General features: G+C 71.4%; 41 protein-coding genes and 5 pseudogenes (1 of these 46 running past the window's edge). 18 read left to right on the top strand and 28 right to left on the bottom strand.

What is annotated here, in order from left to right; all coding sequences use genetic code 11:
* Positions 1-337, top strand: the 3' portion of a protein-coding gene (locus ACIQTO_RS16070) for a GNAT family N-acetyltransferase (RefSeq protein ID WP_402388205.1). The gene continues 152 nt to the left of window position 1, outside the view; 337 of the gene's 489 nt are visible here — the last part of the coding sequence; its start codon lies beyond the left edge, outside the window; it ends in the stop codon at positions 335-337.
* A gap of 169 nt (positions 338-506) precedes the next feature.
* Here the strand turns inward: ACIQTO_RS16070 and ACIQTO_RS16065 are convergent, their stop codons facing one another.
* Entirely contained in the window at positions 507-725 is a 219-nt protein-coding gene (locus ACIQTO_RS16065; protein ID WP_402388204.1) for a hypothetical protein, read from the bottom strand.
* Positions 726-905: 180 nt separating this feature from the next.
* On the opposite strand from ACIQTO_RS16065, the gene ACIQTO_RS16060 reads away from it, so the two are divergent.
* Positions 906-2,081 carry a cytochrome P450 gene (locus ACIQTO_RS16060; protein ID WP_402388203.1) on the top strand — a complete coding sequence of 392 codons (1,176 nt, stop codon included), beginning with the start codon at positions 906-908 and terminating at the stop codon, positions 2,079-2,081.
* A gap of 75 nt (positions 2,082-2,156) precedes the next feature.
* Here ACIQTO_RS16060 and ACIQTO_RS16055 read toward each other — a convergent pair whose 3' ends face one another.
* Positions 2,157-2,633, bottom strand: coding sequence for a hypothetical protein (locus ACIQTO_RS16055; RefSeq protein WP_402388202.1), 477 nt, complete (start codon positions 2,631-2,633; stop codon positions 2,157-2,159).
* An 846-nt stretch (positions 2,634-3,479) separates the two neighbouring features.
* Between ACIQTO_RS16055 and ACIQTO_RS16050 the strand changes: the two genes are divergently transcribed.
* The 4 genes and pseudogenes from ACIQTO_RS16050 to xerC form a co-directional block, all read left to right on the top strand.
* Positions 3,480-3,647, top strand: a complete 168-nt coding sequence (locus ACIQTO_RS16050) for a hypothetical protein (protein WP_402388201.1) — start codon at positions 3,480-3,482, stop codon at positions 3,645-3,647.
* Between the two features lie 770 nt (positions 3,648-4,417).
* Positions 4,418-5,338, top strand: a pseudogene (locus ACIQTO_RS16045) (replication initiator); the annotation flags it as partial.
* Positions 5,338-5,502 (top strand): helix-turn-helix domain-containing protein, encoded by a 165-nt coding sequence (locus ACIQTO_RS16040; RefSeq protein ID WP_402388392.1) that lies wholly within the window; start codon positions 5,338-5,340, stop codon positions 5,500-5,502. The pseudogene ACIQTO_RS16045 and the gene ACIQTO_RS16040, both read left to right, overlap by 1 nt.
* A pseudogene (gene xerC / locus ACIQTO_RS16035) lies at positions 5,502-6,533 on the top strand (tyrosine recombinase XerC); the annotation flags it as partial. The gene ACIQTO_RS16040 and the pseudogene xerC, both read left to right, overlap by 1 nt.
* Before the next feature lie 136 nt (positions 6,534-6,669).
* On the opposite strand, the gene ltrA reads toward xerC, so the two are convergent.
* Positions 6,670-8,058, bottom strand: a complete 1,389-nt coding sequence (gene ltrA, locus ACIQTO_RS16030) for a group II intron reverse transcriptase/maturase (RefSeq protein ID WP_402388200.1) — start codon at positions 8,056-8,058, stop codon at positions 6,670-6,672.
* A gap of 659 nt (positions 8,059-8,717) precedes the next feature.
* Here ltrA and ACIQTO_RS16025 point away from each other — a divergent pair.
* Positions 8,718-8,972, top strand: a pseudogene (locus ACIQTO_RS16025) (tyrosine-type recombinase/integrase); the annotation flags it as partial.
* Positions 8,973-9,074: 102 nt separating this feature from the next.
* Here the strand turns inward: ACIQTO_RS16025 and ACIQTO_RS16020 are convergent.
* Together ACIQTO_RS16020 and ACIQTO_RS16015 are read right to left on the bottom strand one after the other, a co-directional pair.
* Positions 9,075-9,704, bottom strand: a complete 630-nt coding sequence (locus ACIQTO_RS16020; protein WP_402388199.1) for a hypothetical protein — start codon at positions 9,702-9,704, stop codon at positions 9,075-9,077.
* Between the two features lie 206 nt (positions 9,705-9,910).
* On the bottom strand, positions 9,911-17,284 hold the full coding sequence (locus tag ACIQTO_RS16015) for an RHS repeat-associated core domain-containing protein (RefSeq protein ID WP_402388198.1): 7,374 nt from the start codon (positions 17,282-17,284) through the stop codon (positions 9,911-9,913).
* Between the two features lie 381 nt (positions 17,285-17,665).
* Between ACIQTO_RS16015 and ACIQTO_RS16010 the strand changes: the two genes are divergently transcribed.
* Complete coding sequence (locus ACIQTO_RS16010; protein ID WP_402388197.1) at positions 17,666-22,099, top strand: LamG-like jellyroll fold domain-containing protein; 4,434 nt, start codon at positions 17,666-17,668, stop codon at positions 22,097-22,099.
* Between the two features lie 657 nt (positions 22,100-22,756).
* On the opposite strand, the gene ACIQTO_RS16005 is transcribed toward ACIQTO_RS16010, so the two are convergent.
* Positions 22,757-23,395, bottom strand: coding sequence for an NADPH-dependent F420 reductase (locus ACIQTO_RS16005; RefSeq protein ID WP_402388196.1), 639 nt, complete (start codon positions 23,393-23,395; stop codon positions 22,757-22,759).
* 51 nt (positions 23,396-23,446) lie between these two features.
* On the bottom strand, positions 23,447-24,259 hold the full coding sequence (locus tag ACIQTO_RS16000) for an inositol monophosphatase family protein (protein ID WP_402388195.1): 813 nt from the start codon (positions 24,257-24,259) through the stop codon (positions 23,447-23,449).
* A 115-nt stretch (positions 24,260-24,374) separates the two neighbouring features.
* On the opposite strand from ACIQTO_RS16000, the gene ACIQTO_RS15995 reads away from it, so the two are divergent.
* Positions 24,375-25,289, top strand: a complete 915-nt coding sequence (locus ACIQTO_RS15995; protein ID WP_402388194.1) for a LysR substrate-binding domain-containing protein — start codon at positions 24,375-24,377, stop codon at positions 25,287-25,289.
* Between the two features lie 258 nt (positions 25,290-25,547).
* Here ACIQTO_RS15995 and ACIQTO_RS15990 read toward each other — a convergent pair whose 3' ends face one another.
* The 3 genes from ACIQTO_RS15990 to rpe form a co-directional block, all read right to left on the bottom strand.
* Positions 25,548-26,507 carry a pirin family protein gene (locus ACIQTO_RS15990; RefSeq protein ID WP_402388193.1) on the bottom strand — a complete coding sequence of 320 codons (960 nt, stop codon included), beginning with the start codon at positions 26,505-26,507 and terminating at the stop codon, positions 25,548-25,550.
* A gap of 168 nt (positions 26,508-26,675) precedes the next feature.
* Positions 26,676-27,734: an alpha/beta hydrolase gene (locus tag ACIQTO_RS15985; protein ID WP_402388192.1), complete on the bottom strand. Its 1,059-nt coding sequence runs from the start codon at positions 27,732-27,734 to the stop codon at positions 26,676-26,678.
* Between the two features lie 310 nt (positions 27,735-28,044).
* Complete coding sequence (gene rpe / locus ACIQTO_RS15980) at positions 28,045-28,728, bottom strand: ribulose-phosphate 3-epimerase (RefSeq protein ID WP_402388191.1); 684 nt, start codon at positions 28,726-28,728, stop codon at positions 28,045-28,047.
* A 328-nt stretch (positions 28,729-29,056) separates the two neighbouring features.
* Between rpe and ACIQTO_RS15975 the strand changes: the two genes are divergently transcribed.
* Complete coding sequence (locus tag ACIQTO_RS15975; RefSeq protein ID WP_402388190.1) at positions 29,057-29,914, top strand: hypothetical protein; 858 nt, start codon at positions 29,057-29,059, stop codon at positions 29,912-29,914.
* Between the two features lie 191 nt (positions 29,915-30,105).
* Here the strand turns inward: ACIQTO_RS15975 and ACIQTO_RS15970 are convergent, their stop codons facing one another.
* Complete coding sequence (locus ACIQTO_RS15970; protein ID WP_402388189.1) at positions 30,106-30,861, bottom strand: C39 family peptidase; 756 nt, start codon at positions 30,859-30,861, stop codon at positions 30,106-30,108.
* 196 nt (positions 30,862-31,057) lie between these two features.
* On the opposite strand from ACIQTO_RS15970, the gene ACIQTO_RS15965 reads away from it, so the two are divergent.
* Positions 31,058-32,317 carry an SUKH-4 family immunity protein gene (locus tag ACIQTO_RS15965; protein WP_402388188.1) on the top strand — a complete coding sequence of 420 codons (1,260 nt, stop codon included), beginning with the start codon at positions 31,058-31,060 and terminating at the stop codon, positions 32,315-32,317.
* 17 nt (positions 32,318-32,334) lie between these two features.
* On the opposite strand, the gene ACIQTO_RS15960 is transcribed toward ACIQTO_RS15965, so the two are convergent.
* Together ACIQTO_RS15960 and ACIQTO_RS15955 are read right to left on the bottom strand one after the other, a co-directional pair.
* The gene (locus ACIQTO_RS15960; RefSeq protein WP_402388187.1) at positions 32,335-32,961 is read right to left on the bottom strand and encodes a DUF4188 domain-containing protein; all 627 of its coding nucleotides are present in this window, start codon (positions 32,959-32,961) and stop codon (positions 32,335-32,337) included.
* Positions 32,962-33,081: 120 nt separating this feature from the next.
* Positions 33,082-33,684, bottom strand: coding sequence for a TetR/AcrR family transcriptional regulator (locus ACIQTO_RS15955; protein ID WP_402388186.1), 603 nt, complete (start codon positions 33,682-33,684; stop codon positions 33,082-33,084).
* Between the two features lie 314 nt (positions 33,685-33,998).
* Here ACIQTO_RS15955 and ACIQTO_RS15950 point away from each other — a divergent pair, with 314 nt between their 5' ends.
* Positions 33,999-35,213, top strand: coding sequence for a glycosyltransferase (locus ACIQTO_RS15950; protein ID WP_402388185.1), 1,215 nt, complete (start codon positions 33,999-34,001; stop codon positions 35,211-35,213).
* 44 nt (positions 35,214-35,257) lie between these two features.
* Here ACIQTO_RS15950 and ACIQTO_RS15945 read toward each other — a convergent pair whose 3' ends face one another.
* From ACIQTO_RS15945 to ACIQTO_RS15895, 11 genes are all read right to left on the bottom strand, one after another.
* A complete protein-coding gene (locus ACIQTO_RS15945; RefSeq protein WP_402388184.1) occupies positions 35,258-38,830 on the bottom strand; it encodes a hypothetical protein in 3,573 nt (1,190 codons plus the stop codon).
* Between the two features lie 101 nt (positions 38,831-38,931).
* Complete coding sequence (locus tag ACIQTO_RS15940; protein ID WP_402388183.1) at positions 38,932-40,620, bottom strand: hypothetical protein; 1,689 nt, start codon at positions 40,618-40,620, stop codon at positions 38,932-38,934.
* A 57-nt stretch (positions 40,621-40,677) separates the two neighbouring features.
* Positions 40,678-41,712 (bottom strand): polyprenyl synthetase family protein, encoded by a 1,035-nt coding sequence (locus tag ACIQTO_RS15935; protein WP_402388182.1) that lies wholly within the window; start codon positions 41,710-41,712, stop codon positions 40,678-40,680.
* Positions 41,713-41,715: 3 nt separating this feature from the next.
* A complete protein-coding gene (locus ACIQTO_RS15930; RefSeq protein WP_402388181.1) occupies positions 41,716-43,062 on the bottom strand; it encodes a hypothetical protein in 1,347 nt (448 codons plus the stop codon).
* A 62-nt stretch (positions 43,063-43,124) separates the two neighbouring features.
* Positions 43,125-44,366: a hypothetical protein gene (locus ACIQTO_RS15925; RefSeq protein ID WP_402388180.1), complete on the bottom strand. Its 1,242-nt coding sequence runs from the start codon at positions 44,364-44,366 to the stop codon at positions 43,125-43,127.
* A gap of 27 nt (positions 44,367-44,393) precedes the next feature.
* Positions 44,394-44,777, bottom strand: coding sequence for a hypothetical protein (locus tag ACIQTO_RS15920; protein ID WP_402388179.1), 384 nt, complete (start codon positions 44,775-44,777; stop codon positions 44,394-44,396).
* 40 nt (positions 44,778-44,817) lie between these two features.
* On the bottom strand, positions 44,818-45,750 hold the full coding sequence (locus ACIQTO_RS15915; protein ID WP_402388178.1) for a hypothetical protein: 933 nt from the start codon (positions 45,748-45,750) through the stop codon (positions 44,818-44,820).
* A 156-nt stretch (positions 45,751-45,906) separates the two neighbouring features.
* A complete protein-coding gene (locus ACIQTO_RS15910) occupies positions 45,907-46,404 on the bottom strand; it encodes a hypothetical protein (RefSeq protein WP_402388177.1) in 498 nt (165 codons plus the stop codon).
* 288 nt (positions 46,405-46,692) lie between these two features.
* Positions 46,693-47,679 (bottom strand): aldo/keto reductase, encoded by a 987-nt coding sequence (locus ACIQTO_RS15905; protein ID WP_402388176.1) that lies wholly within the window; start codon positions 47,677-47,679, stop codon positions 46,693-46,695.
* A gap of 93 nt (positions 47,680-47,772) precedes the next feature.
* Positions 47,773-48,594, bottom strand: coding sequence for an ABC transporter permease (locus tag ACIQTO_RS15900; protein ID WP_402388175.1), 822 nt, complete (start codon positions 48,592-48,594; stop codon positions 47,773-47,775).
* Positions 48,594-49,694, bottom strand: coding sequence for an ATP-binding cassette domain-containing protein (locus ACIQTO_RS15895; protein WP_402388174.1), 1,101 nt, complete (start codon positions 49,692-49,694; stop codon positions 48,594-48,596). The genes ACIQTO_RS15900 and ACIQTO_RS15895 overlap by 1 nt, the downstream gene beginning before the upstream one ends.
* A gap of 103 nt (positions 49,695-49,797) precedes the next feature.
* Between ACIQTO_RS15895 and ACIQTO_RS15890 the strand changes: the two genes are divergently transcribed.
* Positions 49,798-50,577, top strand: coding sequence for a TetR/AcrR family transcriptional regulator (locus ACIQTO_RS15890; protein ID WP_402388173.1), 780 nt, complete (start codon positions 49,798-49,800; stop codon positions 50,575-50,577).
* On the opposite strand, the gene ACIQTO_RS15885 is transcribed toward ACIQTO_RS15890, so the two are convergent.
* Positions 50,543-51,064 (bottom strand): hypothetical protein, encoded by a 522-nt coding sequence (locus tag ACIQTO_RS15885; RefSeq protein WP_402388172.1) that lies wholly within the window; start codon positions 51,062-51,064, stop codon positions 50,543-50,545. The two genes, ACIQTO_RS15890 and ACIQTO_RS15885, sit on opposite strands and share 35 nt — an antisense overlap.
* Positions 51,064-51,324: pseudogene (locus tag ACIQTO_RS15880) on the bottom strand (MarR family winged helix-turn-helix transcriptional regulator); the annotation flags it as partial. The gene ACIQTO_RS15885 and the pseudogene ACIQTO_RS15880, both read right to left, overlap by 1 nt.
* A 161-nt stretch (positions 51,325-51,485) precedes the next feature.
* Here ACIQTO_RS15880 and ACIQTO_RS15875 point away from each other — a divergent pair.
* The 3 genes from ACIQTO_RS15875 (at position 51,486) to ACIQTO_RS15865 (ending at position 54,228) form a co-directional block, all read left to right on the top strand.
* Complete coding sequence (locus tag ACIQTO_RS15875) at positions 51,486-52,709, top strand: serine hydrolase domain-containing protein (protein ID WP_402388171.1); 1,224 nt, start codon at positions 51,486-51,488, stop codon at positions 52,707-52,709.
* Positions 52,710-53,042: 333 nt separating this feature from the next.
* A complete protein-coding gene (locus ACIQTO_RS15870; protein ID WP_402388170.1) occupies positions 53,043-53,579 on the top strand; it encodes a hypothetical protein in 537 nt (178 codons plus the stop codon).
* Between the two features lie 112 nt (positions 53,580-53,691).
* Entirely contained in the window at positions 53,692-54,228 is a 537-nt protein-coding gene (locus ACIQTO_RS15865) for a hypothetical protein (RefSeq protein WP_402388169.1), read from the top strand.
* A gap of 616 nt (positions 54,229-54,844) precedes the next feature.
* On the opposite strand, the gene ACIQTO_RS15860 is transcribed toward ACIQTO_RS15865, so the two are convergent.
* Positions 54,845-55,672, bottom strand: coding sequence for an alpha/beta fold hydrolase (locus ACIQTO_RS15860; RefSeq protein WP_402388168.1), 828 nt, complete (start codon positions 55,670-55,672; stop codon positions 54,845-54,847).
* A 77-nt stretch (positions 55,673-55,749) separates the two neighbouring features.
* Here ACIQTO_RS15860 and ACIQTO_RS15855 point away from each other — a divergent pair, with 77 nt between their 5' ends.
* The gene (locus tag ACIQTO_RS15855; RefSeq protein ID WP_402388167.1) at positions 55,750-56,373 is read left to right on the top strand and encodes a sigma-70 family RNA polymerase sigma factor; all 624 of its coding nucleotides are present in this window, start codon (positions 55,750-55,752) and stop codon (positions 56,371-56,373) included.
* Between the two features lie 89 nt (positions 56,374-56,462).
* Positions 56,463-56,888 carry a carboxymuconolactone decarboxylase family protein gene (locus ACIQTO_RS15850; RefSeq protein WP_402388166.1) on the top strand — a complete coding sequence of 142 codons (426 nt, stop codon included), beginning with the start codon at positions 56,463-56,465 and terminating at the stop codon, positions 56,886-56,888.
* 414 nt (positions 56,889-57,302) lie between these two features.
* Here the strand turns inward: ACIQTO_RS15850 and ACIQTO_RS15845 are convergent.
* Positions 57,303-57,671 (bottom strand): annotated as a pseudogene (locus ACIQTO_RS15845) (hypothetical protein); the annotation flags it as partial.

Genomic DNA, 57,671 nt, shown 5'->3' with positions numbered 1-57,671 from the left:
CCCCGGCGCCCACCATGTCGCCGCGCTGCTGGACGGCCGGGCCGTCGGCATGGCGAGCGGCCTTCCCGGCGAAGGCGGCACCAGGGAGCTGAGATCCGTCTGGGTCGGTTCCGAGGCGCGCGGCCGCGGGATCGGCAGCCGCCTGATCGCGGCCGTCGAGACCTGGGCCCTGGAGTCGGGCGGGGCGGTGTTGAAGCTCACGGTGCTCCCGGGCAACGAGCCCGCCATCGCCCTCTACCGGCGCAACGGCTTCAGCACCGCGGACGAGCTCGGGGGCGTCCGGCCCGAGGGGATCACCCGGGAACACGTGATGGTGAAGGCCCTGCGCGGGGCCTGACCGACGCGAGCGATCCCTCCGGATCAGCAGGCCGGACGAGCCGCGGAACCCGCGCCGGCGGTCCGGCGCCGCCGCGGCCCTGGCCGGCGCCGGAGTCGCCGGGACGGTGCCGCTCCGCGCGGCCTCCACCCGGCAGTGGCCGGGCCGGGTGGAGACCGCGACCGGCTCGCTAGCCGACAGCCTGGTACTCGCCGTTCTCGACGCGGAAGATCTGCCTGGCCTTGCAGAGCAACTGAAGGTCACGGCGGACGGTGCGCGGGTCCGGACGGGGCAGGTAGGTCTCGCGGGCCCGCTTCCAGTCCCAGCTGCCGCCGTCCTTCGTCATGATGTCCAGGAGCCGCTGCCGGCGTTCGATCGCCGAGGCGGGTGGGGTTTGGTCGTCACTCATGGGGACATTCTCCCGCATCCCGGTGACCGGCCGGTACAGGGGCACCGCCCGCCCGGTCGGAGCCCGGCGGGCACCGACCTGGCTACGCTCGGTGGCACGGGTGTGCACCGCGGGCGATATCGTCCGGACGGCCTCGCGCGAGGCACCGATGCCCGACACGGCCCAGGGACAGGGACAGGCATGAACAACCCACTTCAGGACCCGGGCTTCTTCCGGAACCCGTACCCCACCTTCGCGGCGCTCCGAAGCACCTCGCCGGTCCAGCAGGTCCCCGGTGGAGGAGGGCGGTCGAGCTACCTCGTCACCGGGTACGCCGAGGCCAGAGCGGCGTTCACCGACCCGCGGCTGTCCAAGGACACGGTGGCCTTCTTCGCCGGCAAGGACACCGGACGCCACCTGCACCCCGCCGTGTCCCGGAGCATGCTGGCCACCGACCCGCCCCGGCACACCCGGCTGCGGAGCCTGGTGACGAAGGCGTTCACGCCGGGTGCCGTCGCCCGCCTCCGTCCCTACCTCACCGCCGTGACCGACGAGCTGCTCGACGCGTGGGTGCCCGGCGAGCCGGCCGACGCCATCGGGAGCCTCGCCGTCCCGCTGCCCGTCACCGTCATCTGCCACCTGCTCGGGGTCCCCGACGCCGACCGCGCGGCGGTGCGCACCTGGTCCAACGAGCTCTTCGCGGCCGGACAGCCCGAACGGATCGACGCCGCCTCGCACGCCGTCGCCGACTACCTGGCCGACCTCGTCGCGGCCAAGCGCCGCACCCCCGACGACAGCCTGCTCAACGACCTGATCCGCGCCCGCGACGGCGCGGACCGGCTCAGCGAGGACGAACTCGTCTCCCTCGCGGTGCTCCTGCTCGTGGCCGGGCACGAGACCACCACCAACCTGATCGGCAACGGTCTCCTGGCCCTGCTGCAAATGCCGGGTTCCCTGCGCCGCCTGCGAGACGAACCCGGCCTGGCCGACGCGGCCGTGGACGAGCTCCTCCGGTACGACTCCCCGGTGAGCACGGCCACCTTCCGGTTCGCCACCGAGGCCGTCACCCTCGGCGGCACCGAGATCCCGGCGGGCTCCCCGGTGCTGATCGCCCCCGGCGCCGCGAACCGCGACCCCGCGCGCTTCCCCGACCCGGACCGCCTCGACCTCGACCGGGACACCACGGGCCATCTCGCCTTCGGCCACGGCATCCACCGCTGCCTGGGCGCACCCCTCGCCCGCGCCGAGGGCGTGATCGCGTTCCGGACCATCGCCGCTCGCTACCCCGACCTTCACCTCGCGGTGCCCACCGGGGAGTTGGAGTGGCGGCACACCAGGCTGACGCGGGGCCTGGTCGCCCTGCCGGTACGACCGTGACCGGGCCCGACGCGCGCCCCGCTCCACTCGGTACGCGGCAGCAGGGCGTCCTGACGGCCCGCGGCCGGACGGTTGTCAGTGCTTGATGTCGATCTTTCCCTGTCCGGCCATGGCACCGACGCCCATCTCCGCGCCGCCGCCGACGAACGAGCCGATGTACTCGCCGTCCAGGCCCCACAGGTTGATGTTGAACATGGCCGCGGTGGTGGTCGCCTCGAAGCGGGTGGTCCACCCCGCGTAGTCGGACAGGTGGCCGTTGATCCACAGGGTGCCCCAGACGTCTCCGCCTCCGACGCTCAGGCCGCCTCCGGCACCGGTGATCTCGTACTCGACGCCCTTCTCGTCGGTGAAGTCCCCGGAGAAGCCGCCCCCGAGGACATCGAAGGAGTGCACGGACCCGGAGTAGCGGAACTTCCTGGGGACGATCACCGCTTTCCCGGCGATCACGTCGGGGTCGATGGCCCGCCGGGCCGTGATCAGGTCGAGATGGGACTCGGCGACCCGGCTGTAGTGCTCGGCCAGCCGCGGGTCGGCAGTGTCGTGAATGCTCATGGCGAGGGCCCTCGATTCGTCTCAATTCGTCTCACGGACGGCCGGGCGCCGGTGCGCACGGCGGCTCGATCGTCCCAGCCCACGCCGAGACTCCGCCGTGCCGAAGCGCGTGAACAGGCCATCGACCAGCAGGTGTTGACGTCCGCGGGAACCCGGCCGGCCGGCAGCGACCCTTGCGCGAGAACGAGAACGATGGCGACGCCGGCACCGGGCCGATGATTCACGGACTCCGTCTCCCCGACCGGGGATCACGTCCACGGGAGAGCCCGATGGACGCCGGCCACTGCGCTCGGGAGGCGTGAGCAAGCCATCGAATGGCCCAGTTGGCGACGCAGACGCATGAGCGGGTCACGATCCGACGGTCCGCGACGGCCGCCCTCCCCCCTGCTCCCCTGGCCGATTCCCTCGTCACCCCATCGGGTGGACCACCGTCGCGGCTGACGGACCCGGGCCGTCCGCCCTGAACCGATCACGACGCCACCTGAAGCGGCGGCCACCGATCACCCCGCAAGGCCCTCCCGCTCCTCGCCCCTACGAGTGCCGGCCCGCCGCGGCGGAGAAGCGGGCCGAGGAGGACGAGGACCGGACCTTCCACGTCACCGTCACCGGCGGCGACCAGGACGTGCTCGACACCCTCCTGTCCGAGCGGAACCCCGAGTACTCCGACCACGAGCGCGCCGTCGGCCTGTTCGAGACCGCCGGCGCCCAGGTCGCGACGGTAGACAGGAACACCAGCCCCTGACCGCACCGCGGAGCGGCCCGCACCCGGAGCCCGCAGGCCGTGATCCGTCAGCGTGCGGCTCGTTGTTCCAGGTGATCCTGACGCCTTCGAGAGATGAGATCGCCGTGCCCGAGACCGATATGTACGACGACGAGCAGCCCGAGCTGGTCGTCCGCGTGGTCGCCGACCCGCAGGACGGCGCGGACGACCCCGGCACTGACGCGGACGGCCAGGAACCCGGACCGCAGGCCCGGACCCGCGCCGACGGCATGATGGGCCAAGGCCAGATGTAGCCCAGACACCGGGCAGGCCCGGCTGCCTTCCGGCACCCCGCCCGCCTTCAGCCGGCGCGGGCCCGGCTCGGCCGCCGTTCCACCCGCGCCGGCCGCTGCCGGTCCGCAACGCGCAAGGGTTGCGGGAGCCCCGGCGGCCGTCGTCATCCGATCGAGCGGATCCCGGCGTTCCGATGCGGCACCGGCGACGGCGATCGACCAAGATCGACACACGGGCATCCCCTGACGTGACGTCAGCTCAAGGACGCCGCAGCCGTGGTTGCGCCACCACCCTTCTCGGTGGCGCAACCACGGCATCCGCCGCACCGGCCCCGGGCCCTCACGGGCCACCTCGGCCGAGATCGACCCCCAGGTGAAGGCCCACATCGAGGGCCCGCACGACAACAGGAAGGGCTTCGCCGAGGCGCTGCGCGGCGTGGCGACCTCATGCACAAGGCACCTTACGGGGCAGAGGCCCACGAACTCGCCTCGGCTGCTGGTCGAGATCGACACCGAACTCGCCGAGACCGGCGTCCGCGGCTCCCTCGCCCCCGCCCCGGCAGCCCGCCGGGTCCGCTCCACCCGACGCCGGCAGGACACCAGCGACCTGCCTCGGCGCCCGGTCGAGAACCGCACCCTCGGCAAGGCGTACACCACGCCCGACGGCCGAACCTTCCGCCCCTCGCTGTTCCTGACCCTCACCCCCCTCGTACGGACGCGTCCGCGCCGACGGCACCCCCGTCGACCCGACCACCTACGACTACCGCCGGGCCGCACGGGACGCCCTCCACTTCCCCAAGCTGATCGACCGGTTCGTCCAGAACCTGCGCCGCTTCGTCGGCCACGACGTCCAGTACTTCGCCGTCGTCGAACCTCAGCGCCGTCTCGCCCCGCACCTGCACCTCGCCCTGCGGGGCACCGTCTCCCGCGCCGAACTGCGCCAGGTCGTCGCCGCCACCTACCACCAGGTCTGGTGGCCGACCACCGACGGGACGGTCTACGCACCCGACGCGCCGCCGCACTGGTCGCCCGAACACGGCGCCTTCGTCGACCCGGCCACCCGCGAGCTGCTGCCCACCTGGGACGAAGCCCTCGACCGCATCGACGACGACCCCGAAGCGCAGCCGCTGCATGTGCTCCGCTTCGGCTCCCAAATGGACGCCCAGGGCGTCCTGGTCGGCTCCCCGCAGGCGGCCCGCTGCGTCCGATACCTGACCAAGTACCTCACCAAGTCCGTCGCCGAGTGCCACACTCCCACCGCCGCGGCCGAGAGCGACCACGTCGACCGCCTCGCCGCCGAACTCCGCCACGAACCCTGCTCGCCGACCTGCGCCAACTGGCGCCTCCACGGCGTCCAGCCCAAGAACGCGCACGCTGGTCTGCGCCCCGGCGTCTGCCGCTCCCGTGCCCACAAGCGCGAACACCTCGGCTACGGCGGGCGCCGGGTCCTGGTCTCCCGCAAGTGGTCCGGCAAGACGCTCGCCGACCACCGCGCCGAACGCCGGACCTGGGTCCTCGAAGTCCTCGGCGACACCGCCGGCCGTGTCGAGCCGAACCGCTACGTCTGGGAGCCGGTGAGACCTGGCGACCCCGACATGTCGCCCCTTGCGACCCGGCTGCTGCGCGCGGTCGCCGAACGGGTGCGCTGGCGCGCGGCGCTCGATGAGGCCCTCGAACGAGCAGGAGGCGAGCCGTGTCCGACGACGACCTGATGACCGTTCCCGAGGTCATGGCCCGGCTGCGGCTCGGCCGCTCGGCGGTCTACGACCTGATCCGCACCAACCGGCTGCGTTCGATCACCATCGGCCGGGCCCGCCGCATCCCGTACGGCTCGTACCGCTCGTTCGTGGCCTCCCGACTGGAGGAGACGGCCTGATGGCAGCCCAGAAGAAGAACCGCGCCAACGGCGAAGGAACCGTCTTCCAGCGCAAGGACGGCCGATGGGAGGCAGCTGCCTACGTCCTGGCCGCCAACGGGAACCGCCAGCGGCTCCACGTCTACGGCAGGACCCGCCAACAGGCGATGGACAAGCTCACCGACGCCAAAGCCGCCAGCAACCGCGGCGTCCCCGTCGTCCACGCCCAAGGCACCGTCGCCAACTGGATCACCTACTGGCTCGACACCGTTGCGGTGCACCGCGTGCGCGAGACCACGCACACCCGCTACGCCGCCGTCGCCCGCCTGTACATCATCCCCGGCCTCGGTACCAAGAAGCTCTCCAAACTCACCGCCCGGGACATCCGCACCTGGCTCGACGGCCTACGCACCCGCTGCCAGTGCTGCGCCCGCCGCACCGACCACCAGCGAACACGGACCAAGCAGCGCTGCTGCGCGGTGGACGACTGCTGCCGACGGGTGTTGAGTGCGCTCACCCTCACCTACATCCACACCGTGATCAAGACCGCCCTGGAACACGCCGTCCAGGAAGAGGAGATCCCGCGCAACGTCGCCCGCAACGTCCGCCTCGGGACACCCCGACCGCGACGGTTCGAACCCCTGACCGCAGAAGAGGCCCGCCGTCTGATCGACACCACCCGCGACCACCCGCTCCACCCCGTGGTGCACCTCGCCCTCCACACCGGCCTGCGCAGGGGCGAACTCCTCGGCCTCACCTGGGAGGACATCGACCTCAACGCCGGCACGGCCGTGATCCGACGCTCACTCCAACGCACCAGCGACAACGGGCTCGTGCTGTTCCCCACCAAGACCAAAGCCTCCGAACGACGCATCGCCCTGCCCGCCGCCTGCATCCAAGCCCTCCAAGAGCGCCGCGCCGGCCAGCAGGCCGAGCACGAGGCCGCAGGACTGCGTTGGAACCCTCGCGGCTACATCTTCACAGCGCCCAACAGTGCGCTCCCGGTCGAACCCAGCACCCTCAACCGACGCTTCGCCACCCTGCTCCACCAAGCCGGCCTCCGCCGGATCCGCTTGGTGAGTCGGCCCGGGGCGCGGTGCCGGGATTACTCCCGGTCCGTTTCCCCGGACCGCTCTCCGAACCCGCCGTGCCGATCTCTCGGCAACGGGCTCTCCACGGTTCCTGCCGTCAGGCGGGGTTCTCAGGTGGCCACGGGGCCGGGATCTTGTTGCCCCGGTAGGTGTAGCGGGAGACCGTCACACCCTCGATCCGGAAGTACTCGACCCCGTCCGCCGCGATCTTCCACCGCCCGGAGGCGGCCAGATGGCGCCGGACCTGACCCCAGTTCCAGCCGTGGCGCGCCCGCAGCATATGGACCAATCTCCACCAGGTGAAGTCGTCCAGCTTACTGAAGGTGTGTTTGGCCACGGCGTACTTGAAGTAGCTGGCCCATCCGCGCATGATCTGACCGAGCCTGGTCAGAACCGACGCGAAGTCCTGCTGCGATGTCTTGTGCGTCAGGGCACGGATCGTCGCCTTCAGCGACCGGACGGGCCGGACCGCGATGAAGGTGTAGACGTACCACTTGTCCGTCCCTCTCTTGCGCTTCCACCGGATGCGGAAGCCGAGGAAGTCGAACCCGTCGCTCATATGCACCACTTGAGTCTTGGCCGGTGACAGCCGTAACCCGAGCGGCGCCAGCGCGACGGCGACCTCTTCGCGCAGCGCTTCAACGTGCTCACGCGAGCCGTGCACCAACACGACGAAGTCGTCCGCGTAGCGGACCAGCCGCCACGTCGGGCGTCCCTTGCGGTGCCGGTAGTCGCGCTTGCCATGGGTCGACAACGCCCCGCCCGGCTTCCACGGCCCCATCACGTGCTCATCGAGCACGCTCAAGGCGATGTTGGCCAGCAGCGGGGACAGAATGCCGCCCTGCGGCGTCCCGGTCAACGTCTCCCGATGCTCGCCGAGTTCCGTGAGGATCCCGGCCTTCAGGAACGCCTTGACCAGCGCCAGGACGCGCTTGTCCTTCACCCGTAGACGCACCCGGTCCATCAGGGCCGCGTGGTCGATCGAGTCGAAGCACGCCTCGATGTCCGCATCCAGCACCCAGCGGTAGCCACGGGTACCGAAGTGGTGGATCTCGGCGATCGCGTCCTGGGCACGCCGCTTGGGCCGAAACCCGTACGAGCACGGCAGGAACTCCGCCTCGAAGATGGGTTCCAGCACCAGTTTCAGCGCCGCCTGGACGACCCGGTCCGTGATCGTCGGAATCCCGAGCTTGCGGACCTTCCCCGACCCGCCCGGTTTCGGGATCTTGCGTTCCCGCACCGGAAGCGGCCGGAACGAGCCGTCCTTGAGACCGGCCCGCAGGTCGTCCAGGAACCCGGACATGCCCACCTGCTCCGCCACATCGGCGACCGTGAGGCCGTCCACGCCAGCAGTGCGCGCACCCTGGTTCCCCGCGACCCGGTCGAGCGCCACGATCAGCGTCGCCGGGTCACACACGAAGTTGAACAAGTCATCGAACCGGCGGCCAGGATCGGCCACCGCCCAACGGTGAAGCTTGGCCTGCATCTCCGATACCCTCGCTCCCGGCCCGGCCGGACCAGAACGAGGAGCACCGCCGTTCGGCGACGCGTCTTCCGGCATTGCAGCGTCCTTCCCCTCTCGAAACCGCTGCCGCCCTTCCCCATGCGGCCGGCTTTCCCGACCTCGGAGTACTACGGCGGCTCCGCCCCGTCCCGGACCGATCGGCGGTCGACGCGCCCAACCCCACCCTCGCCGCTGGACGCGACGCGCAGGGCAAGACCCGGGACGGTTCCCGTGTTCACTGTGGTTCGCTCAACGAAGTAGGAGCCCGACTATGCCCCTGCGGCATCGCTGCGAGTACGCCGCAGACCTTCCTCGCAGCCTCCCTGGCAGCTCATGCCCACCACCGCGGGAGTTCCCTGCCGACTCGTCAGCAGGTGCGCGCCGCTTCCAGCCCAGATCCACCAGGTTCGAGCTGGCGTCGCATAAAGGGGGTGTCACACGCCGGTTCCTCACGTACTCCTCTCCGTCCCGCTCGCCGAACCCGGACCATCTGGCAGTACTGGCCCGTCCCGGCTTTGTCAGGGCTGCTCCCACCCTCCCCGGCGCCACCCGGATCAGGCTGCCCTCAGCTCCACCGTCCTGCTGCGACAGGATCAGCGGCGAAGGTCTCTCACCTCCACTCGAACCACAGCGCCTCACGGCGCACCCATGACCTCCGGCACTCCACCGCCACCCTCCTCCTGGACCAGGGCGTCGAACTTGTCGTCATCAAGGAGCTGCTCGGTCACGCTCACATCGGTGTCACCGCCACCGTCTACGCCCACGTCCGACTCCGCATCCAACGCGACGCCATCGACCTCCTCGGCCACGCACTCCGTAATCCCGAGACCGAACCTGCCGACCGCGGCGATGACGACGATCCGCCCGAAAGTGGGATCTTGCTCCCCACCCGGTGACGTCAACTGGTGACGTCAAACGATCGAGAGGTCCCGCCAGAATTTATCCTGGCGGGACCTCTATAGTTCAACAACTGCATTTCAAGAAGTATCCCGGTGCATCTAGAACGGTGGCGGCTCGTACGGAATCTCCATACGAGTAGGCTCGGCGGCGGCCAGGCCCTCAAGTCCGAACCGAGATGCGTACCGCTCGATGCATGAATCAGACGGAGCCGCAAAGGTCAGCATCCACAGCTGCTCACCGGGTTCCGCATATCCCGTCGGCGGAGGTGCCATGCGGACCACTGCATCCTCGCTACACCACAGCTTGACCTGAGGCTCTTCACTGGCCAGGGCTTCGAACTTCAGTGGCTCAAACGAGTCCATGGCCTCGTTGATTTCTGAAGAATCGACAAAGATAGTAAACTTGGACGAGCTTCCGATGATGGCTTCCCGTACGGTGCAATGCAGTAGAAAATGGCCGAGAGTCTCACCCGTTCCCGTCCAGTCGCCTTTTCCATCCTCTCTGAAGAAGACCTGGAGCGTGTCGTCATTGAGATCGACGGCCCAGAAATAGCCGCTCTGATTCTCCGCCCAGAACTCGAGCATGCCGTGCGAGTCTGGTGCAAGATCCTGAGGTGAAATGGGTCGGTCCTGGAATGTCACAGGGCTACCGGCAAGAGCCGCCATCGTGTGCCAATCACGTAGTTGGGCAGGCACGTCGGGGCTGACTTCGAGGTGAACGTCGCTCACGCTCTCCATGGTCCCGTACCAGCGCCGAAGGAAACGTCCGACGCTGTCTGAATTTATTGACAGGAGTTCATCCACAAGGTCTGAGTATACGCCACGGGCTCGGTCTGGCCGGCGTGTCCAGAGTCGATATGCCGGGCATGCCCTCCATCGAAAACCGTTTCGGCAGAGCGCTCGCACTGCACCCTGCCGAAACGGTCTAGTTGCGACTAGCGGGAGTTCCCCTTGAATTTGCCGAGGAATTTGCCACTCTGATCGTAGACCCACATTTTTGCTCCCTTAGGAAGCGCATCCTCGATGGGGTTTACAGGAGTGCCCCCGGGGCGCGAATATGCCGATCCATTGCAGAATTGACAGATTCCGTCGGGGTGGTTTATGTAGAGCACTCCGCGTCCAACCTCATTGCGGCGCATGTAGGCGGCGGCCTGCATCTCGACGTGATGATAGTTCGACGATGTCATGCCGGGCACCCGATCACCCATATCGTCAATGAATCCGCCCGAACCGCGACCACCACTCGCGAACGGGACGACATCAACCTGGATGTCAAGGACTCCCGATGTCACGTGGTCCATTCCCTGCACGCCGAGCTGACACTGCTCCGGACTGACGTTGTGAACCAGGACCGGCGTGGCCCCTGCCAGCACATAGTACGTGTGGAGGGTGCTGACGGTGAGGTCGCGGGCTTCGGTGGGGGTGGTCTGGTAGTTGCGGGTGGACTGGATGGTGACGGGGGTGCCGTCGGGGGTGAGGAGGGTGTGGCCGGGCTGGAGGTCGGCGGCTTCGGTCCAACGGTTGGTGGTGGTGTCCCAGAAGGGATGGTGCTGGGTGGAGGTGAGGGTGGTGGGCGAGGCTCTCGGGGTGGTGTCTGAGGTGAGGGTGAGGTCGGTGAAGAGGGTGTCGTCAGGGGTGACGATGGTGTCGGTGACGGTTTCGGCGGTGGTGGTGTTGGTCTGGGGATCGGTGGCCAGGACTTGGTCGCCGACGGCGATCTCGGCGATGGGCTTGGTGTTGCCGTCGGCGAGGAGGACGGGCGTCGTCGGCGGGAAGCTGTGCGGTACCGCGATGGGGCGCGGGCAAGCCGCGGCTACCGCGTCTTCGGCTTCCTTCGCGGCCTTGGATTCCCGGCGCCAGGCCTTCAGTCCGTCGAAGAGTTCGCCGGCGAGAGTCTTGATGGACTTGGCGAGTTCGTAGGCCTTGTTCCAGCGGAACGCGTACTTGGCGAGGAGTTTGGTGAGCGGGCCGCCGCTGAGCATGCTGGAAACGACGTTGAGTGCAGTCTCGCCGCAGGCTCCGAGGTCGCCCGTGGTGACGCAGTCGAGGGCGTCGGTGATGCCCAGTTCGTCGGCGACGATCTTGGCCAGTTTCTTGCCGGCGTTGAGGACCTTGTCCTTCGCGTCGGAGGCCTTCTTGGCGCTGGTGTTCGTCGGGTTGGAGGGGTTTCCACCGCCGCCACCGCCGCCACCGCCACCACTACCGGTGCCGGCGGTACCGGGGTCCGGGCCGGAGGCGGGGGCAGGTGTAGCTCCGGGCATGTAGTGGGCGGTGGTCTCGGCAGCGTTGGCCGTGGTGATGGTGCCGGCGGGCCCGCACGCGTAGAGGGTGCCGCACTCCTCGGACCGAAGCCCGTTGGGGTCGGACTTGTTGACCGGGTCGTTCTCGGAGTAGGCGTAGCCGTTCCACTGCTGTGGGTCGCCTGCGTCGAGGATCGGGTCGAGGCTGAGGAAGCGGCCGGTGGTGGGTTGGTACTGGCGTGCGCCGAGGTTCGTGAGTCCGGTGACGTCGTCCTTGGTTCCGCCGACGAAGCCGTGGTCGCCCGCCCATACCGAGGGTTGGGTGCCGCGGGGGTTGCCGAAGGGGTCGCTGGGACGGCGGTTCTCGACGAGAGTCTTGGCGTTGAGGGCCAGGGTGCCGCTGCCGTGGTGGTCGGAGAACTGGTAGGTGAGTTCGTTGCCGCCCTGGCGCACCAGGGTGGTGCCGCCGGGTATGGAGTAGTAGCGCGAGCCGTTGAGGGTCTTGGTGACGGTGTTGTAGACCAACTCGTCGCCGTTACCGAGGTTGATGGTCGTCTTGCCGGGGTTGCGGCGGATGAGTTGGTTGCCCTCGGCGTCGTACAGGTACGTGGTGGCGCCGTGGCCCGTCGTGGTGAGCGACTCGAGTCGATCCTCGCCGTTCCAGGTGAGCGTGGTGGTGCCCGCGGTGTCGGTGATGGCGGTGGTGTGGCCAGCCGCGTCGTACTGGGTGGTGCTGGTGGTCGGGGCGTCGTTGCCGACGCGGTTGGTGGAACCGAGCAGAGCGTGCGGGCCGCCAGTGCCACCGCCGGTGCCTGGCGCGGTAGTGGGGTTGTTGCGGGTACCTGGGGCCGGGAAGCTCTGGGTGGTGCTGACGTCCTTCGCGGCGTCGCCGCGGGGGTCGTGGGCGACCATGCCGGTGCGGTTGCCGGTCAGGTCGTACTGGTAGCTCTGCCAGTACGGGGCCGAGCCGCCCACGGTGGTGAGGGACGGGGCCTGGGCACCGCTGGTGGGGGTGGTGTTGGCGCAGGCGCCTCGGCCGCCGACAGCAGGGTTGGGCTCCTGGGTGAGGCGCCCGGTATCGCTCCATGCCGTGGTCAGCCGGCCGAGGTAGTCGTAGCTGAAGCACTGCAGGTCGGTCGCTGAGGGCGTGTTGTTCGGGATGGTGCGGACGGCAGTCAGGCGGCCGACCAGGTTGTAGGTGTAGGACGTCTGCTGGACCGAGCCGGTCGTCGCGGTCTGCTTGTCGACGAACTGGCTGAGCTGGCGCCCGGTGGACTCGTCGAAGGTGTTGGTGGTGACGATCTGGGTGCCGTACGGGTTCATGGTGGAACGGATGTTCCGGCCGTAGGCGTCGTAGTCGGACTGGACGTCGTAGGCGATGTCGCCGAGGCCGCCGATGTCGTGCAGGAGGCCGTAGGCCTCGTACTTGTAGGTGACCGTCTCCGCGAACAGGTCGCCCATTGCCGGCAGGCCCTGCTTGGTGGGCGCACCGGTGATGGGGTCGAAGACGGCCTGGTAGGTGAAGGTGAGCGGGTTCGCCTGCCCGACCTCGCCGCCGGGGATGGTCACCGTGCTCTTGGTGGGTCGGTAGGCGGTGTCCATCGCGGTCACGGCGGTGGTGTAGGCCGCGCCGCTCTGTCCGCCGACGTAGCGGGTCGAGGACGCTTGCTTGCCCTTGGCGACGCTGTCGTAGGTGTAGCCGGTCAGGCGGTTGTCGGGGCTGACCGAGTCATTGTAGGTGCCGGTCCTGCGGCCGAGGAGATCGTAGGTGCTGACGATCCTCTGGCCACGGGCGTCAGTGGTGGCGGAGACCCGCCCGGCTGCGTCATAGCTGGTGGTGCTGGTGCCGGCGTCGGGATCGCTGGTGCTGGTGCGCCGGCCGCGCTGGTCGTAGCCGTACGTCCAGGTGTTGCCGGCGGCGTCCGTACGCGAGGTTTCGGTACCGAGGCTGGAGTAGCCGTAGGAGGTGACATCCGCGTCGGCGGGGCTACCGGTCGGCGTGGGTGTGCGGTACTGCCACAGCTGAAGGGTGCGCCCGCGCGAGTCAGTGACGGTGCTGGTCGCCCGGCCGCCCGTCGGCGGGGTCACGTCGACGCGGTCGGCACCGGGGTACGAGGTGCTGGTGGTGGTCTGCAGGACGCCGAACGCTCTGAACTCGCTGTTGACCACCCGGCCCATGCCGTCGTAGACGTTGCGGGTCTGGTTCGGGACCTTCGCGTCGTCGGGCTCGAAGCGGGTCGTACTGGGCGGGTTGAGGTTGTTGTAGTACGTGTTGTTGACACGGGCCGTGCGGCCGTGGGTGTCGTAGAAGGTGTCGGTGATCATCCGGCCCGCATAGGCGGAGATCGCCGGGTCGCTCTGCGTCTGCACGACGCGGGCGAGACCGTCCAGGATCTGGACCGACTGCTGGTACGTCTTGTCGGCCCGCAGGGTCTCGGTGGTGATGGACGACGGCGCGTCGTTGTTGAGCCGGTAGGTGAACTTGTAGTCGGCCGGCCCGGCGGAGGTGCGCCCGGCTTGCCAAACCGCCGTCAGCCGGCCGAGGGCATCGTAGGTCCGGGTGACGGTGCGGCCGTTGGCATCGGTCGTGGTCAGCGGCAGCGAACGGGTCGGATCGAGGGTGACGGTGGAGGTCCAACCGGTCGCCGCTTCGGGGGTTCCGGCCGGCGCGGGGGCAGTGACGGTGTTCTTGTTGGGGAGTTCGCCCGGCGCTGCCGAGGCGTAGACGGTGGTGGTGGCGGCGCCGTTCGGGTGGGCCGTGTCGCTGGTCGTCGGATCCGTCACGGTGGTGGGTCGGCCGTAGGCGTCGTAGGCGCTGCGACCGGTGGTTGTCCACTGGGCGGCGCCGTTGGCGTCGTACGTCTCCAGTACCTGGATGCTGGTGGCCGATGCCGTGGTGCCGAGGCGGCTGTAGGGCTGGTCGTCGAAGAGCGTGCGGCCGCCCGAGACGGTGTTCGCGGCGGTGGGGGTGGCATCGCAGGCGTTCTCACCGGAGACGGTGAGGGTCTGGGCCACGGCGTTGATGATCGGTGATGCCGCGTTGGCTGCGTACTCCGTGCGCACGCACACGTCGGGGGTGCCGTCGGCCTGCTGCAGAACCTTCGCGGGACGGTAGGGCACCTTCGTGTCGATGAACGTGGTGTCCGTGGTGGTGCGCCAGCTGCCGTCGGCTTTCCTCGCCCTGGCGGTGACGGTGCTCTGCTGGGGCGATGCGTAGCGGGCCTTGAGGTCGGGCAGGCCAGGGCCGCGGCTGTGGGTCGCGGTCGCCGTCGGCTCACCGCCATTAGGGTTGGCGCTGGTGTTGACGCTGCTGGCGGCGGGGGTGTTGGACGTGGCGTCGGCGTAGGTGTCGGATTCGAGGACCTGACCGGAGAGCCAGTCGTGGTCGGTGACCGCGCCGCTGGTGGGGCCTTGGACGCTGCGGGTACGCGGGTTGCCGGCGGCGTCGAGGTCGCCTTGCATGCCCTGGTGGTAGTAGGTGGCGGTCTTGCTCTGCGGGCCGTCCTCGGTTGAGCCGGTGAGGGCGGTGACGGAGGCGAAGCCTCGGAACTGGTCCCAGGTGCGGACCGCGTTGTCGACGCCCTCGGCGTCGTTGCGGTGCCACGCCGCGTCGCCGTAGGTGTAGCTGGTGGTCTGGGTGAGGGAGCCGCGGACGAAGTTGGAGCGCGGGTCGACGGTGACGCTCTTGACGGGGTAGCGCAGGAACCAGTCGTCGACGGCGATCGGGCGGCCGTCATCGGTCTTCGGGGGGTTGGGCTCGTACCACTTGACGTTGTAGCAGGCCAGCGTGTTGTTGTCTGGCGATCCGGGCATGACGTGGGCGTTGCGGGAGCACGACTGTTGGATGTAGTCGACGCCGATGGTGCCGCCGGTCTCCGTGGTGATGAGCTGGATCCGTGGACGGAAGAAGTCCGACCTTGACGGGATCAGCCCGTCGACACGGTTGCGCAGCACCATGGCAGCGAACGTGACCGGCTTCAGGGCGACCCGGCTCTGGCCGCTCAGGGTGCTCTCGCCGGTCCGCTGGATCGAGTGGAGCCAGGGAATCCGCAGCTCCTCGGCGGGGGCGTCGGGGTCCTTGTTCGGGCGGTCGGGGTAGTCGTGCGGGTTCTCGAAGCCGTGTGTCAGCTGGTAGGAGTCGACCGCACGGTACGCGCCGTTGACGCGGACCTTGGTGGTGATGGCATTCAGCCACCGGGTGGTCCAGAAGCTGGGGCCGGAGTTGGCGCAGACGTCGTTGGCGGAGCACTGCTGGTCGGTCGGGACATCGGGCCAGTTACCGGCGTTGGCGGGTGTGCGCTGCTCGGGTCGGCAGGCGTCTTCGCCGGCGAGGCAGCGCTCGCCCGTGTCGAAGACGATCTGGGCGGCCGGCTGGTAGGCGCCGTTGGCGGCCAGTTGGTCGGTCAGGCGCTGGCCGTAGCCGATGGCCTGGAGGGTGCCGGCGCGGGTGTATTCCGTGTTGGTGCCGGTGCCGTTGTTCTGGCCCGCGCCGCGTGCGTAGAAGTTCGTTTCGGGGGCGTATGTGTAGGTGGTCAGGTTGCCGTGGACGTCGACGATGTGGTCGAGGTTCCAGCGCCAGGCGCTCTGGCACCACGAGCCGGATCCCTTGGCGGGGTCGTAGCACGGGTCGCCGGGCTTGGGAGAGTAGACCGGAACGGTCCACGCGGACCGGTTCTCGGAACCGGTGGCTGTCGGGGTGCCCTGCTCGGTGGGAAGGTGGTTGAGACCGAAGTAGAAGACCGTGCCACTGGTGTCCGTGACCTTGAGGTAGGAACCGTTCCAGGTGCCGTTGGTGGCGCCGGTGAGGAACTGGACCTTGGTGCCGTCGTCCGACTGGAGCCGCCAGGTGCACTTCGACAGCTCGTCGCGTGGGTCGGAGGTGTCACACGAGCCGTCGTTGGCGACGAGCTGGCCGGAGTGACCCGCCAGGGACAGCGTCAGGTTGGCTCCGGTCCAGCACTGGTCCCCGGACTTGTCGATGCCCGCCTTCGAGCACGGCTGGTAGGAGCGCTCCACGAAGCCGGAGCCGAGGTCCCAGCCCTCGCCGATCCAGGACGCCTGCGAGTTGGTCGCCGAGGTCTTGCCGTCCACGGACGAGGAGTCGTAGGAGAGGCCGACCTGCGGGGCGCCTCCGCCGAGGCTCGGGGGTACCTGGACGGGGTAGTTGTAGGTGAAGGAGCCGGACGAACCACCGGCGGACCAGGCCTGGCTGGGCGCCAGACTGGTGGCGCTGTACGTTCCGGTGTCGCCGCCGGCCGATCCCTGCAGTGCGAGGACTGTCGCCGGTGCCGCGGCCGGCGCGTCCACAGCGAATGCGGACAGGCTCTTCGCCAGTGGGGACGTGCTGGGCGCCGCCGAGGGGAGGTCGACGTCGGCGACCAGCTTCTTCGTCTGCGGGTCGTAATGGGAGGCAACGGGGGTGCGGGTCCGGCACTGCTCCGCGGTCGGGGTGGTGAGCGCGCAGGCGGGCATGGCGACCAGGGTCGCGCGATTGGCCCAGTCGCCACCGTAGGCGGGGGCGAGTGCGACCGGGTCGAGGCTGACGCGTGCCGTGGTGCCGGTGCGCTGATCGGCGGAGGAAAGGGAGATGAGCGCTCCGCTGACCCCGGCGGCCTTGGCCGTCTTGGCGTCGGCGACCGCGACGCTGACCTTCGGGCTCGTCTCACTGTTGGAGCGGGCGGCGGGGGCCGGGTCTCCGCCTCCCGCTATGGATGACAGCCAGACGGGGAGGTCTCCTGCCTTCGACGAGGCTGCGGCGGCCGGTTCCCGGACCGTGCCGCCGCGGCCGTCGGGGCGTGCGGAGGTCGTTCCCGCGGCGGGTGCCGGCGCGAGCTCGACCGTTGCCACGCCCACGGGGGTGGCCTTGCCGCTCTTGTCCGCCGGCCGGTTCTCGGTGCTCCTGGCAGGGGGCGGCGTGGGGGTCATGGCGTTCTTGCCGGTCACCGATTCCGTACCGGGAAGCGGCGTGTTCGGCGGTGACCAGACTCGCTTGTAGTCCGGTGCGGCAGCGAACGCCACGCCCCCGGCGGGGACCACCAAGGAGGCGACGACCGCCAGGGTGCTGAGCATGGCGGTTCGCGAGCGTCGCAAATAGACGGCCCGTCGACGGGCCGAGTGAGCACGGTGAGAGAACACCGTCACCCTCTCCGTTGGTTACCGCGCCCAGGGACACGGCTAATTGATCAAAGGCCAGTCGACCTTATGGGTCGTTTACATTCCATGTCGAGGAGTCGACAAAGACTCATCCCTGGTGATTTAGATCACCCCCTGTACGAACAGTGCGAACTGGTGCCAAATCAGCACATCCTCAAATGTGCTCCATTGACGATCGCTCATGAGAGGCGGGAGGTTGCGTCTGTCCTGTGCGCAGTGCCAGCCCGGCCGTGTCCGCACCATCTCCTCGTCGGGAAGGCTTTCGTCGTGCCCCCGTTCGCCAGACCACGTTCCGCTTTGCGCCCCACACGCGCTCTTACCCTGCGTCTACCAGCGCTCGGCATCGGGCTGGCGCTGTCCGTCGGCCTACTCGCGCCGTCGGCACTCGCGGCCCCGCAACCGGGAACCAAGAGCCTCGCCGACGTGATCGCCGAGGCGGACGCCGAACACGCCAAGATCCGGCCGCCCGAGACAGCCGCCGAGAAGGCCATCGCTCAGGCGAAGGCGACCGGCAAGGCGGTACCGGTCGATTCCTTGACCGACGACTACAGCGAGACTGTCGCCACCCCGCAAGGACATCTGCAGAGAACTCAGTCCCTGGAGCGGCAGCGGGTCCGTCAGAACGGGACATGGGTAGCGCTCGACGCCACCCTGGTCGCCAGCCCGAAGGGTGGCTTCCACCCGAAGGCATCTGGTGCGGACGTACACCTGTCGGCCGGCGGCCCCGGGGCACTCGCGACCCTCACCAGCTCCGACGGCAAGCAGATCACGCTCCACTCGCCCTTTCCGCTGACCCAGGGGACGGTGGACGAGGACGGCGACGGCGTGCTCTATCCCGAGGTGGCGCCCGGCATCGACCTGAAGGCCACAGTCACCAAGTTCGGCGGCCTTGGCACCGTCCTCGTCGTGAAGAACGCCGCCGCGGCGGCCAACCCGCTGCTCCGGTCGGTCACCTTCCCCACCACTACCACCGGTGTGACCATCACGTCGGACTCCGCCTACAACCTCACTGCCACGGCCGAGGACGGCACACCCCGTTGGCACGCCCCCGCCCCACGGATGTGGGACAGTTCCACCACTCCCTCTACACAGATCCCCCGCTCCACTCCAGCCGTCACCGTCGCCCGGACTGCCCTGAAAAGCAGTGCGGCCATCGCGCAGGCCGCCGAGTCGACCGCGGCATCCGGTGATCCGGAGGCGCCGGCGACCAGCACGGTCGACGGGCCGGGCAGCAATGCCCGCGTCGCGGTCATGCCCACCACCGCCGCTGCCAACGGCATCACCCTGAACCCCGACCAGGACATCCTCACCAATGGGGAAGGACCGTGGTTCATCGACCCGGGCTGGATCTACGACGACCGCACCGCCAACGGCTGGACCTGGACCCAGTCCGCCTACCAGGACACGAACAACTACCTGAAGACCGTGACGCCCCAGGATCCGTACAACCGGCCCGGCGTCGGCCGACAGGACTACAAGGTGAAGACAGGTATCGAACGGGCCTTCTTCCAGATCGACACCCGCGGCTTCGAGGGGACGATCATCAACTACGCCGCCATGACGATGTGGCAGGCAAAGTCCTCCGACCACAATTGCAACACCAAGTACCCGCTCAACCTGTTCGTCGTCGACCGTCCCATCGGATACGACACGACGTGGAACAACGCGCCCAGGCACCTCGGCGGCCAGGTCGGCGACACCGCCTGGGTCGCCGGATCCGGAAATGCGGACTGCCCCAACGGCATCAACTTCGGTTACAACGTCACCGACGCCTATCGGGCCTGGGCCGGTGGGGCACCCAGCATGGCCTTCACCGTCGAGGGCGACGAGAGCAATACGCTGGCCTTCAAACGCCTCGACTACCGGCCGACCGTGACCGTCGAGTACGACCGCGCGCCCAACACCCCCACCAACCCCTACACCTACCCAGCGCCGCGAACGGTGTCGCCGAACCAGAGCCCTCAAGGTTGTGACGGCAGCGGATGGGGATGGCTGGGAGCCGGGTCGGATCTGGGCAACGTCACGCTCAACGCGACCGTCAGCAGCCCGGTCCAGCAGCAGCTGTACTCGTGGAGCCACATCTGGGACTACGTCCTGCCCGGTGTCCCGGACGTCGCGTCCGGCTACACAGGACCTGTCAGCAACGGAAGCAACGCCGCCTACCAAGTCCCAGCAGGTGTCATCAAGGACGGCCACGTCTACGGCTACGGCATCATGGCCAGTGACCAGCTGGTGGGCATGTCAGCGTCCACCCCGACCTGCCATTTCGGAGTCGACCAGACCCCGCCCACGGTCGGCCTCCTGACGCTCGACAACCAGCTGTCCGACAAGGCGCTCGAGACCCAGTTCCCGCCCTCCGGCAACGGACAGAGCACCGCACTGCGTGCCGGCGAGTGGGGCTCCGTCCCCTACACCCCGGTCGACCCGAACCCCTCGGGCGGCCAGACCTCCGGTGTCGTCTGTGCCCGGTGGAGTTTCGACCCGCAGTTCGAAGGCGCCTCCTGGCAGTGCGGGGGATCGATGCCCTCCAACGCCATCCCGGTCTTCCCCACCGCGTGGGGCACCAACATCCTCTACATCCAGGTGGAGGACAACGCCGGCAACGTCTCACCGGCCGCCCAGTACGCCTTCTACGTCCCCTGGAACCCCGACGGCCCGCAGCCCGTCTTCGGCGATGTCACCGGTGACGGTGCAGCCGACATCCTCACCGCCGACCAGGCCGGCAACCTGCGCACCTACAGCATCCCCGGCAACACGGTCGCCAAGAGCCCCACCGCCGCACTCGCGGCAGTCCCCAGTGACACCCCGAACCGGCAAACCTGGGCCACCGATACGGTCCAGTACAGCCACCGCGGAGCGCTCACCGGCGGCAAGCACGTCGACGACCTCTTCGTCCACGTCAAGGACGACCCGAACCTCTACGCCTACGGCAACCCCGGCAACACGCGCTCCATAGGCCGCTACAACAGCAAGGTCCCGCTCAGCCGGCCGGCCTGCGTCACACCGCCCAACGACGCTGCCTACTGCACGGGTTATGCCGACGACTGGTCACGCACCCTACGCGTTGGAGCACTCGGCGACCCCGCCCACACCGACCTCGACATCAAGCTCGAATTCAAGAACAAGACCGGTCTGATCACCTCGGAGACCAACAGCGACGGCAGTGACGCCGGCCTGTGGTTCTTCCCCGCCACGACGACCAACCAGCTCGGCCAGCCCGTCCGCCTCGCCTCCACCGGGTGGAAGGACATGGAACTCCTCACGCCAGGCGACTGGGCAGGCCAGAGCCACCCCGGCCTGTGGGCACGAAACCTGCGCCCGGCAGCCGCAGACCCGACCTCCGGCGAGCTGAGCGCCTACACCTTCACCACTGGCGCCCTCGACGTCGTCGACCCCGACTTCGGGGACCCGGTCCTCGACGAGAACGGCAACCCGCTGGTAGTCCCGACCCTGACCGGGATTTCCGGTAAGACCTACATCGGCGCCGTCCCCGTCGCCACCTGGCCGGTCCTCGGCTCCGACGGTGACCTCCTCGGCAACGGCGCCCCCGCTCTGTGGGGCCGCAACTCCGACACCGGCGACATCCAGATCTGGTGGGGCCACCGCAGTGGGGACACCTCTTCCCCCGGAATGAGCTGGGACGTGGGTCCGATTTCGGTCGCCAACATCCGGGTGACCCCGGACTGGTACAACCTCGACCGCAAGAACACCCTCCACACCGACGCCGGCACACCAGTCGTCGACAGCAATCTGAGCAATGCGCTCGTCCGCGCCGGCAATCCCGGATTCACCACCGACCGCAACGGCACCAGCGACAACGCCTCCACCTTCGACGGCTCCAGCTACTACCGAAGCTCCCAGGCACCCGGCATCGACACCCTTCGCAGTTACAGCGTCGCGGCCTGGGTCAGACTTGACAGCGCCAACGGCTACGGCACGGTGCTGTCACTCAACGGGAACGACCGCAGCCCGTTCTACCTCCAGTACTCGGCCGCCGCCGGTACCTGGGCCTTCGTCGCCGCCTACGAGGACTGGCGTCACACCGACACCTACTACCTCGCGGCCGACACCGCGCGGACCCAGCCGCAGGTGGGCAAGTGGACCCACTTGGTGGGCACCTACAATGCCGAGTCCGCGACCATGACGCTCTACGTGAACGGACGGGCCGTCGGCGCCGTCAAGAACCCTCACCCGTGGCGAAGCGGCGGAACACTCACCGTCGGCGCGGCCACCACGACCTACTACCCGGTGGACGATTACTTCCACGGAGCCGTGAGCGACGTGCGCGCCTACCCCTACGCCCTCACCGATCCCCAGATCAGCAACCTGGCCATCAGTGACACCTCCATCGCCATCCACAGTTCACTCGACGGCGGCAAGTGCCTGGACAACCTCGGCGCCGGCACCGAGATAGGCGTGTGGGACTGCTGGAACGGCGACAACCAGCACTTCAGGTTCAACACCGACAACCACGCCCTGATCATCCAGAGCAAGTGTGTCACCGTCCGGGACGAAGGAACGGACAACGGCGTCCCTGTGGTACTCGCCGACTGCGACAACCTCAAGGGCGGCCAGAAGTGGCTCCGCCGAGCAGACAACAGCCTCTACAACCCCCACTCCGGCCGCTGCCTCGAACTTCCCGGATGGGCCACAACCAACGGCACGCGCCTGGGCATCTGGGACTGCCACCCCGGCGCCAACCAACGCTGGGCCCTCCAACCCGCCACCTGATCCGCACCACCAGGCCCCTCGTCGCAGCAGCGCGGCGAGGGGCCTGTCCGTTCTGGTCAGGGCACCTCAGTAGGGTCGGGGACTGACGCGGTGGCGGTTGCTCCGCTTCCAGCCCCGCCGCTTCAAACCGTGCATGCAGTTCTCCCAGACGGCCTTCCGACAATCGTTCACCGGCGGGCATGTGCCGTCGCCCACGCCCATTCCCGGTCGGTCGGCCGCGCGCCCTCCCGGTAGTGGCGGGGGCCAAACGCCTGTCGATACCGTGACATGGCGGACGCCGCCGCTTCGCCGCCGCTTCGCCGCGGCTGTCTTCCGCGGGCCGGCTCCGTGCCGGCCCGCGGAAGGAACGGCGGTGACCGTCCCTGCGGCTCACCCTTGCACGACGCCCGCGCACGCCGCGGGCCCACTCCTTGACACGCCCGGTCGGCCCCGGAGTGCAGGGGCTCACTGACGGGATCGGCCGACCGCCCTGGCGGCGTCGTCGATGCGGCCGGCGACGATCCCGGGGTGGCTGAGCATCACGACGATCATGTGGCCGTCGCCGGCTCATGCCCTGGCGGCCATCGCCGGTGTCGCCCCCCGTTCCGTGGATCCTGATCCGTGACCGACGTGCTGCCAGGTCATACCGCCGGTCACGGCATCCGCGTGACCGCGGCGTCAGAACGCGAGGGAGACGGCGAAGGGCTTGAAGCCGTCCCGGCGCAGGATGTGGGGCACGACGAGGATCATGGCCTCGGTGGCCCGGGCCGTGGTGATGCCGCCGAGGTCCTCGATCCACCCGGGCTGCCAGCCCAGGTCGCCGAGCAGGCCGGTGACGGTCCGTTTGGCGTCCCGGTCGTCGCCCGAGAGGTACGCGGTCGGCGGGGTGCCCAGGGTTTCGGGGGCGGTCATCACCGTGAACAGCATGGTGTTGAGGGTCTTCACCACGCGGGTGTCGGGGAGGGCGGCCTGGAGCCGCTCGGCGAGGCTGCCGCCGGGGTAGCGGAGGTCGCCGAGCAGGCCGTCCTCGGCGTCGTGGGTGGCGTTGGAGACGTCGACCAGGATCTTCCCGGCGAGCTCGGCGCGCAGGCCGGCCAGGCGCTCCAGGGAGGTGTGGCCGGGGGTCGCGTTGATCACCACCTCCGCCGTGCGGGCGGCGGTGCGGTGATCGGCCAGGGCGACGTGCGGGGAGGCGGCGGGGGCCGGGGTCTCCGTCGGGCGCCGGACGCCGAGGGTGACGCGGTGTCCGGCCGCGGAGAGCTTGCGGGCGAGGTCGGTGCCGACGCGGCCGGCGCCCAGGATGCCGATGGTGGTCACGAGGTGGTGCTCCTTGCGGTGGCGGGATGGAGGAAGAACGGGGACATCCGGTCAGGCGATCGGCGCGAGGACCCCGAGGGCGGCGGTGTGGAGGCCGGGGGCGGCGGCCAGGAAGTCGCGGCTGCCCGTGTGCCAGGGCTCGCCCGCCAGGTCGGTGACGGTGCCGCCGGCCTCGGAGACCAGCAGGGCGCCGGCGACCAGACCGGAGCGGACGTCGGAGAACTGCCAGAACGCGTCCATGCGTCCGGCGGCGACGTGGATCAGCTGCATCGTGGCGGGGACGGAGACCCGCACGACGAGGCCGTTGACCAGCAGGGCGGTGACCGAGTCGCCGATCCGCCGGAAGGTGCGCTCGTCCTCGCCGGGCCGGGCCTGGCCGGTGCCGACGAGCGCGGCACCCAGGTCGGTCTTGGCGGACACCTTCAGGGGCCGGTCGTTGAGGCGGGCGCCCCCGCCGGCCACGGCGGTGTAGGTGTCGCCGGTCAGCGGCAGGTGGACGACGGTGAGCACCGGCCGGTTGTCGCGGACCAGGGTGGCGGTCACGGACCAGTCGTCCATGCCGTGCACGTGGTTGATGTTGCCCTCGGCCGGGTCGACGACCCACCACTCCCCGGGCGGGAGCGCACCGCCGGCCAGCTCGTCCTCGGCCCAGTGCGATCCGGGCCGGGCCCGCAGCAGCGGCTCCCGCAGCACGTCCAGCACCGCGTCGTCGTTGGCGTGGATCTCGGCGACGACCTCGTCCAGGCTCACGCCCCGGGCGTGCGGGGTGTGGCGCTCGCGCAGCGTGAGACCGGCGGTCCGCACCGCGGCGGACACCTCGGACAGCAGCGCCCGGTCGGCGGCGGAAGGCATGGCGGTGCTCATGGAAGGCTCCCTCGGTTCGATGGGTGCGGGTGGTCTCTCTCTCGCCCGCACTTCGAAGGTAGGACCCCTGACCATTAACAACAAGTGCATGCTATGCACTTGTAGAGTGACTGCCATGCAACTGGATCTGAACCTCCTCACCGCCCTGGACGCCCTGCTGGAGGAGGGCAGCGTCGCCGGCGCCGCAGCCCGCCTGCACGTCACCGCACCGGCGATGAGCCGCTCCCTGGGCCGGATCCGCAAGGCCACCGGCGACCAGATCCTGGTCCGCACCGGCCGCAGCATGGTGCCCACCACCCGCGCACTCGCCATGCGTGCCCAGGTCCACGCCCTCGTGCAGCAGGCCCAGCACCTGCTGTCGGCCCAGCAGGAGATCGAACTGGCATCGCTGACAAGGGAATTCACCGTGCGCTGGCACGACACCCTGACCGCCGCCTGCGGCAGCGCCCTGATCACGGCCGTCCACCGCCAGGCGCCCGGCGTCCGGCTGCGCCTGTCCGCCGAACCCGGCACGGACGACGCCGAGCTGCGCCGGGGCGAGGTCGACCTCGAATCCAGCTCCAGCGCTCCGGCACTCCCGGACATCCGCCACCGCCTGGTCGGCAGCGACAGGCTGGCCGTCGCCGTCCGCCCGGGCCACCCCCTCACCGAAGGGCCGCTGGACATCGAGCGCTATGCCGCCGCCGAACACCTCACCGTGTCGCGGCGCGGGAGTCTGCGCGACCCGATCGACGAGGCTCTGGCCCACCGCGGCCTCGAACGACACGTCGTCGCCGCCGGGCCCACCGCCGCCTTCGCCCTGCAACTCGCCCTCGACAACGACCTGGTGGTCACCCTCCCCGACGCGGTCACCCGTACGGCCCGGGAACGGCTCGGCCTGGTCACCCTGCCCCTGCCGCTCCCGCTGCCCGACGTCCCGCTGTACCTGCTGTGGCACCAGCGCTACGACGACGACCGCGCCCACACCTGGCTGCGCGACCTGGCCACCGACACCGTCCGGGCCCTGTTCGCGACGCCGACCGTCTCCTGACGGCCCCTCGGCGACCGGACCGGGCAGTGACGCATACGCCGAGGAAGTGCCGACGGCGGCTGCGCACGGATGGCGGCGGTGACGGTCGGCCGGACCCTGTCACACCCAGCCAGGCATGAGAGTCGATGCCCGCAGGCACCGACTGTTCTTCCGATAGCCGCAAGCCCGCACGAAGGACCGGAATCCAACGTCCGACATTGGCAGACCCGGCCAGTTCCGCAGCCTCACCCGCACACCCCAAGTCAGCATTTCACCAGGTCAGCGCACGCGTCCCCGGGGCTTCAGCGGGAGTGCCGGGAGCTCCGGCGCCCGCAGGCGGGCGCCGTCGTAGCCGTGGACGTCGCCGAAGCGGGTGGTGGTCATCCAGTCCTCGCGGGCCTGGTTGATCTCCTCGCCGGAGCGGCCGATGAAGTTCCACCACATGACCAGCTTCTCCTCGAACGGTTCGCCGCCGAGGAGGAGGACGGAGGCGTCGGTGCGGGCGAGGAGGGGGAGTTCGCGGCGGTCGCTGCCGAGGTAGAGCATCGAGCCGGGTTCGACGCGGACGCCGTCGACGTCGACGCTGCCGGACATGGAGAGCACGGCGTACTCGAAGCCGGGCTCCAGGGGGAGCTTGAGATCGGCACCCTCGGTCAGGGCGAGGTCGGCGCCGACCAGGGGGGTGTGGGCGGTGCCGGGGGAGGTCGCGGTGTCGAGGCTGCCGAGGATGACGGTGCCGCGCAGGCCGGGGGCGGTGACGACGGGCAGGTCGGCGTGGTGCTCGAAGGTGGGGGCGGTGTGCCGGTGGGCGTCCGGGAGGGCGACCCAGAGCTGGGCGCCCTCCAGGTAGCGGGCGTGCTCGCGGGGGGACTCCTCGGAGTGCGAGATCGCCCGGCCGGAGGTCATCAGGCCCAACTCGTAGGGGCGGACGGTCTGCAGGCTGCCGAGGCTGTCGCGGTGCAGCACCTCGCCCTGGTGGAGCCAGCTGACCGTCTGCAGGCCCATGTGCGGGTGCGGCGGGACCTGCATGCCGGGCTCGTCGGCGATGTCGTCCGGACCGTAGTGGTCGACGAAGCACCAGGCGCCGACCATCCGGCGGCCGAGGTTGGGCAGCAGCCGGCGCACGACGGTGCTCTCGCCGAGCGGGACCTGGCGTCCGGTCAGCAGTTCGCGGACCGGGCCGCCACCGGACGCGCCGCCGCAGGGTGTCGGGGCGGGCTTCTGATCGAGGTTGCTCATGTCGCGGCTCCACCACCGTGCGGGTCGGGACCGGCCGGACCGTGCGGTCCGGGGCCGGCGGGTCGTCGGCAACGATCATCCATCAACCGGGCGCGTTCCTCCACCACCTGCGGCCGCGGCCTCGACCACCGACCCGCCGACCCGTCAGCCCGCCGACCCGTCAGCCCGTCAGCCCGCGCCGCGACCGGCCAGGGCACGGCCGAGGAAGGAGACCGCGTCCGGCAGGACCTTGCGCCAGTACGCCGCGTCGTGCACCCCGGGGGTGAAGCGGACCTGGACGGTGTCGCCGACCAGCTTGCGGGCCGCGTCGCAGAACGGGTCCTCGGTGCCGCACCAGACGCCGATCGGGCGGCCGTGCGGCTGGTCCTGGTGGAGCAGTGGCTCGTGTTCGCGCCAGTCGGCCTCGTCCTTGAAGACGCCGGCCGCCTTGGCGTCCCCCCAGCTGCGGAACAGTGCCGGGCTGAGCACCGCGACCGGGCCGAAGCCGGCACCCCGGTTGCGGGCGTAGCGGAGCGAGCCGAAGCCACCCATCGATATGCCCAGGGCCGCCTCGGGCGCGCGCAGCCCCTGCTTGGCGAGCCAGCCCGGCAGCTCGTCCAGCAGCATCTTCTGCGGGTCGTCGCCGGACGGCGTGCGCCGCCAGTAGGTGGCGTCGCCGCCGTCGACGGCGACCACCGCGAACGGGGGCACACCGGCCGCGATGGCGGCGACCAGGATCTGCGGCAGCCCGAGGTCGGTCCACGCCTGGGCGGTGGCGCCGCGCCCGTGCAGGGCGACGCAGACCGGCAGGTCGGCCGGCCGGGCGATGCCCTGCGGGACGATCGTGATCATCTTCACCGCGGCACCGTTCCGGGCGGCCGAGCGCTGCTCCTCGTTGCGCAGCGAGGGGACGACGGACGCGGCGGCGGACGGCGCCGCCGTCCCGGTGGTCGCCGTGGCGGTGGGCGTGCCGGCACCGGTGGGTGTGCCCGTCCCGCCGGAACCGCCGGGGGTGTCCGGGTCCGACGAGCCGCCGGAGAGGGCGACCGCCGTGCCGGTGCCGACGAGGGCCAGGCCGCCGAGGCCGAGACCGGCCCGGAGCAGCCGACGCCGCCCGAGCGTCCCGGGGCCGAACGATCCTGCCCGGAGCGAGCCGAGGACTCCCGCAGCCGACCGCGCCCCGCCCGACCCGCCCGGCCCGATCGCGGGCGGCGCGGCGGGCGGCCCGATCACGGGCGACGCACTCATGGGCGGCGCACTCACGGGCGGCGCGGCGGGAGACCCGGCCGGCAGCGGCGGCGCGACCGGTGGTGGTGGCGCGGCGGGCAGCGGCGGCGCGGCCGCCGCCCGCACGCCGGCACCCGCTCCGCCACCGGTCCCGGCACCCGATCCGGCACCCGCTCCGGTGTGCCCACTCCCCTGGTGGTCCAGATCCACGGTTCTCCCCTCCGACAGTCAGCCAGCACTGTACGTCGGGCCGGCCCGTCGGGCCGCACCGTGATCGTCACAGCTGATCAACAACTCGTCACCGCAGGTCGGGGGCGGTGTCCCCGCCGACTCAGTGCTTGCAGGCCCACCAGGAGTCCGCCGTCGCCGCGTCCGCGAGCGCGCGCAGCTTGGCCACGGCCCCGGCCGGGTCCTCCGCGCCGTACACCGCGGAGCCGGCCACGAAGACGTCCGCGCCCGCCTCGGCGCAGCGCTCGATGGTGCTCGCGGAGACCCCGCCGTCCACCTGCAGCCACAGCTCCAGGCCGTGCTTGTCGATCAGCTGCCGGGTGCGGCGGATCTTCGGCAGCATGATGTCGAGAAACGCCTGGCCGCCGAAGCCCGGCTCGACCGTCATGATCAGCAGCATGTCCAGCTCGGGCAGCAGGTCCTCGTACGGCTCGATCGGCGTGGCCGGCCGGAGCGCCATGGACGCGCGGGCGCCCTTGGCCCGGATCTCCCTGGCCAGCCGGACGGGCGCCGCGGCGGCCTCGACGTGGAAGGTGACGGAACCGGCGCCGGCCTCGACGTACTGCGGGGCCCAGCGGTCCGGCTCCTCGATCATCAGGTGGCAGTCGAGCGGCGTGGTGGTGGCACGGGCGAGCGCCTCGACCACCGGGATGCCCAGGGTGAGGTTGGGCACGAAGTGGTTGTCCATCACGTCGACGTGCAGCCAGTCCGAACCCCTGACGGCCTCGGCCTCGTCGGCGAGCCTGGCGAAGTCCGCGGACAGGATGCTGGGGTTGATCTGCGCCATTTCCGATGCTTCCTACGAGGGTTCCGGCACCTGGAGCGGGCACCTCGCCCCATCATCTCGCGGGGAGTCGGCGGGAACTGAACGGTGCGAGCCCCGCGTGACCCGCATCACACCCGCTCCGGGGTTACCGTGACCGCCGCCGTGGTCATCAGCCCTGTGCAACCCGGCGTTCGCGCCTCCGGCCACCCTCGTTCCCGCTCCATTTCCACCACACACCCTCCGCACTGTCCGCACCGGAGTTCCCCGGACAACGTCTGCGCCGCTCCGCCCCGCCCGCCCGCCGGCTTGCGCCCGCACACTCCACGCCCCCTTCGAGGAAGGTTCTCCGTTGGCCGATCTGGTCCACCCCGCCCGGGCCCTGTGGTGGCTCTTCGAGCCGGTGCACGCCGTCACCTACTTCTCCCCCGAGGGCCGCGCGGCGTTCGAGGACGCCGGGCTGCGCGGCGGCTGGCGCGGCTACTTCGCCGGCCGGTCGGCGCCGCTGGGCGCGGTCGACGCGCCGCCGGTGATCGCCGCGTTCTTCAACTTCGCGCCCGCGCCGGTGGAGCGCGCCCTGCCGCACGTCTGGAAGCTGGTGGACCCGGACGCCGCGCTGGCGGCCCGGGTCGCGGGGGCGTCGGCGGCGCTCGCGCGACTGCTGGAGCACGTGGAACCGGAGCAGGTCGAGCTGGTGGCCGACCTGCTGGAGCGGGCCGTCGACCGGCTGGACTGCGCGGGCCGGGTCCTGGCCGCCGCCAACGCCGCCGTCCCCCGTCCGGCCGGTCTGTACGGGCGGCTCCGGCAGGCCGCCACCGTGATGCGCGAGCACCGCGGCGACGGCCATGTCGCCGCGCTGGTCTCCGCCGGGCTGGACGGGTGCGAGGCGCTGGTGGTGCGCTGCGCGCTGGACGTCCGCCGCGAGGTGCTGCAACCGATGCGCGGCTGGACCGACGAGGAGTGGGCGGCCGCCACCGCCCGCCTGGCGGAACGCGGTTGGCTGACCGAGCACGGCACCATCACCGAGGGCGGCCGGATCCGCCACCAGTCCCTGGAGGCCGCCACCGACCTGGCCGCCGCCCGGGTCTGGGAGAGCCACCCGCGCACCGAACTCGACCGGCTGGCCGCCGCCCTCACGCCGATCTCCGCGCTCTGTCGCACCGCGCTGCCGCCGATCAACCCGATCGGCCTGCCGGCCACGACGGCCTGACGCCCGCTCGTCGGGGTGCCCCACGCCCCGGCACCTGACGCCCGGCACCTGAACCGCGGGTGCCGGGCGGCAGGCGGTCGGGCGTCAGGCGCTCAGGCGGCAGGCGGTCGGGCGTCGGGTGCCGGGCGGTGGGACGGGGGTGTTCGCCGCCGCCGTTCCGACGCGGCGGGCGCACAGGCCGCCGCCCCTCCTCAACTCCGTTCCCCCGACGCCCCTTCCGTGCCTTCCGTGCCTTCCGTGCCCGACGCCCCCTCCGTACCCTCCGCCGAATCCGGCTCTCCCCGCTCTCCCCCGCCGGCCGGCCGGGCGCGGTCCGGCGGGCCGAGCACGATCCCGCGGCCCGCGTAGAACCGGTCGAGCCGCCGCCACGGCACATGCGCGTAGGCCTGCGACTCGCCCGCGAACCCGGAGGGGTTGTGGATCACCAGCGCCGTACCCGTGACGCCCACCGCCAGCACCAGGTGCCCGCCGCGCCGGTGCGGCTCGGGGCTGTCCGGTTCGCGGATCGCGGGGTGCACGGACAGCATCACCAACCGGCCGGCCGCGACCTCCGCCGCCACTTCCTCGGTCGTCAGCTCCCGGGCCTGCGCGGCCAGCCCCCACCGCTCGTGGACGTACGCGGCGAACGGCGTGTGGATCAGCCCGTGCAGCCGCTCGCCGTCCTGCTTGTACGCGCCGGCCGCCAGGCACTCCGCCGCCAGCGCGACCTGCGGCGGCGCCACACCCCACCAGCGGTCGAGCGCCATCCGCAGGCAGGCCACCCCGCACAGTCGCCAGGACCAGTACGCGTACGCCTCCGGCGTGTCGGCCCCCGACTGTCCCCAGCGCGGATCGTCCGACGCGTCCACCGATCCGTCGATGATCTCCCGGACCAGCTCCGGGGACTCCCACTGCGCGTAGTACGGCACCTCGTGCACCACGGCCGCCCGGCCGCCGCTCTCCACCATCCCCCGACGCTCTCACGCCGCTCCGCCGCCCCGGGCCCACGACACTCGCACCGACGACGGCCGGTCGCCGTCCCCCGTCCCCCGTCCCCCGTCCCCCGTCCCCCGTCCCCCGTCCCCCGTCCCCCGTCCCGCCGGATTGTCGGTGCTGCCCGCTAGGGTCGCTCGGGATCATCGGGTTGGGGAGGAGAGGCCGGGCATGAGCATCGAGGCTCAGTGGAGCGAGCGCCTGCGGCTGGAGTCGGCGGACCTGCCGGAGGAGGTGTCCCACCAACCCAGCCGGGCCTTCCTGACCGGGGAGGGGCTGCCCGGCCAGGGGGCCTTCCTGGACTTCGCCGCCCTGGAGGCGCCCCCGCTGGGAGCGGTGGGCGCGGGCCCGGCGGCACGGCTGTTCGTCCTCGGCGAGACCGGGTACGTCGCCGACACCGACTACGAGGGTGACGCCGTCCTGCTGGACGGGGCGACGGGTGAGGTCTTCCTCGCCGCCCGGCGTCGTGGCGACCGCCACGACGGGCTGCGCCGGGACTTGATCGCCTCCAGCCTGCCGGCGCTGGCCGAGCTGATGCGCGAGGTCGACGCGGTGGCCGTGGCGGCGGCGGAGCCGGCCGCACTCGACGGGCAGCGCGGGCCGGCCGTGGTCGCGGAGGTCGTCGGGGTCGCCCGGCAGCGGATGCGCGCGATCGACCCGGAGCTGTTCGAGCGCGCCGACGACGCTCCCCCGCACTGGGACACGGCCCTGCTGGTGCGCTCGCTCGCCTGGGGTGCGCTCCCCGGCGGTCCCGGCGCGCTCGCGTACGAGCTCGGGCCGGAGCTGGTCGAGGATCTCGCCACGCTCGGCGCCGACGGGCTGGTCCGCCGCTACCGACCGGAGGAGCTGCCCGAGCGGCTCACCCACGAACCGACCCGGCGCCTGCTCGCCGAGGTCGGACTGCCCCTCGGCGGCGGGCTGTTGACCGTCTCCGACGACGAGCCGCTGCGCACCATGGCCGAGGCCTACCCGGAACACTTCACCCCGGCCGACGACCTGGCGGACCCTGACGACCCCGACAACGCCAACCACCCCGACGACCCGGACGCGTCCCCGGAGAACCGGGACCACCAGCGCGACCACCTCGCCGTCGGCGACTGGCCCTACGACCTCGTGATAGCCCTCGACGGCGCCACCGGCCGGCTGGAGCTGCCCGACTGGAACGAGGTCGGCGAGCCCGAGGCCTACCTCAACCGGGACCTGTCCACCCTGCTGTACTCGCTCTGGGTCTGCGAGCGGCTGCGCGCCGAGTGGCGCCGCTGGGAGTACGGGCGCGCGGCCGGGAGCTGGGAGGCCTTCGACCCGCAGTCGCTGCTGAGCGGTGTGGCCGAGGAGGTCATCGCCGCCATCGATCCGGAGGCCTTCGCGACCCCCGGCCACTCCTGGCAGCTCCTCGCCGACGACGCCCACATGGGCGGCCTGCTGAACTGACCGGGGCCCGCCCCCCACTACGCCACCGTCTCCTCCCCGGTCCTCCCGGACTCCTTGGACTCCCCGGCTTCTCCGGTCTTCTCCGAGTCCCCGGACTTCCCGGCGTCCTTGGACGGCCCGGACTCCCCGGCCGCCGCACCGTCCCCCGTCCGCGAGCGGTAGGCGAGCCGGTCCGCCGCGCGCCGCCCCCGGCGCTCCACCGGCAGCGAGCCGTGGGCCCCTGCCAGCCCGAAGGGCGGCATGTCGAAGTAGATCGCCTCGTACGAACCCTCGGGCACGATGTACGTCTCGTGCCAGAGCCCCACGTACTGGCGCAGCTTCCCGGCGCGTATCTTGCGGTTGGCGATCCCCCACACCTTGTGGTGGAAGGCGTCCGGCGCGGCCGCGTAGCCGTACAGCTTCTCCTTGGACTCCCAGTACTGGACGACGTAGTACGTGCGCGGCGAGGCGGTCAGCAGGATGCGTCCGCGCAGCCCGCGCTCCGGCTCCTTGGCCAGGTCGTGGAGCATCCGGAACATGGCCGCCATCACCGGCATCCAGTGGTGGACGGCCCAGAAGCGGTTGATGCGCATCCCGATCAGCAGCACCACGGTGTCACCGGTGACGGCCGCGGTCGTGTATCCGGGAGTCGGTTTGGCGAACATATGTGCCTCCAGCTCTCTCCTCCACCCATGTAAGCGGTGATTACATCAGCGGCCGAGAGTCCGGTCAAGGCTCAGAGCACTCCCAAATCCTTTGCTTGAAGCGGAGGTTGACACCTGCGCTCAGGGGCGGTTGCCGACCCCCTGACCGAAGGTGTCCACCACCTGCTCGGCCAGCTCCTCCGCCTTCTCCGCCGGCAGGTACCCGTCGACGATCATCTGCGCGAGCCCGTACACCAGCGCCTGCCCGGCCAGCCCCACCAGGGCCGGATCGCCGGGGCGCAGCCGGCCCGCCTCCTGGTCCGCGACGATGAACTCGATGAGCGCCTCGTCGATCCCGGAGAGCCGCTGCCGCAGCTCGGGCTGCCGGGAAGCCGTGAACACCCGCGAGCGGACCAGCTCGAACCGGTGCGGGTGGCGGATCGCGTACCGGACGAAACCGAGCCCGAGCGCCTTCATCGCCGGGCCCTCGCGCCGCTCGATCTCGGCGAGCTGCCACCGCTCGAAGTCGGCCAGCACCCGGTCCGCCACCTCCGTCAGCAGCGCCTGCCGGTCCGGGAAGTGCCGGAACGGCGCACCCGCCGACACCCCTGCCCGCCGTGCCACCTCGCGCATGGTGACCTTCGCCGGCCCCTCCTCGTCCAGCAGCGCGAACGCCGCCGCGACCAGCGCCTCGGGCAGGGCCCCGTGGTGATAACTGCCGCGCTCGGCAGGCCTCTCCGTCATGCCAGCTAGTGCTACCACAGCCCACCGGGGTGACCGGCGAGTACGCCGAAGGCGCGCGATGCCCGGCTCACCGCACCAGGAGGACGGGAGCCCGCTCGGGCCGGCGCTGCCGCCGTACGCGGCGCCGCCGCTTCAGGCCGAGGAGGAGGAAGAGACTGTCCGTCCACGGCGTCCACGGCGAACACGGCGGAAGGAGCGTGCCGCCTCCTTGCCATGATCAACATATAGCGCACGGGGGGCCTTGCGGCAAGGCCCCGGTCATGCCGCAGAATCGCCGACCTGAGCACGAAGCAGTCGAAACGGGGAGTACTGGCATGCGCGTGGTGTTGTCGACGTACGGGGCGCGCGGGGGCGTCGAGCCGATGGTGGGGCTCGCGGTTCGGCTGCGGGAACTGGGTGCGCAGGTGCGGGTGTGCGCGCCGCCGGACGAGGAGTTCGCGGAGCGGCTGGCCGGGGTCGGCGTGGAGGTGGTGCCGACCGGCCGGCCGGTGCGCCCGCTGGTGACCACCGTGACGCCGGGTTCGGCGGAGGGTCTGGCGCAGCGCACGGCCGAGTTGATGGCCGCGCAGTTCGACACCGTCGCCGCGGTGGCGCAGGGAGGTGACGCACTGGTGGCGACCGGTCCGCTGCCGGCCACGGCCGGCGCGCGGTCGGTGGCCGAGAAGCTGGGCATCCGTTACGTGCACGCGAGTCACCAGCCGGTCAGCCTGCCGTCGCCGTACCGTCGGCCGCCCGCACGACGGGGGCAGCCGTTGCCCGCGGACGCGACGGACAATCAGGCGCTGTGGGACGTGGACGCCCGGATCGCGAACACCATGTTCGGCGAGGAACTCAACGCCCAGCGGGCGTCGTTCGGCCTTCCGCCGGTCGACGGCGTTCGTGACTTCGCCTTCACCGACCGGCCGTGGCTGGCCACCGACCCGGTGCTGTCCCCGTGGCAGCCGACGGACCTCGGCGTGGTGCAGACCGGTGCCTGGGTCCTGCCGGACGAACGCCCGCTCCCCGCCGAGCTGGTGGAGTTCCTGGACGCCGGCGCGGCGCCGGTGTACGTGGGCTTCGGCAGCACCCCGGTGGGCGACCCGGAGACCGTCGCCCGGGCGGCCGTCGAGGCAATCCGCGCCCAGGGCCGCCGGGTGGTCCTCGCCCGCGGCTGGGCCGGGCTTGCCCCGATCGACGACCGGGACGACTGCTTCGTCGTCGGCGAGGTCAACCAGCAGGCGCTGTTCCGCCGGTCGGCCGCCGTCGTGCACCACGGCAGCGCGGGCACCACGACGACCGCGACCCTGGCCGGGGTGCCGCAGGTGGTGGTGCCCTGGGGAATGGACCAGCCGTACTGGGCCGGCCGGGCGGCCGACCTGGGCGTCGGCGTGGCGCACGACGAGCAGGCCCCGACCACCGCGTCCCTGTCGGTCGCGCTCAAGGCGGCGCTGACCCCCGAGGCCCGCGCACGGGCGAGCGCCGTCGCCGGCACCGTCCGCACCGACGGGGCGGCGGTGGCCGCGAGGCTGCTGCTCGACGGGGAGGGCTGAGCGGGGCCGCCGCCGCACGGAGGTACCGCGCGGGCCCGGCGGGATCAGGGAGTTGGCGACATCGCGTCCGACGCCTTGGTCATGGCGCACTTCTCGACGCTCTGCCAGAAGACGTCGCCGAGCTGCTTCCAGATGGCTTCCGGGGAGCCCTTGAGCTCGGCGGTGAGGTCGTCGAAGGCGGTGATGGCGAAGGAGGGGGTCAGGGTGAGGTCGCCGACGTTCTCGCCGAGGAGGCTCGCCTGCCCGGTGAGCGTCAGGGCGACCGAGGCGCCCTCCGGGCCGGCGTCGAGCGTCAGGGTGCCGCCCAGGCTGATGTCGAGGATGTCGGGGATGCCCTTGGGCGCGGGGATGTCGAAGTCCAGTCGGACCTGTGCCGTCGCGTGCAGGCCGTCCTTGCCGAGCGTGCAGTCGAGGTGGCTGGTGAGGACCTTCAGATCCAGGTCGGCGTGGAAGGTGAAGCCGCTCGTCCCCAGTGTGGCGTCGAGCGAGGCCGAGACTCCCAGGATCGCGATCCTCCCGGAGATCGCGAAGACCTTCTCCGGGATCTTCGTCTTGAGGTCGGAGAGGTCCAGCAGGTACTGGGGCCCCCGGGTGCCGCCGGCGTCCGAGAGGGTGAGGACGCTGCCGATCGTCATCGGCTTCTCGACATCGCTCTTCACGTACAGGCCGGTGGCGCTGATCCTCACCTTGAAGCGCCAGGAGTTGTGGAAGAAGTCGATGTCGCCCTTGGCGTAGAAGCCCTGCTCCCACAGCTCCTTGGTGACGGGATTGGTCCAGCCGCCGGGGACGGTGACGGCGCACAGGGCCAGCTCGTTGAGGACGATCTGCTTCAGGAAGTCCAGGATCGGGGGTGGCGTGCCGACGATGGCGACGATGTCGTGGAGGGAGACACCGTGACCGGCCGGGGTGCCGGTGGTGAGGGCGAAGTAGAAGGCGCTGACGTCCGGCGGCTCGACGCTGCCGTAGACGGCGAGTTCGAGGTGGGTGCTGCCCGCGACGGTGACGGCGCCGCCCCCGCCCAGGGAGAAGACGCCGCCCCCGTAGTCGACCCCCAGGTAGAAGTCGTCGATGTCGAAGCCGTCGATGCCGAAGGCGTTCTTCCACGCGGGGTTGGTCCCCGCCGCGTCGCGGCGGACGGGTGCCCGGAGGTCGGCGACCCGGCGGACCGGCGCCCGGAGGTCGGCGGCGGGGGCCGGGGCGGGGAGGTAGTGGCCGGGGGCGTCCAGAGCGAGGACGAGGCGGTCCGCGGCGAGCGTCCCGGGGTTCGCGCCGGCCGCGCCCTGAAGGATGAGGGCGAGGCTGAGCTCCCAGCCCGTGCCGCTCTTGGAAACGCTGCCCGCGCCGGTGAACTGCAGGGCACCGTTCCCCGGGGCGGCGGAGGTGTCGAGCGAGCTGAGGTCGAGGACGAAGGTGGTGGCGAGGGTGATGCTCCAGGAGGCGGGCTTGATGGTCAGGCGCAGCTCGCCGAAGCCCTTCTGCATCGCGGCGGCGCCGATGGTGGCGGCGAACCAGGAGTTCTTGACCTGGGCGGCGAGCAGAGCGGTCAGGGTGATCCGGTCCGCGCCCGGGAACAACGTGTTGAGGAATCCCAGGTCGCCGGATTTGCTGAAGGTGATCTCGGTGAAGAAGGTGAGGCCCTTGTCCACCGTGGCGGGCAGGTTGGGCGGGGTCCTCGCCCCGTCGATGTGCTGGCCGTCGGCGGTGCTGACCGCCAGGCCGGACCGGCCGAAGGTGAGCGCGTCGAGGATGCCGAGGTCGGGCCAGCCCCCGACGTCCTTGGGCGACCACGTCCAGCCGTCCTGCCAGAGGGCGGCGGCGAACACGGTGCCGTTGCCCCCGGTGGCGGCCTTGCCGACCAGACCGAGGCCGGTGGCCCCGTCGAACTCGGCGGTGGTGTCGACGGCGAACTCGTAGCCGCCCCCGGTGTGCCGCTGGACGGTGACGGCCGGGGCCTTGAGGGTGATCGCCGGCAACTGGTCCGGCAGGGTCAGGCCCACGTCGGCGGCGAGGTGGGCGAGGAGCTCGGTGAGCTGGATGTCCGGGAGGGTCGCGGCGAGCCGGAAGGTGGCGGGCGTCCACCACTCCGCGTGGAAGACGAGGGCCTGGGCGGAGCCACCGGTGGAGCCCCGAGCGGAGTCGGCGGTGATGGCAAGGGCTGAGTGACCGGTGGGGGCCAGGGAGGCGACGGCCGAGAGGTGCGCGCCGGTGACGGGCTTCTCGGGGTAGCCGTAGTGCCAGAACTCCGCGCCGACGGCGGTCAGCGTGAGGGTGGCCGCGCCGATGGGCACCGGGACGTTCGTCTCGACCTCGGCGGCCAGGGCGTAGCTGTGCTGGGCGGGCCGGACGGTGCCGTTGAAGCTGGTCAGCGTCATCCGGGGGATGGCGGACAGATCCGTGGTCGGCAGGAAGTGCCGGAGGACGTCGGTCAGTTCGACCTTGTCCCCGGGTGTGGAGGCGAGGGTGAACTCGCCGGGCGGGATCTCGGCGGTGGCGCTCAGGTGCACACTGTCGGCGACCAGGAAGTCGGCCCGGGCGGTGACGGTGGCGGTCCGGGTGGGAAGCAGGGGTGTGGCGACGGTCAGGGTGGCGCCGGCGCCGGTGAGCGCGAGGTCGGGCTTGTCCAGGACGTGCCAGGAGAAGTCCGGTGTGGTGGCGAGGGTGACGCTGACGGCGGTCAGGGCCTTCGCGAGGCCGCCGGCCACCAGTTGGGTGGGGTCGATGGTGAGGTCGGCGGCGGAGAGCGTCACCTTCTCGCTCAGGCCCAGCTCCACCGCCTTGAGCTGCTCGACGGCCGTGCCGGTGCCCGGCCAGTCGGCGAGCAGTGCCGTCGGCACCAGGTCCGGGGGGAGGTCCTCGGCGGCGAGGACGAGGGGGCGCGGGGCGTCGGCGGCGGCGCGCAGGGTCAGCCGGAGGGTGTCGGAGACCGCGAGGACGGCGCCGAGACCGACGCCGTAGACGGGCTTGCCCTGGCTGTCGGGGTGGGAGCCTGCCCAGAGGGCGAAGGCGGCTCCCAGGGTGGTGCCACTGTCCCGCGTGGTGGAGGACAGCCGGATGTCCGGCCCCGCTCCGGCGAGGCCCGGCCGAATCGGACCGGACAGGACCAGGTCGTCACCGGCTTCGGCCCGGAGCACGGTGGCAAAGTCCTGCAACGCGGTGGGCATCTTCAGGGCGGCCGCGTCGAAGCTCAGCCCGGCCGGCAGCGCGGGGAGGTCGTGGTCGGCCTGACGCGGGACGGAGGTCAGCAGCAGCCGGGGCGCGGCGGCGAAGGCCAGGCCGTCGAGGGCGCTCGCGGCGGTCTGCGGGAACGAGGTGCCGAAGTGCCAGTCGGCGGTGAGCGGGAAGGGGAGGAACAGGGCCGGCGCCCCGTCGGCGGGGTCGACGGTGAACGCGAGGCCGGTGAGCGGGCGGTCGGCGACGCCGAGCCAGCTGAGGGTGCCGTCCACCTCAAGACCTGTGTCGGTGTCGCGCGCCTGGGCACTACGGACACTCAGTGTGCCGCCGAACCAGGTGGTGAGCAGGGTTCCGGCGGCCCCCGGACCGAGGTCGGCCGTGGTCAGGGTGAGGACCCCGCCGCCGAGGTGGGAGCGGATGATGGTGCGCAGCTCGGTGATGTCCATCGGCGGGGCCTCGGGTCCTGAACTCGGCGGGGTCTGGACGACGGTGGGTCTGAAACGACAGTGGGTCCGAACGACGGCAGGTCCGAACGACGCTGGACAGGTCAGCTCGCGGACGGCGCGTCGAGCCGCTGGGCGATGGCCTCGCGGACCAGGCGGCTGACCTCGGGGCCGAGATCGGGCAGCTGCTTCTGCAGGGCCTCGTTCACCCGCTTCACGATCTGCTCCTTGATCTCGTCCCTCTTCAGCGCCTCGTTCGCGTACTCCTCGACCGCCGGGTGCTCGCCGGTGCCGCCGGAGAGGTCGACGGTGATGGTCAGGCCCTGGTCCGGCACGGTGGCGATGAGGCTGTCGATCGTGATGGCGAGGTCGTCGAGCTCGGTGCCGGAGAACGACAGGTCGGTCGCGATGGTGACCTCGTCCGCCAGCACCGCGAAGTCGCCCGGCAGGCCCTTGTGGGTACCCCAGTCGGCCGTGAGCTTTCCGCTGGCGTCCAGCGGCCGGGGGCGGCTCGTCAGCGTCGACAGCTTGAGCACGGCGCTGACGCGGCCGGCCGTGAGGGCGGCCAGCTCGGGCGGTGCCACGGTGTTGGAGCAGCCCCTGATCGAGAGGCCGGTGAAGGTGACGTTCTCCAGCGGCTTGAGCTCCGAGCTCAGGCTGATCTCCCCGATCACCACCTTGTCGACGGTGTACGGCTCGACGGTGGGCTTGGCCATGCCCGTGATGAGGGTGGGCGGGTAGAACGGCGACGTCTCGTCGGCGACGGCCGCGCGCAGCCGGTCGAACAGGTACTGGTCGACGGGGTTGTTCCCGCTGGATCCGCCCTCGGCGGCGGTGTGGGTCTTGAAGACCGCGTCGAGCGCCGCGCCGAGCCGCTCGGTGAGGGCGTCGGCGATCGCGGTGAGGGTGTCCTTGGTGTTGAGGGTCTCCTTGAGGCTGTCGGTCAGGCGCGGCGCGCTCTCGGGGTCGTCGAAGGCCTTCTCCGCGGCGTCGAGCCACGGCTTCTTGTAGACCTCCTTGGTGCTCTGGTCGATGGTCAGCTTCGAGCGGTCCAGGGTGTACACCGGCTGCGCGGCGCTCTCGCCGCGCGGGGTGAGGGATTCCAGGGTCACCTGGAGTCCGCGCTCACCACCACTGCCGGTGAGCTGGACGCGGAGGACCGCGTCGACGGCGAGGCCCTCGACGCCGAGGGCGAAGGTGCCGGTGCCGGTGACGGTGTCGACGGGCCACTTCACGTCCGGCAGGGTCTCCCGCACGGCGGTGACGGTCGTGGTGCCCTTGTCCATCACGCTGACGCTCTGGTCGAGTTGGTAGTGGCCCGCGACGGTGATCGTCTCGGGCAGCGTCGTGCCCTTGAAGCGGCCGAACAGGAGCGGAATCGTCAGACGGTAGCCGTCGGCGAGGGTGTCCAGGCCCGTCAGCGGGCCGAGTTGGACGTTGTCGAGACCGGTGACGGTGATCGAGCGGGTCGTGACGACGGGCAGCGGCTTGTCCGGCGAGGGGCTGGGGACGAAGCGCTTGTTCAGCTCCTTGGTGCCGCCGATGTCCGGGACCATCGTGTGTCCGTCCGCGTCGTCCTCGACGAACTGCCACCACTGCTGGGCGATGTTGGTGGCGACGGTGGTGCCGTTCTTGAAGGCGCCCAGGTCCCACTCGTCGGCGGTGAGCGGGACGAGTCTGTGCCCGCCGATCTTCGTCCCGGCCAGGATCGCGGGCAGGTTGTGCGGGTTGTCCAGATCGTTCAGCCGCTTGCTCATGGTGGCTTCGATGAAGCGGACGAGGGACTCGCTCACGTGCTGTTTCCTTCGCTGTGGTGCGGGCGGCGGGCCGGGGTGGGGAGCGGAGGTGGCTCAGGGGGCCCGGTCGACGATGTGCAGGGCGATGTCGCCGAGCGCGGTGCGGTAGGCCGAGGCCGGGAACGGCCGCAGCCGTCGCCAGGCGTCCAGGGCCTGCGCGCGGGCCTCGGCGTACGCCGTGGCGTAGCCGGAGCTGCCGCGGACGGCGGCCGCGCAGGCCCGCAGGCCGGCCTCGTCGCAGGGTTCGCCGCGGACGACCCGCGAGACGCGGTGGTCCGGGCCGAGTTCGGCCATGGCGTGGATGAGCGGCAGTGAGAAGCGCCCGCGGGCCAGGTCGATGCCCTGGGGCTTTCCGGAGGCCTCCTCGTCCTGGGCCAGGTCGAGGAGGTCGTCCATGACCTGGAAGGCGCGGCCCACCCGTCGGCCGTAGAAGCCGGCCCGGCGGGCGTCGGCGGCGGGCCCGCCGGCCAGGGTGACGCCGGCCTCGCAGGCGAGCCCGAACAGCACGGCGGTCTTGCGCTCGATGGTCTGCCAGTAGTGGGCGAGCAGCCGCGCGGTGTCCCAGCCGGGTTCGGCGGCGAGCTCGTCGAGCTCGCCGCAGCAGATCCGGAAGGCGGTGTCCAGGACGGCCTTGACGAGTTCGATGTCGCGCTGGGCGTCGACCTCCTCCACGAAGCCCCGGATGGCCTGGACGAACTGCATGTCGCCGATCAGTACGGCGGTCTGCGTCCCGCGCGCCGCGTTGACCGACGGCAGACCCCGGCGCAGCAGCGAGTCGTCGACGATGTCGTCGTGGATGAGGGTGGCGATGTGGAGCATCTCCAGGCAGACGGCGCCGTTGACGGCCTTCTGCGGGAGCGGGCCGGAGCCGTGGACGAGCCGGGCGCAGAGGAGGAGGAGCAGCGGGCGGATCTTCTTGCCGCGCTGGTAGAGCGCGTGTTCGGTGGCGCTGAGGTAGTCGGCCTGGGAGGCGAGGGCGGTGTCGAGGGCCTCGTGGTAGCGCGCGAGGTCCTCGGCCAGCGGGCCCTCCCACAGCGCGGTGACGGGGTCGCGCAGTGCGCTCGGGTCGGGGGTCGGGGCCAGGAGCACGGGTCAGCCGGTTCCTGTCTGCAGGTCGGGGTGGCCGTAGGGGCCGGTACCAGTACGGGCGGCCACGGCCACCCGTTCGGCGAGGGCGTCGCGCAGCAGGGTGCGGATGAACTGCATACCGGCGAGGCGTTCGCGGGCGGTGTCACCGGCCTCCCCCTGCCAGTCCTGGTCGTCGAGTTCGAGGTCCGGCTCGGGCGCCTGGACGGTGAGCCAGTCGAGGGCCTTGGCGCCACCCCGGGTGGTGGTCTCGAAGGTGACGGTGGCGCCCTCGACGCGGGCCCGGCAGTCGCCCTGGTGGAGCGGCTGCCCGACGGCGGGCGTGGCGGCCGCGTCCGCCGCCAGGCAGGCTGCTCGGGCACGCTGGATGTCCCGCAGGTCGGCCTCGGTCAGCCCGGGCGGGCAGGCGGACCCGCCTTCGGCGGCGATGCGTGCCAGGAAGGCGTCTGGGTCCCTGAAGGGCGCCGGGTCGAAGGGGGTGACGGCCGGGGCCGCGGCGGCGGCCTTCTTGACGGCGTCGCGGACGGCGGCGGCGGTCATCGGCTTGACGGTGGTCCGGTCGTTGCCGGTCTCCGTCTTGACGCGGCCTCCGAAGTCCCCGGCTGCTCCGGCCGCCGCCTGGTACTGCGCTTTCTTCGGGTCCTGGTCTTCCAGCCGCTCCGCCATGTGCACGAGGGCTTCCTGCATGGTGAGCTGCTGGGTGATCGCGTTCTCGTTGTAGCTGACCTGCTTCGGTGACGGGTCGGGGTTCGCGTACGTCTTCGCCTGGTCGTTGACCGGCCCCTGGTCGGTGTGGACCGCCTGGTGGGTGTCGGCGGCCATGGCTTCCGTCCCACCGTTGCTCTGCCAGACCGAGTCGACGCGGCCGCTGTCGAACACGTCGGCGTACGACTCGTTGTGCTCGTAGAACTTGGCGACGAGCTGGTAGCCGTTCTCCCCGCTCTCCAGGAGCTTCTCGCGTTCGGCCCTGGCCGTGTCGAGCCGCTCCTTCTTGACATCGGGCGAGGCGGACGGGGGTTGGGGCAATCCCGGCGAGGCGGGACGGGTGGACAGCGGGGTGAGGTCACCGGCGCTGTCGATGCCGCTGCCCGGGTCGGGCCGTACGTCGAGCGAGTAGCGGCCGGCCAGGGCCAGCGGCGCCAGGCGGTACGAGGTCCGCGTCCGGCCCCCGCCGAGCTCCTCCACGGCGGCCTCGCCGGGCTCGCCCTCGGCGGTGACGCTGAGGTCACCGAGCCGCAGGCTCAGGGTGCCGGCGGGTGCGAACGGATGCCCCTCCGGCAGTGGGACGGTGCTGGCGAGCGGGTAGCCGGGGCTGTCGGGCAGGAACAGCACACCCGGTCCGGGGTCGGTCATGATAGGTGGTCCTTCGTGAGGGCGGAGGCGCCGTCGCGGCGGGATGGGCGGGCCGGGTGGCGTCAGACGATGTGGACGTCGGCCTTCACCAGCAGCTGCCCCTCGAAGTCGTCGATGCCGCGGGGCGTGGCACGGCCAGTGACCTGGGTGCCGCCGGCCTGGAAGGTGTAGTCGAGACCGGTACCGAGGGAGATGGTCCGCTCCTGGCCCACCCACTTGTCCCGTACCCACTTCCAGGCGTCCTCCTGGCAGTGACCGTCCAGGTAGGACTCGATGAATTCCTTGAGGATGCTGCCCTCCGAGGGCCAGAACCAGCGGAAGCCCGAGATGTCCGTGACCTTGTAGCGGAGGTCCGTCGAGGTGACGTCGATGATCTCCGCGGTGGCGATGACCTCCCGGGGTTCCATCACCACATCGAGGTTCGTGCCGTCGAGGAAGAAGAAGAGCTCCGACACGGCCACCCTGAGGGCGACGGTTCGCGGGTCTTCGCCGAGCTTGATCCCATCCGGCTCGACGGCGTACAGCACGCGCACGTCGTGGCTCTGGACAGTCGTCAGGTATCGGGTCTCCTGCCCCCACCTGACCTCCTCGGTGTGATCCACCGCGACCTGAAGGAAGTCACCGGCGAGGTCACGGTCGATGAGGATCCACAGGTCGTCGGTCGGGTAGGAGCCCTGGCCGGACACCCCGGGCGGTGCGTCCGGCCACTCGGCTCCCGTGCCGGGAGAGACGTGGGCATCGGCGGTGAGCACCAGATGAGTACTCGTGGTCTCCACCGCATAGTCGGTGAACGAGATCCGGGTGCCGAACGGCTCGATCGTCGGGATCGTGATGCCGCTGACGGCGCCTGCGGCCACCTGAAGGATCTTGGGCAGCAGTTCCTCGACGGCCTCCTGGTCCCATCCGCTCATGCCGGAGGTGTCCGTGCGCACGGCGAGGGGGACCGCGCCGATCTTCCCGCCGTCCGTCGAGATCTGGAGGTAGACCTCGACGTCCTTCCCATCGATGATGTTCCTGCTGCTCGTACCGACGTGGGCACTGGTGTCGACGAGAGTGAGCCGCAGGACGCCTTCGTCCGGCATCGGAGCCGCCGGGGGCGTGTTTCCCCTGGCGTCGGTCGCACTGTCCCAGCTCTTCTTGTCGGGCGCCCCGATGTCGACGGTGGGCGCCCCGGCGACGTCCCAGACGACGACGTCCTCTCCGCTCCCCTCCTCGCCCTTGAACAGGGCGGGATATTTCGCGTGCAGCTCTTCGAGCACTCCGTTCAAAGCGTTGGCGTTCATTCCGACGGCGAGCCGGCCCATCCGATGCCCTTTCAGAAATGGTGCGGTTCAGGTGATGTCGATGTCGCCGGCGGCCAGGAGAGCACCGTTGAAAGCGCTCAGGTCCAGGTCACCCTTGGCACTCGCGTGGATTTCCTGGCCCTCGACGGTGAAGGAGAAGCCCAGGTTCTTCCCCAGATCGAAGCTGTGCTCCTGGCCGACGACGTTGTCCGTGATCCAACTGTTGAGCGTCTTCGCGAAGGCGGGTGCGCAGAGCGCGATGAAGCTGGCGATGCTCCCGTAGATCGGGACGCCCCCGCCCACCGGATCGAGGGTGATCTTCAGCGAGGGGACGTCGGTGATCTTCCCCTTCACCTGGGTCGCGCTGACGCCGGTGAGCTGCGCCTTGATTCCGACCGGATCCGGGTCCTGTTTGATGGTGAAGAGAAACACGATGTTCCTTCCCTTCCACTCCCCTTCGGGAGTGGCCCCGTCACGACATCGCGTCCGATGCCTTCTTCGCCGAACAGTTCGGCAGGATCGGCGACTTGAGATCGGCGACGTACGAGAATGCGAGATCCGCGCTCGCCTTGAGGTCCGTCGCGCTCAGCGTGAGGTTCTTGTAGGAGTCGAGGCCGTAGGTGATCGTCGCCACCCAGGGCCCCTCCGCTTTGCTGAACGGCTTCGGCGGCGAGCTCTTCTCCTTCGCGATCTGGTCGTCCAGGACCGCGCCCAGCACCTTCTTCACGAGGGTCTCGCTCAGCAGGACCCACAGGTCCTTGGTGGTGGTGGGCCAGGTGCCTCCCGCGCCTGCAGCAACCGTGCCGCAGCCGGACGGGGACGTGAGGAGCGCCGTGACCACCACATGGGTACCGGTCGTGAGCGCCGTGTCGGCGGTCAGGGCGATCTTCGTACCGAACAGCTCCTCGGTGGGGATCGAGAATCCCGGCAGCGAACCCTCGGCCAGCGCCGCGGCCTTGACCAGGAACTCCTCCACGGGCTCCTTGTCCCACTCGGACAGGCCGGACAGGTCGGTGCGGACGGCCGAGATCTTCACCGCGACCTTCCCCCCGGCCACGGACAGGGAGCCGTAGAGCAGCACGTCCTTCTGATCGATCAGGTTCCTGGCGACGGTGCCGACCCTGGCGTCGGTCTTGGTCAGGGTGATCTGGAACCCGCCGTCGGCGGGCTTGTCCACCTTGGGCGGGCAGTTGCCCTTGAGGTCCGTCGCCTTCGCCCAGTCCTCGTCGGCGGGCGACTGTGCGACGACCTTCGGCGGTGCGGTCACGTCCCAGACCACGTGCTGCTCCCCGGCTCCCTCCTCACCCTTGAACAAGGCCCGGTGCGCGGTGTGCAGTTGCGTGATGGCGGCGTTCAGAGCATCGGAGCTCATGCCGACGGCGAGATCGAAGCCTGAAGTGGACACGGGAGGGCGACCTTCCGATCAGGAGGGGGCAAACCGGGCGCCTGACCGAGAAGGCGGGCCACGGCTTTGTTCGGACCCTAACGATCCAATCCGGCCCGGCGCGAGCCCCAACTGGCCTCTTCAGCCTAAAGACTGAAGATCGCCCCCGATGCTGACTCAGCCGCAGTCGGAGAGCCGCTGGAACTTCACGTAGTGGTCAGGGCTGTACCAGGTGATCGGGGCCTGACCGTCGGCCGTGGCACGCACCAGCCGCGCCTGGCCGCGATCCCTGGGGTCGGGGATCTTCGTGTAGGCCTTCACGTCGTACTCGTGGAAGAGCCCCGGCCAGCCGTCCAGCAGCGGGGTGCCGGTCTCCCGAAACCCACTGAAGACGGCACCGCCCCGGTACCAGACACCGGTCCAGGTCCCCACCGGGGTGCTGCGCCACGTGTACCCGCCGGTGGTGGGCCACCCCGCCAACGCCCAGTTCCCACAGGCGGGCTGGACCAGGTACCGGTCACCGGCCGGCAGGTCCGCGACCGGCCGGGGAGTCTGGTCCCACGGCACGTCCCGGCTCTCGGGGACCGCCGAGGCCGGCGTGGCGCACAGCGCCACCAGCACCCCGACGAGCACTCCGCCCACCAACCGCCGCATCCCGCCGCGCATTCGTTCCACCACAACCACCCTCCCGCCGCGGTCCGGGAGCCCGACAGGCACACCCCGGCACCACCGCGCGTCCGCGCATCGGCTCGAAGCCCGGCACCCGGCGGGCGAGTTCGCCCACCGCCGGGCGCCCGGGTCACGCCGGCGGCTTCCGACGAGCCCCGGCACGGCCCGGACGCTACCGCACGTACCCGCACCAACTCCCGCCGCCACACCGCGGGCTACGAGCAGACAGCCGCTAGGCACGACCGCGCCCGGGCTTCGAGCGAAGCCCGGGCGCAGTCGCGGGTGGCCGCAGGGCTACCAGGCGTAGTCCTCCGGGGCGGGCCGGTGGCCGGGGAAGATCTCGTCGAGCCGGTCGAGGGTCTTCTGGTCGAGCGTGAGGTCGAGCGCGGCGACGGCGGCGTCGAGGTGGGCGAGGGTCCGGGGGCCGACGATGGGCGCGGTGACGGCGGGGCGGGTGAGCAGCCAGGCGAGCGCGAGGTCGGCCGGGTCGGCGCCGAGTTCGGCGGCGAAGTCCTCATAGGCCTGGATGCGCTCGCGGTTGGCCTCCAGGATCTCGCTCGCGTGGCCCATGGCACCGCGCACGGCCACGCCTTCGCCCAGCTTGCGCAGGACGCCGCCGAGCAGGCCGCTGCGCAGCGGGGACCACGGCAGCAGGCCGAGGCCGTAGTGCTGGAGGGCGGGGATGACCTCCAGCTCGACGGTGCGGTCCATCAGGTTGTAGAGGGACTGCTCGCTGACCAGGCCGAGGAAGTGCCGGGAGCGGGCGGCCTCCTGGGCCTGGGCGATGTGCCAGCCGGCGAAGTTGCTGGAGCCGACATAGATGATCTTGCCCTGGGTGACCAGGACCTCCATCGCCTGCCAGATCTCCTCCCAGGGCGTGTCCCGGTCGATGTGGTGCATCTGGTACAGGTCGATGTGGTCGGTGTTCAGGCGGCGCAGGCTGGCCTCGACGGCGCGGCGGATGCCGAGGGCGGACAGCCGGCCCTCGTTGGGCCAGTCGCCCATCGGGGCGTAGGCCTTGGTGGCGAGCACCGTGCGCTCGCGGCGGCCGCCGCCCTGGGCGAACCATCTGCCGATGATCTCCTCGGTACGGCCCTTCAGGTTGCCCTCGTCGTCACGGCCGTAGGCGTTGGCGGTGTCGAAGAAGTTGATGCCCCGCTCGTGGGCGGTGTCCATGATCCGGTGGGCGTCGGACTCCGCGGTGTGCGGGCCGAAGTTCATGGTGCCCAGGCAGAGTCGGGAGACGGTCAGGCCGGTACGGCCGAGATGGGTGAACTCCATGGTGCCCACCCTCTGCCGCACCGGCCCGGGTGTCCAGCACATTCCGCCGACCGGACCCGGAATGTGCCGGTCGACCCGGCGGGGGCGCCGGCCTCACCGCCCGTGGGTGGCGAACTTCCTTACCGCGAGCGGCCCGCAGATCGCCAGCAGCGCCGCGCACCAGAGCAGGGCGGCGGGCACCGCGTGCTGCGTCGCCCAGTTCGAGCCGGGCGCGGACGGGTTGCCGAACAGCTCCCGGCAGGCCTGCACGACGGCGCTGACCGGGTTCCAGTCGGCGAGCGCCCGCAGCCAGCCGGGCATCCCGCCGGTGGGCACGTACGCGTTGGTGACCATCGCCAGCGGGAAGACGGCCACGGCGAGCTGACCCGCGAGTTCCTCCTTGCCCACGGCCAGCCCGAGGAGCGTGCCGACCCAGGTCATCACGAAGCGGAACAGCAGCAGGAGGGCGAACGCCTCGGCGGCGTCGGCGGGTCCGCCCCTGATCCGCCAACCGGCCGCCAGGCCGACGGCGGCGAGCAGCGCCAGCACCACGATGCTGACCAGCAGGTCCGCCAAGGTCTGGCCGAGCAGCAGGCCGGTGCGCGAGAGCGGCATCGACCGCAGCCGGTCGGTCACCCCGCGCCCGACGTCACGGGCGGCACCGACCATGGTGGGCATGATGCCGTTGACGGCCACCATGGCGAACAGGCCCGGCATCAGGAACTCGCGGTAGTCGCCGCCGCCCGGCACCCGCATGGCGCTGCCGAAGACGTAGCCGAAGACCACCACCATCACCACCGGCACCGCCAGCGAGGCGGCCACGAGGGCGGGCGAGCGGCGGTAGTTGAGCAGCACGCGGAGCATCGCGGACCAGGTGTCGGAGACCAGCCGGACCGGGGCGGGGAGTACGGCGGGAACCGCGTACCCGGCGGCCATCAGGCGGCCCTCCCCAGCGCGTCGGCCCCACCGGCGGCGCTGCCCGCGGCCCCGCCGTCGGCGTTGTCGCGGCCGCCGCCGGTGAGTGCGAGGAAGACGTCGTCCAGCGACGGCGGGCGCAGCGTGACGTCCCGGGCCAGCACGCCCACCGCGTCCAGCTCACGCACCAACCCGGGCAGCAGCACCTCCACCCCCGGCCGGGTGACCACGGTGACGGTCCGCTCGGCGTGGTCCACCACGACGTCGCCGTTCTTCGCCAGGGCGGCGAGCACCACGGCGGCGGAGCCGAGCCGGCCGTCGCCGGCCGGGTCGGCGAGCGCGGCCGCGTCCCCGCGTGCGGCCGGACCGCCGAGCGTGTCCGGACCGCCGAGTGCGGCCGGGTCGGCGAGGGTGACCGAGATCCGGGTGCCGATCGCCGCCTTGAGGCGCCGCGGCGGGCCGGTGGCGATCGCGGCGCCGTGGTCGACGACCACGATGTCGTCGGCCAACCGGTCGGCCTCCTCCAGGTACTGGGTGGTGAGCAGCACGGTCGTCCCGCCGTCGGCCAGCTCCCTGACGGTGTCCCAGATGCCCTGCCGGCTGCGCGGGTCGAGGCCGGTGGTCGGCTCGTCCAGGAAGAGCAGGGGCGGGGCGGTGACCAGGCTGGCGATCAGGTCGAGCCGGCGCCGCATGCCGCCGGAGTAGGTGCGGACCAGCCGGTCGCCGGCCTCGGCGAGGCCGTGGCGTTCGAGCAGTTCGTCCGCGCGGGCCCGCGCCGCCCGGGCGCCGAGGTGGTGCAGCCGTCCGAGCAGCCGGAGGTTGTCGCGACCGGTGATGCCCTCGTCGACGGCGGCGTGCTGCCCGGCCAGTCCGATGCGGCGCCGCACGTCCTCGGCCTGGCGGACCACGTCGTACCCGGCGACCCGGGCGGTGCCCCGGTCGGGGGCGACCAACGTGGCGAGGACCCGGACGGCGGTGGTCTTGCCGGCCCCGTTCGGGCCGAGCAGGCCGCAGACGGTACCGGCCGGGACGGTGAGGTCGAGGCCGCGCAGAGCCTCGGTGGTGCCGAATCGCTTCGTCACGCCCGCCATCTCGACGGCGGGCCGGCTGGTGTCCGACATGGGTCTGCCCTTCTCTAGGTACAGCGTACGTAGAAGCGCTTGCGCACGCATCGTACTACGTACGCCGTACGTATCTAAGATGGGTAACCGAGGTGATCTTCCAGTGCCGTCCCGCCAGTCCCCCGCCAGCCCGCCGCCCGAACCGTCCGCACCGGCCGCGCCGTCGGATCCGGCCGCGATCCCGCAGCCGCCCGAGGCCCCCGAGCTGATCTGGCTGCGCCCCGAGCGCACCGGCCGGGGCCCCAGGCCGGCCCACAGCCGCGCCTCGATCGCCGCCGCGGCGATCACCATCGCGGACACCGAGGGACTGGACGCGGTCTCCATGCGGCGGGTGGCGGCCGCGCTCGGCGCCGGGACGATGTCGCTCTACAACTACGTCCCGAAGAAGGAGCACCTGCTCGACCTGATGATCGACGCGGCCGTCGCCGAGTACGACTTCGCCGCCATCGCCCCCACCGGGGACTGCCGCGCGGATCTGGGCCGGCTGGCCCACCAGCAGCTCGCGATCCTGCGCCGTCACCCCTGGCTGGCCACCCTGGTCATCGCGCGCCCGGGCATCGGACCGAACGGGCTGCGCTACACCGACCACTTCCTGGCCGTCACCGAGCCGAGCGGCCTGGACGGCGCCACCCGACTGGAGGCGATGGCCCTGCTGAACGGCTTCCTCTGCCAGTACGCGCAGTACGAACGGACGGCATCCTCGGGCGCCAAGTGGCAGGGCGAGCTGGTGGGTCACCTCGGCCGGGCCGCCGCGAGCGGTGCGTACCCGCACCTGACCGCGGCGCTCGTGACGGCCGGGCCGCCCACCGACCCGGATGCGGTCCTCGACCGCTCACTGCAGCGGGTGATCACGGCCATGCTGGCCCCCACAGCCGGATCCTGACGGATCGTCCGCCCGAGTCGCCTCCTCGCACCCCCGTCGGCCGGTCCGCGCGCCGCCGGGAAAAGGGAGCGAGGTCGGGCTCGACCCAGTCGGCCTTCGCGCGATCGCCGGCCGGCGTCTCCGGCCGGTAGAAGCGGGCCGGCAGGCCCTTGTCCAACAGGTCGGGACACCGGTCCACGAACGCGGCGAAGTCGGCGCCGCCGTCCTCGGCCGCGTAGTGGCCCACCAGTTCCACCCAGGCCCGGGTGACGGTCTCGTGGTACTTCTGGGGCGCGCCGGCGGCGGTGGCGGTGCGCCGGATTCCGTCGCCGACCAGCGCGACCGCCTCGGCGGCACCGAACCGTCGAACGGCCGGCCAGGTCAGCCGGACGTGCTCCCGGCGGCCGAACCTCCCGGCAGCCGCGGTCACTTCGGCCAGCAGTACGTCGAAGTCGGCGGGCCGAGCGGGCTGGGCGGACTGGGCGGACTGGGCGGACTGGGCGGTCATCAGGACACCTCGGTCAGGGCTTGCAGGGCAGTGCGCAGCGACGCGATCGCGTCGGCGGGGAGGCCGCGGAGTGCGCGGTCCTCCAGGTCGGTGACGGCCTGGCGGATCGTGGCGGCGGCGACGCGACCGGAGGCGGTGAGTTCGACGAGCACCGCGCGACGGTCTCCCGGGCGGGTGCCGCGGGTGATGTGGCCGCGCCGTTCCGGGCGGTCCAGCACGCTGGTCAGCGTGCTGGGACGGGTCCCCACGGTCGCGCCGAGTTCGGAGACCGTCCGCCCCCGAGCACCACCGCCACCGCCACCGCCACCGCCGACAAAATCGCTCGTGGCCGGACAGTCCGGCGCCGTACCGTTGGCCGGTCGATGATCTTGGCAGCGGCGAGGCGCGCCCTCGAACGCGGCCGCACACGGAGGACGGGCACATGGAGCAGTACCAGGGGTGGGCCGACGAGCGGTTCGGGGCGGTCGCGGACGCGTTCGCCCGCAACTACGCCGACTTTCCCGAACTCGGCTCCGCCGTCACGGTGTTCGCCGGCGGCCGCAAGGTGGTCGAGCTCTGGGGCGGCATCGCGGACGAGCGCACCGGCCGGCCGTGGGAGGCCGGCACCGTCGTCCCGGTCTTCTCCTGTGCCAAGGGTCTCGTCGCCGTCTCCGTGCACCTCCTGGCCCAGCGGGGCCTGCTGGACCTCGACGCCCCGGTGAGCCGCTACTGGCCCGAGTTCGCCCGGCACGACCCGGAGCAGGACGGCAGCGCGGCGCAGGGCAGCGCGAAGCAGATCGGCAACACGCGGCGCGCCAAGGAGGCGATCACCTGCCGGATGGTGCTCGGCCACCGGGCGGGCCTGCCGGCCCTTGACGCCGCGCTCTCCTTCGAGGAGATCGCCGCCTGGGAGCCCGTCGTCCGCGCCATCGAGGAGCAGCGGCCGCTCTGGGAGCCGGGCGCGACGTACGAGTACCACGGCCATGTCTTCGGCTTCCTGCTCGGCGAGGTCGTCCGCCGGATCACCGGTCTCACGCCGGGCGCCTACTTCCGCCGGGAGATCGGTGACCCGCTCGGCCTGTCGGCCTGGCTCGGCCTGCCCGAGGCCGAGCACGGCCGGCTGGCCCGGCTCGCGGAGGCCGAGGGCCGCCGCCCGATGCCCGGCCCCGAGCACCTGCTGACCCGCATCGTGACGATGAACGGCGCGCTGGTCTTCCCCGGTCTGGACGTGCCGCACGGCTGGAACGACCCGGCACTGCACGCCGTCGAGCTGCCGGGGGCGGGCGCCGTCGCCTCCGCAACCGGCCTGGCCGGCCTGTACGCGGCTGCCGTCACCGGTGTCGAGACCGGCGCGGGCGGGCGGACCGAACGGCTGCTCTCCCCCGCGACCGTCACCGACGCCATCCGCGAACTCTCCTCCGGCGCGGGCTTCCTGGGCTTCGACCTGGGCGCCCGCTGGGGCTCGGGTGTCGTGCTCCCCTCGCCGTCGTTCCGGCCGATGCTCGGCGCCCGCAGCTTCGGCAACGACGGGGCCGGCGGCCAGTTCGCCTTCGGCGACGACGAGTTCGGCATCGGGTTCGCCTACACCGCGAACCGGATGATCGGGCACGGCGACGCCCGGGCCGACCGTCTGGTCGAGGCGGTCCGCGTCAGCCTCGGCGGCTGACACCACCGGCGGCGGCTGCCGGGGGCCCGGCGGGCGGACGCACGCGCGTGGGCCCTCCGGTGGAGTGCCCTCCGTCCGGGAACGACGCGGACCGCGGCGCGGTCTCATCACCCCGGCACAGAAGGCACTTTCGCGTTCCCGCCCACCCTCCGTTCGCGCTCCGTTCGCGCCCTCGGGTGAAGCGCGCAGCGCTTGACGGATCATCGCCTCAGGTGACGGTTCGATGACCGGATGATGCGGGATCGGTGTTGCCGACTGAGAGGGTCGAGCCGTGCCTGAGCCGCTGCGGGCCAGGCGGTTTTCCCGTGTGTCGGACCTTTCTTGGAGGAACGTATGACTCGTACCAAGCGCCTCGCCGCCGCTGCCGCGTCGGTCGCCGTGGCCGCCCTGATCCCGCTGACCGCCGCCCCGGCCCACGCCGCCACCGGCCCCGCCACCCACAACGGCCTGACCTGGCAGATCATCGCCAACGGACCGGAGGACACCGTCGAGGTCGGCGGCGGCACCGTCGGCGACGCCTACTACGGCGACACTCCGGCGTCGGCCACCCTGCCCGTGCTCTGCCTCACCGTGGACGGCAGCCCGGCCCCGGCCGGTATCAGCATCGGCTTCTACAACGGCTGGGCCCAGGGCACCCTGGCGGTCAGCCGCCCGGTCAAGGGCACCCGCCTCAACAGCCGTGCCGCCGCCGACAGCGTCTGCCAGTCCACCTTCGGGATCGGCTGGCGCCAGGCGGAGTTCCACGACGGCCACTACGGCCCCGACCTCGCCCAGAGCGGCGGCTGGAACTTCTGGGGCTACGGCAACCTGCCCACCAACACCCGTTTCTGGGTCGCGATCAACGACCAGCCGGCCAACCCCTGGAACTGACCCCGGCACCGGCACCGCCCTCGCCCGCACCGGGCGGGGGCGGTCCCACCCGGAACCGGCCGCCCGCTCCCCGCCCTGTGCCTGCCCTGCGCCCACCCTCTTGGAGGACCGTATGACTCGTACCAAGCGCCTCGCCGCCGCTGCCGCGTCGGTCGCCGTGGCCGCCCTGATCCCGCTGACCGCCGCCCCGGCCCACGCCGCCACCGGCCCCGCCACCCACAACGGCCTGACATGGCAGGTCGTGGCCACCGGACCGCAGGGCACCGTCGAGGTCGGGGGCGGGAGCGCCGCCGATCCTTATCATGGCGACACCCCGGCGTCGGCCACCCTGCCCGTGCTCTGCCTCGGCGTGGACGACAGCCCGGCCCCGGCCGGCATCACCGTCGGGTTCTTCTCCGGCTGGGCCCAGGGCACCCTGGCCGTCAGCCGCCCGGTGAAGGGCGAGCGCCTCAACAGCCGCGCCGCCGCCGACACCGTCTGCCAGGCCACCTTCGGCATCGGCTGGCGCCAGGCCGAGTTCCACGACGGCCACTACGGCCCCGACCTCGCCCTGACCGGCGGCTGGAACTTCTGGGGCTACGGCAACCTGCCCACCGACACCCGCTTCTGGATCGCGATCGACACCCTGCCGGCCAACCCCTGGAACTGACCCGCCGGGCTGCGCCGGCCCGGGGCGCCCGCCGCGACCTCCGCGGGAATACCGCCCGAGCTGACGTCGATGCGGACGCGGCCGGCCACCCCGGAACCCGCGGGCGACCCTTCCGCCGCCGGCTGTGAGATGACGAATTGTCGCGTCGGGCTCGCCCGATGGGCGTCGAGCACCGGCCGCCGGAGGCCGACGCGGAGTTCGAGCGGGTCACCCTTGGGTACGGCGCCCGGCACGTTGACATCCGCGTCACTCCGCGAGCCCGTTCCGCAAGGATCAGCCACGCCCTCTTTCGACCTGACGCGTTCATGACTAGTCTCCCGGACATACAGCGCCGAGCCACCGGGAGCCCACCGTGCGAAGAAGACCGAACCCCGCCGAAACCGACCGCACCACCCACACCGCCACCGCCGCGGACCTCACCGCCACCGCCTGACGCCGCCACCCGCCCGGGGCACTCGCGTCACCCTCCCCCGGTTCCCGATCGGACCGGCGGACCGGGGGATCAACCCCACCCGTACCCGGGCGGGCAGCAGGACCGCCCCGGACGATCACTCCCGGAGACGCCGGGACCGGCACCCACCGCCGGCATCCCGACGATCCCCGGCGGCCGCCACCGTCACTCCAGGAAGCCGGCCGCGGCGGCCACGAACCGGTCGGCGTCGTCGAGCCAGGGGTAGTGGCCCGCCCCCGGCTGCACGACGAGGCGGGAGTCGGGGAACAGCCCGGCGAACTCGGCCACCGCGCTCGGCGGGCTGTTCAGGTCGAACTCCCCGGTGAGCAGCAGGGCGGGCGCGGTGAAGGCGGTGAGCGCCGCCCGGGTCGCGTCCGGGCCGAAGGCGCCCTCGGCGCCGAACACCGCGACGGCCTCCTGATTGGCCGGCCGCCCGGCCTCCTGGAGCTCCCGCGCCGCCGCGTCCCACCGGCCGTGGAAGAACGGGTCGACGGCCGCCCAGTCGGTGCCGGTGCCCTCGGTGATGGCCTCCAGCGCGGCGAACGCCGCCGGGAACCACGGCTCGCCGCCGCGCCGCAGCGCCAGCTCGCGGCGCGTCTCCCCGCTGATCGCGATGCCGACGGCGCGTGTTCCGGGGCCGACCAGGAGCAGCTTGCCGACGCGCTCCGGGCGGCGGGCGGCGTACTGGGTCGCGATGTTCGCACCGGCGGAGTGGCCGAGCAGGTCCGTGCGGTCGAGCCCGAGATGGCGGCGCAGGGCCTCGACGTCGTCGACGAGGCGGTCGCAGCGGTAGGAGGCCGGGTCCTCCGGGAGGGCGGAGCGGCCGGTGCCACGGAGGTCGAGGACGATCAGGCGGCGGTGCGCGGAGAGGCCGCCGAGGTCGCCGAGGTAGCGGGAGTCGGCGGGGCCGCCGGGGACGCAGAGCAGCGGGTCGCCGTCCCCGTGGACGCGGTAGGCGAGTCGGGTGCCGTCAGGTGCGGTGAAGGTGGGCATGGCGAGGATGATGACACCTATAACCAAGTTATACAACCTGGTTATAGCTAGCGGCTCCCGGGGTGTATAACCGAGTCATGGCAGGCGAAGAGAGCACGCACCCGAGCTATGAGACGCTGACCGAGGACCAGGCCGGGCGGATCCTCGCCGGCATGAACGAGGTCATCCGCGCCGGCGAGGAGATGCGGCAGCTCCGCACCGAGATGGTCCAGGTGCTGGCCGGCCTCGGCTGGAGCCAGAGCCGGATCGCCCGGCTCACCGAGATGAGCCAGCCCGCCGTCTCCAAGCAGGTGGCGAAGCACGGCGGCGACCCGCAGCCCCCGCTGGACGTCTCGCTCGACCAGCACGATCCACCCTGGCTCGAAGGCCGCCTGTGGGGCCTGGCCGAGGAGGTCTCCGAGGCCCTGGACGGCGCCGCCCACTGCACCGGCCACGTCACCGCCCTCGCCCGGGGGCGCCGGCGCCTCACCCCGCAGGGCGTCGACGAGCTGCGGCGCCTGCTCGAAGCGGACCTGCGGGCACACCGGGCGCAGCTGCCCGGCAGCCACCGGGCGGCCTACGACGCGATCGGCCGGGCCCTGGACGTCCCGACGAAGGCCGCCGCGACGGCCACCACCTCGGCCTCGGTCCGCCGCACCCTCGCCCGCCAGATCCAGCGCGACCACCTGCGGGAGGACGCCAGCGGGTCCACGCGGAATTGAGCCACGGGACCGGGCCGGTAGTGCACCAACGGGCGGGCCGCATCCGCTCCTGGGCTCGTTCGCATGACACCGGTCCGGTCCCCCGGCGCATGAACCTGTCCGCCGTCGCCCCCAAGGTGTTCAAGGCCGTCCTGGCCCTGGACGCCGCCGCCCGGGCGGGTCTCGACCCCGTCCTGGTCGAACGCGTGCAGATCCGCGCCTCGCAGATCAACCACTGCGCCCACGGCATCGACCGTCACATCGGGGACGCCCGCAAGTCGGGCGGGAGCGAGGAGCGCATCCACCAGCCGAGCGCCTGGACGGACTCCAGCCTCTGCACGGCCGAGGAGCGCGCGGCCCTCGCCCTCACCGAGGCCGTCACCCTGCTGCCGCAGGGCGTCTCCGACGCGGTCTACGACGAGGCGGCCGCCCACTTCGGCGAGCAGGAGCCGGCCCAGCTGATCGCGCTGATCCTCACGGTCAACGCGTGGAACCGGGTGAACGTCGCCACCCGCAGGGCGCCGGGCACGGCGTAGGCCTCGCACGCCCCTTCGGGCTGTGGCGCCTACCGGGGAGATAGGCCGTTCTCGTCACCGGCCGCCTCGGCCACCGACGCCGAACGACGGTCCTGGCATGGACGATCCCGACGACGCCGTCGGCAGCACAGGGCGGTGGCACGTCCACGCGCCCGCCAGGTATGTGGAGCCGTTCCCGAGCATGGGGGTGGTTCCCGGGTGCGAATGTTCCGGCCGGTCATGACGAGAAGGGGCGGGCAGCCTGTTCGGCTGCCCGCCCCTTCTCGTTCTCGTGGCCCTCGATGACGTCGACGGTCCCACCGGCCATCGTGGTGTGGTCGGTGCGGCCGATGAGGGGCGAAGAGGGGAACGATGCCCGGTGGGATGGGCGACCGTCCGATCACGCACCCCACCGGGTCCTGCCCGGTGCAGGGGTCAGCTGGTGCTGGTGGCGGTGATGGCCTTGGCGCCGGTGGCGCCGCCCGGGACGTCGCTCCAGCTGGTCCAGCGGCCGGCGTTGTAGTCGGCGTCGATGCCGTAGACCTTGTCGTCCTCGTTCACGGCGTAGACGTGGACGACGTTGTCGGAGGTGGTGCTGGTGATGGCCTTCAGGCGGTTGTCACTGATCTTGGTCCACTGCGGGTCCCAGTAACCGGTGTCGTAGTGACCGCTGGTGGTGTAGAAGGCGTTGGCGCCGGCGATCGCCAGGTCGATGGTGGTGCCGTGGGTGCTGGCGCTGATGGCCTTCACGTTCGGCAGGCTGCCCGGCAGATCGACCCAGTCGGTCCAGCGGCCGGCCCCGTA

Source organism: Kitasatospora sp. NPDC091207 (assembly GCF_044768625.1).
Lineage (GTDB): Bacteria > Actinomycetota > Actinomycetes > Streptomycetales > Streptomycetaceae > Kitasatospora.
This window is presented reverse-complemented; position numbering and strand designations above follow the sequence as displayed.

Excerpts from the sequence above, each read along its gene's own strand:
- ACIQTO_RS16065 (WP_402388204.1), bottom strand. The coding sequence starts at position 725 with ATGAGTGACGACCAAACCCCACCCGCCTCGGCGATCGAACGCCGGCAG.
- ACIQTO_RS16060 (WP_402388203.1), top strand. The coding sequence starts at position 906 with ATGAACAACCCACTTCAGGACCCGGGCTTCTTCCGGAACCCGTACCCC.
- ACIQTO_RS16055 (WP_402388202.1), bottom strand. The coding sequence starts at position 2,633 with ATGAGCATTCACGACACTGCCGACCCGCGGCTGGCCGAGCACTACAGC.
- ACIQTO_RS16040 (WP_402388392.1), top strand. The coding sequence starts at position 5,338 with ATGACCGTTCCCGAGGTCATGGCCCGGCTGCGGCTCGGCCGCTCGGCG.
- ltrA (WP_402388200.1), bottom strand. The coding sequence starts at position 8,058 with ATGCAGGCCAAGCTTCACCGTTGGGCGGTGGCCGATCCTGGCCGCCGG.
- ACIQTO_RS16015 (WP_402388198.1), bottom strand. The coding sequence starts at position 17,284 with ATGCTCAGCACCCTGGCGGTCGTCGCCTCCTTGGTGGTCCCCGCCGGG.
- ACIQTO_RS16000 (WP_402388195.1), bottom strand. The coding sequence starts at position 24,259 with ATGAGCACCGCCATGCCTTCCGCCGCCGACCGGGCGCTGCTGTCCGAG.
- ACIQTO_RS15995 (WP_402388194.1), top strand. The coding sequence starts at position 24,375 with ATGCAACTGGATCTGAACCTCCTCACCGCCCTGGACGCCCTGCTGGAG.
- ACIQTO_RS15990 (WP_402388193.1), bottom strand. The coding sequence starts at position 26,507 with ATGAGCAACCTCGATCAGAAGCCCGCCCCGACACCCTGCGGCGGCGCG.
- ACIQTO_RS15985 (WP_402388192.1), bottom strand. The coding sequence starts at position 27,734 with ATGAGTGCGTCGCCCGTGATCGGGCCGCCCGCCGCGCCGCCCGCGATC.
- rpe (WP_402388191.1), bottom strand. The coding sequence starts at position 28,728 with ATGGCGCAGATCAACCCCAGCATCCTGTCCGCGGACTTCGCCAGGCTC.
- ACIQTO_RS15970 (WP_402388189.1), bottom strand. The coding sequence starts at position 30,861 with ATGGTGGAGAGCGGCGGCCGGGCGGCCGTGGTGCACGAGGTGCCGTAC.
- ACIQTO_RS15965 (WP_402388188.1), top strand. The coding sequence starts at position 31,058 with ATGAGCATCGAGGCTCAGTGGAGCGAGCGCCTGCGGCTGGAGTCGGCG.
- ACIQTO_RS15960 (WP_402388187.1), bottom strand. The coding sequence starts at position 32,961 with ATGTTCGCCAAACCGACTCCCGGATACACGACCGCGGCCGTCACCGGT.
- ACIQTO_RS15955 (WP_402388186.1), bottom strand. The coding sequence starts at position 33,684 with ATGACGGAGAGGCCTGCCGAGCGCGGCAGTTATCACCACGGGGCCCTG.
- ACIQTO_RS15950 (WP_402388185.1), top strand. The coding sequence starts at position 33,999 with ATGCGCGTGGTGTTGTCGACGTACGGGGCGCGCGGGGGCGTCGAGCCG.
- ACIQTO_RS15945 (WP_402388184.1), bottom strand. The coding sequence starts at position 38,830 with ATGGACATCACCGAGCTGCGCACCATCATCCGCTCCCACCTCGGCGGC.
- ACIQTO_RS15930 (WP_402388181.1), bottom strand. The coding sequence starts at position 43,062 with ATGACCGACCCCGGACCGGGTGTGCTGTTCCTGCCCGACAGCCCCGGC.
- ACIQTO_RS15925 (WP_402388180.1), bottom strand. The coding sequence starts at position 44,366 with ATGGGCCGGCTCGCCGTCGGAATGAACGCCAACGCTTTGAACGGAGTG.
- ACIQTO_RS15905 (WP_402388176.1), bottom strand. The coding sequence starts at position 47,679 with ATGGAGTTCACCCATCTCGGCCGTACCGGCCTGACCGTCTCCCGACTC.
- ACIQTO_RS15900 (WP_402388175.1), bottom strand. The coding sequence starts at position 48,594 with ATGGCCGCCGGGTACGCGGTTCCCGCCGTACTCCCCGCCCCGGTCCGG.
- ACIQTO_RS15895 (WP_402388174.1), bottom strand. The coding sequence starts at position 49,694 with ATGTCGGACACCAGCCGGCCCGCCGTCGAGATGGCGGGCGTGACGAAG.
- ACIQTO_RS15885 (WP_402388172.1), bottom strand. The coding sequence starts at position 51,064 with ATGACCGCCCAGTCCGCCCAGTCCGCCCAGTCCGCCCAGCCCGCTCGG.
- ACIQTO_RS15875 (WP_402388171.1), top strand. The coding sequence starts at position 51,486 with ATGGAGCAGTACCAGGGGTGGGCCGACGAGCGGTTCGGGGCGGTCGCG.
- ACIQTO_RS15870 (WP_402388170.1), top strand. The coding sequence starts at position 53,043 with ATGACTCGTACCAAGCGCCTCGCCGCCGCTGCCGCGTCGGTCGCCGTG.
- ACIQTO_RS15865 (WP_402388169.1), top strand. The coding sequence starts at position 53,692 with ATGACTCGTACCAAGCGCCTCGCCGCCGCTGCCGCGTCGGTCGCCGTG.
- ACIQTO_RS15860 (WP_402388168.1), bottom strand. The coding sequence starts at position 55,672 with ATGCCCACCTTCACCGCACCTGACGGCACCCGACTCGCCTACCGCGTC.
- ACIQTO_RS15855 (WP_402388167.1), top strand. The coding sequence starts at position 55,750 with ATGGCAGGCGAAGAGAGCACGCACCCGAGCTATGAGACGCTGACCGAG.
- ACIQTO_RS15850 (WP_402388166.1), top strand. The coding sequence starts at position 56,463 with ATGAACCTGTCCGCCGTCGCCCCCAAGGTGTTCAAGGCCGTCCTGGCC.